The 55,382-nt window shown below is 67.0% G+C and carries 60 protein-coding genes and 1 pseudogene (2 of these 61 cut by a window edge); 17 read left to right on the top strand and 44 right to left on the bottom strand.

The features are described 5' to 3' along the window. Positions 1-2,225: pseudogene (locus VET27_RS08985) on the top strand (molybdopterin-dependent oxidoreductase) (it extends 104 nt beyond the left edge of the window). On the opposite strand, the gene VET27_RS08980 reads toward VET27_RS08985, so the two are convergent. The 5 genes from VET27_RS08980 to VET27_RS08960 all read right to left on the bottom strand — a co-directional run bounded on the left by VET27_RS08980 (position 2,210) and on the right by VET27_RS08960 (position 7,879). Further along, positions 2,210-3,580, bottom strand: a complete 1,371-nt coding sequence (locus VET27_RS08980) for a DEAD/DEAH box helicase (protein WP_526517179.1) — start codon at positions 3,578-3,580, stop codon at positions 2,210-2,212. The pseudogene VET27_RS08985 and the gene VET27_RS08980 overlap by 16 nt on opposite strands. A gap of 278 nt (positions 3,581-3,858) precedes the next feature. Beyond that, on the bottom strand, positions 3,859-5,256 hold the full coding sequence (hflX, locus tag VET27_RS08975) for a GTPase HflX (protein WP_526517359.1): 1,398 nt from the start codon (positions 5,254-5,256) through the stop codon (positions 3,859-3,861). Between the two features lie 46 nt (positions 5,257-5,302). Continuing rightward, positions 5,303-6,172 (bottom strand): diaminopimelate epimerase, encoded by an 870-nt coding sequence (dapF, locus tag VET27_RS08970; RefSeq protein WP_526517177.1) that lies wholly within the window; start codon positions 6,170-6,172, stop codon positions 5,303-5,305. A 4-nt stretch (positions 6,173-6,176) separates the two neighbouring features. Next, positions 6,177-7,133 (bottom strand): tRNA (adenosine(37)-N6)-dimethylallyltransferase MiaA, encoded by a 957-nt coding sequence (gene miaA / locus VET27_RS08965; protein ID WP_526517175.1) that lies wholly within the window; start codon positions 7,131-7,133, stop codon positions 6,177-6,179. Continuing rightward, complete coding sequence (locus VET27_RS08960) at positions 7,130-7,879, bottom strand: class III extradiol ring-cleavage dioxygenase family protein (protein WP_526517173.1); 750 nt, start codon at positions 7,877-7,879, stop codon at positions 7,130-7,132. The genes miaA and VET27_RS08960 overlap by 4 nt, the downstream gene beginning before the upstream one ends. Positions 7,880-8,109: 230 nt before the next feature. Between VET27_RS08960 and VET27_RS08955 the strand changes: the two genes are divergently transcribed. Continuing rightward, the gene (locus tag VET27_RS08955) at positions 8,110-9,429 is read left to right on the top strand and encodes a DUF349 domain-containing protein (RefSeq protein WP_526517171.1); all 1,320 of its coding nucleotides are present in this window, start codon (positions 8,110-8,112) and stop codon (positions 9,427-9,429) included. Here the strand turns inward: VET27_RS08955 and VET27_RS08950 are convergent. Beyond that, positions 9,426-10,037 carry an Rv2732c family membrane protein gene (locus VET27_RS08950; RefSeq protein WP_526517169.1) on the bottom strand — a complete coding sequence of 204 codons (612 nt, stop codon included), beginning with the start codon at positions 10,035-10,037 and terminating at the stop codon, positions 9,426-9,428. The genes VET27_RS08955 and VET27_RS08950 overlap by 4 nt on opposite strands. Then, positions 10,034-11,602 (bottom strand): tRNA (N6-isopentenyl adenosine(37)-C2)-methylthiotransferase MiaB, encoded by a 1,569-nt coding sequence (gene miaB / locus VET27_RS08945; protein WP_526517167.1) that lies wholly within the window; start codon positions 11,600-11,602, stop codon positions 10,034-10,036. Before miaB ends, VET27_RS08950 begins: the two co-directional genes overlap by 4 nt. Positions 11,603-11,752: 150 nt before the next feature. Between miaB and VET27_RS08940 the strand changes: the two genes are divergently transcribed. The 4 genes from VET27_RS08940 to VET27_RS08925 all read left to right on the top strand — a co-directional run bounded on the left by VET27_RS08940 (position 11,753) and on the right by VET27_RS08925 (position 15,043). Next, complete coding sequence (locus VET27_RS08940) at positions 11,753-12,481, top strand: amino acid ABC transporter ATP-binding protein (protein ID WP_526517357.1); 729 nt, start codon at positions 11,753-11,755, stop codon at positions 12,479-12,481. Positions 12,482-12,502: 21 nt separating this feature from the next. After that, complete coding sequence (locus tag VET27_RS08935) at positions 12,503-13,354, top strand: glutamate ABC transporter substrate-binding protein (RefSeq protein ID WP_526517165.1); 852 nt, start codon at positions 12,503-12,505, stop codon at positions 13,352-13,354. Positions 13,355-13,382: 28 nt separating this feature from the next. After that, positions 13,383-14,063 (top strand): amino acid ABC transporter permease, encoded by a 681-nt coding sequence (locus VET27_RS08930; protein WP_526517163.1) that lies wholly within the window; start codon positions 13,383-13,385, stop codon positions 14,061-14,063. Positions 14,064-14,155: 92 nt separating this feature from the next. Further along, positions 14,156-15,043: an amino acid ABC transporter permease gene (locus VET27_RS08925; RefSeq protein WP_526517160.1), complete on the top strand. Its 888-nt coding sequence runs from the start codon at positions 14,156-14,158 to the stop codon at positions 15,041-15,043. A 3-nt stretch (positions 15,044-15,046) separates the two neighbouring features. On the opposite strand, the gene recX is transcribed toward VET27_RS08925, so the two are convergent. The 4 genes from recX to VET27_RS08905 all read right to left on the bottom strand — a co-directional run bounded on the left by recX (position 15,047) and on the right by VET27_RS08905 (position 18,197). Continuing rightward, positions 15,047-15,601 (bottom strand): recombination regulator RecX, encoded by a 555-nt coding sequence (gene recX / locus VET27_RS08920; protein ID WP_526517158.1) that lies wholly within the window; start codon positions 15,599-15,601, stop codon positions 15,047-15,049. Further along, positions 15,567-16,619 carry a recombinase RecA gene (gene recA / locus VET27_RS08915; protein ID WP_526517355.1) on the bottom strand — a complete coding sequence of 351 codons (1,053 nt, stop codon included), beginning with the start codon at positions 16,617-16,619 and terminating at the stop codon, positions 15,567-15,569. Before recA ends, recX begins: the two co-directional genes overlap by 35 nt. A 191-nt stretch (positions 16,620-16,810) precedes the next feature. Continuing rightward, positions 16,811-17,005, bottom strand: a complete 195-nt coding sequence (locus VET27_RS08910; RefSeq protein ID WP_526517156.1) for a DUF3046 domain-containing protein — start codon at positions 17,003-17,005, stop codon at positions 16,811-16,813. Between the two features lie 28 nt (positions 17,006-17,033). Next, positions 17,034-18,197: a glycosyltransferase gene (locus VET27_RS08905; RefSeq protein ID WP_526517154.1), complete on the bottom strand. Its 1,164-nt coding sequence runs from the start codon at positions 18,195-18,197 to the stop codon at positions 17,034-17,036. Between the two features lie 42 nt (positions 18,198-18,239). Here VET27_RS08905 and VET27_RS08900 point away from each other — a divergent pair, with 42 nt between their 5' ends. After that, entirely contained in the window at positions 18,240-18,677 is a 438-nt protein-coding gene (locus VET27_RS08900; protein WP_526517152.1) for a limonene-1,2-epoxide hydrolase family protein, read from the top strand. Beyond that, positions 18,677-19,093, top strand: coding sequence for a DUF5313 family protein (locus VET27_RS08895; RefSeq protein ID WP_526517150.1), 417 nt, complete (start codon positions 18,677-18,679; stop codon positions 19,091-19,093). The genes VET27_RS08900 and VET27_RS08895 overlap by 1 nt, the downstream gene beginning before the upstream one ends. Positions 19,094-19,096: 3 nt before the next feature. Here VET27_RS08895 and pspM read toward each other — a convergent pair whose 3' ends face one another. The 4 genes from pspM to pgsA all read right to left on the bottom strand — a co-directional run bounded on the left by pspM (position 19,097) and on the right by pgsA (position 21,909). Beyond that, positions 19,097-19,918: a phage shock envelope stress response protein PspM gene (gene pspM / locus VET27_RS08890; protein WP_526517148.1), complete on the bottom strand. Its 822-nt coding sequence runs from the start codon at positions 19,916-19,918 to the stop codon at positions 19,097-19,099. Between the two features lie 26 nt (positions 19,919-19,944). Beyond that, the gene (gene pspA / locus VET27_RS08885) at positions 19,945-20,757 is read right to left on the bottom strand and encodes a phage shock protein PspA (protein ID WP_526517146.1); all 813 of its coding nucleotides are present in this window, start codon (positions 20,755-20,757) and stop codon (positions 19,945-19,947) included. A gap of 120 nt (positions 20,758-20,877) precedes the next feature. After that, entirely contained in the window at positions 20,878-21,213 is a 336-nt protein-coding gene (gene clgR / locus VET27_RS08880) for a transcriptional regulator ClgR (RefSeq protein WP_526517143.1), read from the bottom strand. 108 nt (positions 21,214-21,321) lie between these two features. Next, complete coding sequence (pgsA, locus tag VET27_RS08875) at positions 21,322-21,909, bottom strand: CDP-diacylglycerol--glycerol-3-phosphate 3-phosphatidyltransferase (RefSeq protein WP_526517141.1); 588 nt, start codon at positions 21,907-21,909, stop codon at positions 21,322-21,324. On the opposite strand from pgsA, the gene VET27_RS08870 reads away from it, so the two are divergent. Continuing rightward, complete coding sequence (locus tag VET27_RS08870) at positions 21,821-22,462, top strand: amino-acid N-acetyltransferase (protein ID WP_526517139.1); 642 nt, start codon at positions 21,821-21,823, stop codon at positions 22,460-22,462. The two genes, pgsA and VET27_RS08870, sit on opposite strands and share 89 nt — an antisense overlap. A 61-nt stretch (positions 22,463-22,523) precedes the next feature. Here VET27_RS08870 and VET27_RS08865 read toward each other — a convergent pair whose 3' ends face one another. After that, positions 22,524-23,363, bottom strand: coding sequence for a type IV toxin-antitoxin system AbiEi family antitoxin (locus VET27_RS08865; protein WP_526517137.1), 840 nt, complete (start codon positions 23,361-23,363; stop codon positions 22,524-22,526). A 95-nt stretch (positions 23,364-23,458) separates the two neighbouring features. After that, on the bottom strand, positions 23,459-25,978 hold the full coding sequence (locus VET27_RS08860; protein ID WP_526517135.1) for a DNA translocase FtsK: 2,520 nt from the start codon (positions 25,976-25,978) through the stop codon (positions 23,459-23,461). 415 nt (positions 25,979-26,393) lie between these two features. Here VET27_RS08860 and VET27_RS08855 point away from each other — a divergent pair, with 415 nt between their 5' ends. Together VET27_RS08855 and VET27_RS08850 are read left to right on the top strand one after the other, a co-directional pair. Further along, positions 26,394-26,708: a putative quinol monooxygenase gene (locus VET27_RS08855; protein ID WP_526517133.1), complete on the top strand. Its 315-nt coding sequence runs from the start codon at positions 26,394-26,396 to the stop codon at positions 26,706-26,708. Between the two features lies 1 nt (position 26,709). Beyond that, on the top strand, positions 26,710-27,540 hold the full coding sequence (locus tag VET27_RS08850) for a mycofactocin-coupled SDR family oxidoreductase (RefSeq protein ID WP_526517131.1): 831 nt from the start codon (positions 26,710-26,712) through the stop codon (positions 27,538-27,540). Positions 27,541-27,550: 10 nt separating this feature from the next. Here VET27_RS08850 and VET27_RS08845 read toward each other — a convergent pair whose 3' ends face one another. From VET27_RS08845 to VET27_RS08830, 4 genes are all read right to left on the bottom strand, one after another. Further along, entirely contained in the window at positions 27,551-29,227 is a 1,677-nt protein-coding gene (locus VET27_RS08845; protein ID WP_526517129.1) for a ribonuclease J, read from the bottom strand. Beyond that, positions 29,224-30,126: a 4-hydroxy-tetrahydrodipicolinate synthase gene (gene dapA, locus VET27_RS08840; protein WP_526517126.1), complete on the bottom strand. Its 903-nt coding sequence runs from the start codon at positions 30,124-30,126 to the stop codon at positions 29,224-29,226. The genes VET27_RS08845 and dapA overlap by 4 nt, the downstream gene beginning before the upstream one ends. Before the next feature lie 88 nt (positions 30,127-30,214). Then, positions 30,215-30,562: an FCD domain-containing protein gene (locus VET27_RS08835; RefSeq protein ID WP_526517124.1), complete on the bottom strand. Its 348-nt coding sequence runs from the start codon at positions 30,560-30,562 to the stop codon at positions 30,215-30,217. A 42-nt stretch (positions 30,563-30,604) separates the two neighbouring features. After that, positions 30,605-30,877 carry a winged helix-turn-helix domain-containing protein gene (locus tag VET27_RS08830; RefSeq protein WP_526517122.1) on the bottom strand — a complete coding sequence of 91 codons (273 nt, stop codon included), beginning with the start codon at positions 30,875-30,877 and terminating at the stop codon, positions 30,605-30,607. 234 nt (positions 30,878-31,111) lie between these two features. Here VET27_RS08830 and VET27_RS08825 point away from each other — a divergent pair, with 234 nt between their 5' ends. The 3 genes from VET27_RS08825 to VET27_RS08815 all read left to right on the top strand — a co-directional run bounded on the left by VET27_RS08825 (position 31,112) and on the right by VET27_RS08815 (position 33,964). After that, a complete protein-coding gene (locus tag VET27_RS08825; protein WP_526517120.1) occupies positions 31,112-31,699 on the top strand; it encodes a nucleoside deaminase in 588 nt (195 codons plus the stop codon). Positions 31,700-31,907: 208 nt separating this feature from the next. Further along, positions 31,908-33,386 (top strand): FAD-dependent oxidoreductase, encoded by a 1,479-nt coding sequence (locus tag VET27_RS08820; protein WP_526517118.1) that lies wholly within the window; start codon positions 31,908-31,910, stop codon positions 33,384-33,386. Beyond that, positions 33,383-33,964, top strand: a complete 582-nt coding sequence (locus VET27_RS08815; RefSeq protein WP_526517115.1) for an acyl-CoA-like ligand-binding transcription factor — start codon at positions 33,383-33,385, stop codon at positions 33,962-33,964. Before VET27_RS08820 ends, VET27_RS08815 begins: the two co-directional genes overlap by 4 nt. A 44-nt stretch (positions 33,965-34,008) precedes the next feature. Here VET27_RS08815 and VET27_RS08810 read toward each other — a convergent pair whose 3' ends face one another. The 6 genes from VET27_RS08810 to VET27_RS08785 form a co-directional block, all read right to left on the bottom strand. Further along, positions 34,009-34,920 (bottom strand): alpha/beta fold hydrolase, encoded by a 912-nt coding sequence (locus tag VET27_RS08810; RefSeq protein ID WP_526517113.1) that lies wholly within the window; start codon positions 34,918-34,920, stop codon positions 34,009-34,011. Beyond that, positions 34,898-35,563 (bottom strand): TetR/AcrR family transcriptional regulator, encoded by a 666-nt coding sequence (locus VET27_RS08805; protein WP_526517111.1) that lies wholly within the window; start codon positions 35,561-35,563, stop codon positions 34,898-34,900. Before VET27_RS08805 ends, VET27_RS08810 begins: the two co-directional genes overlap by 23 nt. Next, positions 35,518-36,075, bottom strand: a complete 558-nt coding sequence (locus tag VET27_RS08800) for a peroxiredoxin-like family protein (RefSeq protein WP_526517109.1) — start codon at positions 36,073-36,075, stop codon at positions 35,518-35,520. The genes VET27_RS08805 and VET27_RS08800 overlap by 46 nt, the downstream gene beginning before the upstream one ends. A gap of 87 nt (positions 36,076-36,162) precedes the next feature. Then, a complete protein-coding gene (locus VET27_RS08795) occupies positions 36,163-37,371 on the bottom strand; it encodes a winged helix-turn-helix domain-containing protein (protein WP_526517107.1) in 1,209 nt (402 codons plus the stop codon). Further along, entirely contained in the window at positions 37,368-37,850 is a 483-nt protein-coding gene (locus VET27_RS08790; protein WP_526517105.1) for a dihydrofolate reductase, read from the bottom strand. Before VET27_RS08790 ends, VET27_RS08795 begins: the two co-directional genes overlap by 4 nt. Then, complete coding sequence (locus tag VET27_RS08785; RefSeq protein WP_526517103.1) at positions 37,847-38,647, bottom strand: thymidylate synthase; 801 nt, start codon at positions 38,645-38,647, stop codon at positions 37,847-37,849. The genes VET27_RS08790 and VET27_RS08785 overlap by 4 nt, the downstream gene beginning before the upstream one ends. 42 nt (positions 38,648-38,689) lie before the next feature. Between VET27_RS08785 and VET27_RS08780 the strand changes: the two genes are divergently transcribed. Together VET27_RS08780 and VET27_RS08775 are read left to right on the top strand one after the other, a co-directional pair. After that, on the top strand, positions 38,690-39,436 hold the full coding sequence (locus VET27_RS08780; RefSeq protein ID WP_526517101.1) for a dienelactone hydrolase family protein: 747 nt from the start codon (positions 38,690-38,692) through the stop codon (positions 39,434-39,436). Between the two features lie 55 nt (positions 39,437-39,491). Next, positions 39,492-40,421 carry an HpcH/HpaI aldolase/citrate lyase family protein gene (locus VET27_RS08775; RefSeq protein WP_526517099.1) on the top strand — a complete coding sequence of 310 codons (930 nt, stop codon included), beginning with the start codon at positions 39,492-39,494 and terminating at the stop codon, positions 40,419-40,421. On the opposite strand, the gene VET27_RS08770 is transcribed toward VET27_RS08775, so the two are convergent. From VET27_RS08770 to VET27_RS08710, 13 genes are all read right to left on the bottom strand, one after another. Next, positions 40,415-40,879: a hypothetical protein gene (locus tag VET27_RS08770; RefSeq protein WP_526517097.1), complete on the bottom strand. Its 465-nt coding sequence runs from the start codon at positions 40,877-40,879 to the stop codon at positions 40,415-40,417. The two genes, VET27_RS08775 and VET27_RS08770, sit on opposite strands and share 7 nt — an antisense overlap. A 104-nt stretch (positions 40,880-40,983) precedes the next feature. Further along, positions 40,984-41,385 (bottom strand): flavodoxin family protein, encoded by a 402-nt coding sequence (locus tag VET27_RS08765; RefSeq protein ID WP_526517353.1) that lies wholly within the window; start codon positions 41,383-41,385, stop codon positions 40,984-40,986. Between the two features lie 50 nt (positions 41,386-41,435). Continuing rightward, complete coding sequence (locus tag VET27_RS08760; protein WP_526517351.1) at positions 41,436-41,858, bottom strand: hypothetical protein; 423 nt, start codon at positions 41,856-41,858, stop codon at positions 41,436-41,438. A gap of 50 nt (positions 41,859-41,908) precedes the next feature. After that, positions 41,909-42,643 (bottom strand): 4-hydroxy-tetrahydrodipicolinate reductase, encoded by a 735-nt coding sequence (dapB, locus tag VET27_RS08755; protein WP_526517095.1) that lies wholly within the window; start codon positions 42,641-42,643, stop codon positions 41,909-41,911. A gap of 136 nt (positions 42,644-42,779) precedes the next feature. Continuing rightward, positions 42,780-43,610, bottom strand: coding sequence for a hypothetical protein (locus VET27_RS08750; protein WP_526517093.1), 831 nt, complete (start codon positions 43,608-43,610; stop codon positions 42,780-42,782). 10 nt (positions 43,611-43,620) lie between these two features. Further along, a complete protein-coding gene (locus VET27_RS08745) occupies positions 43,621-44,811 on the bottom strand; it encodes an NHL repeat-containing protein (protein WP_526517091.1) in 1,191 nt (396 codons plus the stop codon). A 10-nt stretch (positions 44,812-44,821) separates the two neighbouring features. Then, positions 44,822-45,730: a NifU family protein gene (locus VET27_RS08740; RefSeq protein ID WP_526517089.1), complete on the bottom strand. Its 909-nt coding sequence runs from the start codon at positions 45,728-45,730 to the stop codon at positions 44,822-44,824. Positions 45,731-45,752: 22 nt separating this feature from the next. Beyond that, positions 45,753-47,027, bottom strand: coding sequence for a hypothetical protein (locus VET27_RS08735; protein WP_526517086.1), 1,275 nt, complete (start codon positions 47,025-47,027; stop codon positions 45,753-45,755). Between the two features lie 16 nt (positions 47,028-47,043). Further along, positions 47,044-47,262 (bottom strand): hypothetical protein, encoded by a 219-nt coding sequence (locus tag VET27_RS08730; protein ID WP_526517084.1) that lies wholly within the window; start codon positions 47,260-47,262, stop codon positions 47,044-47,046. Between the two features lie 133 nt (positions 47,263-47,395). Then, the gene (locus VET27_RS08725; protein WP_526517349.1) at positions 47,396-48,157 is read right to left on the bottom strand and encodes a hydrogenase maturation protease; all 762 of its coding nucleotides are present in this window, start codon (positions 48,155-48,157) and stop codon (positions 47,396-47,398) included. Positions 48,158-48,231: 74 nt separating this feature from the next. Next, positions 48,232-49,842 (bottom strand): nickel-dependent hydrogenase large subunit, encoded by a 1,611-nt coding sequence (locus tag VET27_RS08720; RefSeq protein WP_526517082.1) that lies wholly within the window; start codon positions 49,840-49,842, stop codon positions 48,232-48,234. Between the two features lie 61 nt (positions 49,843-49,903). Then, entirely contained in the window at positions 49,904-50,869 is a 966-nt protein-coding gene (locus VET27_RS08715; RefSeq protein ID WP_526517080.1) for an NADH-quinone oxidoreductase subunit B family protein, read from the bottom strand. Between the two features lie 71 nt (positions 50,870-50,940). Next, positions 50,941-51,486, bottom strand: coding sequence for a DUF1641 domain-containing protein (locus VET27_RS08710; protein WP_526517078.1), 546 nt, complete (start codon positions 51,484-51,486; stop codon positions 50,941-50,943). A 204-nt stretch (positions 51,487-51,690) separates the two neighbouring features. Between VET27_RS08710 and VET27_RS08705 the strand changes: the two genes are divergently transcribed. Next, positions 51,691-52,752 (top strand): helix-turn-helix transcriptional regulator, encoded by a 1,062-nt coding sequence (locus VET27_RS08705; RefSeq protein ID WP_526517076.1) that lies wholly within the window; start codon positions 51,691-51,693, stop codon positions 52,750-52,752. A 99-nt stretch (positions 52,753-52,851) separates the two neighbouring features. Here the strand turns inward: VET27_RS08705 and hypE are convergent, their stop codons facing one another. The 4 genes in view from hypE to hypF are tightly spaced (each overlapping or abutting the next) and all read right to left on the bottom strand, a layout consistent with a single transcriptional unit that may run on beyond the window. Then, the gene (gene hypE / locus VET27_RS08700; protein ID WP_526517074.1) at positions 52,852-53,940 is read right to left on the bottom strand and encodes a hydrogenase expression/formation protein HypE; all 1,089 of its coding nucleotides are present in this window, start codon (positions 53,938-53,940) and stop codon (positions 52,852-52,854) included. After that, complete coding sequence (hypD, locus tag VET27_RS08695) at positions 53,933-55,048, bottom strand: hydrogenase formation protein HypD (RefSeq protein ID WP_526517072.1); 1,116 nt, start codon at positions 55,046-55,048, stop codon at positions 53,933-53,935. The genes hypE and hypD overlap by 8 nt, the downstream gene beginning before the upstream one ends. Then, complete coding sequence (locus VET27_RS08690) at positions 55,045-55,329, bottom strand: HypC/HybG/HupF family hydrogenase formation chaperone (RefSeq protein ID WP_526517070.1); 285 nt, start codon at positions 55,327-55,329, stop codon at positions 55,045-55,047. Before VET27_RS08690 ends, hypD begins: the two co-directional genes overlap by 4 nt. Beyond that, a protein-coding gene (hypF, locus tag VET27_RS08685; RefSeq protein WP_526517068.1) for a carbamoyltransferase HypF crosses the window boundary here: on the bottom strand, positions 55,302-55,382 show its 3' portion. 2,271 nt of this gene lie beyond the right edge of the window; 81 of the gene's 2,352 nt are visible here — the last part of the coding sequence; its start codon lies beyond the right edge, outside the window — the gene reads right to left on this strand; its stop codon occupies positions 55,302-55,304. The genes VET27_RS08690 and hypF overlap by 28 nt, the downstream gene beginning before the upstream one ends.

The raw sequence follows: 55,382 nt of genomic DNA, 5'->3' as shown, positions 1-55,382 counted from the left end.
CTCACCCCTGCTCGGCAACCTGGCGGGCTCGATTCGCCACCGGTCCCGAATCGCGACTCCGGCGTCCGCCGCGGCTGGCTCGACGAGGACCCCGGCCCAAGTACCCGCCGCGGCGCCGACGAGTTCGTCGCGGTGTCGTGGGACGAACTCACCGAACTGCTGTCAGGCGAACTACGTCGCGTCGTCGACACTCACGGCAACGAGGCCATCTACGGCGGGTCGTACGGGTGGGCCAGCGCAGGGCGGTTACACCACGCCCAAAGCCAGGTGCACCGGTTCTTGAAACTCCTTGGCGGATATACCTTCTCGCGACACTCGTATAGCTTGGGCGCTACTGGGGTGATCATGCCCCGCGTCGTCGGCACTCATGACGACCTCTTCCAACGTTCCACGGCATGGCACGTCATCGCCGAGAACACCGAGCTGCTGGTGTGTTTCGGCGGCGTCGGCGTGAAGAACTCGGCGGTCAACGCCGGCGGTACCACCGAGCACCCGACACGCGGGGCGTTGCAACGCCTCCGCGACCGCGGCGGCCGGATCGTCTCGTTCAGCCCGCTTCGCGACGACACGCACGGTGATTGCGAGTGGTTGGCGCCGGTGCCCGGTACCGACGTGGCGATCATGGCGGCCTTGGCCTACGTGCTCGCGACCGAGGGTCTGGTCGACCGCGACTTCCTCGAGACCCATTGCACGGGTTACCCACGGTTCGAGCGCTACCTGCTGGGCCTCGACGACGGGGTGGCCAAGTCACCCGGGTGGGCGGCGGCCATCTGCGGCGTACCTGCCGACGTCCTGGTCTCACTGGCACGCCGGATGGCGGCGCAACGCACGATCGTGATGGTGAGTTGGTCGCTACAACGCGTGCGCTACGGCGAGCAGGCGCCCTGGATGGGATTGACGCTCGCGGCGATGCTCGGCCAGATCGGGCTGCCGGGTGGAGGTTTCGGCCACGGATACGGATCGCAGAACGAGGTCGGCATGGCGCCGCTGCGGTGCGCGCTGCCGACGTTTCCGCAGGGTTCCAATCCCGTCTCGACGTTCATTCCGGTGGCGGCGGTCAGTGACATGCTTCTGCATCCCGGTGAGCAGTACACCTACAACGGCAGAACGCTGACCTATCCCGACATCAAGTGCGTGTACTGGGCGGGCGGCAATCCGTGCCACCATCACCAGAACCTTCCGCGCTTGCGGCGGGCGTTGTGTCGTGTTGACACGGTCGTCGTCCACGATCCGTACTGGACGGCGATGGCCAAGCACGCCGACGTGGTCGTGCCGTCCACCACCCCGTTCGAACGCGAAGACTACTCGGGCTCCAAGAACGATCCGCTCTTGGTGGCCATGCCCGCACTGGCGGAACCCTTCGCCGACTCTCTCGGGACGACTACACCACGTACGCGGCGCTCGCCCACCGACTCGGTTTCGGCGAGCGTTTCACCGAGGGCCGCGATGCGCGGGGATGGCTCGTCCACATGTACGAGAAGTGGTCGGCGCAACTCGATTTCGCGGTGCCGACCTTCGACGATTTCTGGGCGGCCGGCCGATTGCGGCTACCGACCGAAACCGGACTGTCACTGCTCGCCGACTTCCGTGCCGATCCCGTCACCCATCGACTGGCGACCCCCAGCGGGCGGATCGAGATCTTCTCGCGTGACATCGACGGGTTCGGCTACGACGACTGCGCGGGTCATCCACGGTGGTTCGAGCCGGACGAGTGGCTGGGTGGCGCACGCGCCGCCGACTATCCGCTGCACCTCTTGGCGAATCAGCCCGCCACGCGGTTGCACAGTCAGTTGGACGGCGGCCGCGTCAGCCTGGACTCCAAGGTGCAAGGGCGCGAACCCATCCGAATGCATCCCCACGATGCGCACCAGCGCGGGTTGACCCCAGGCGACGTGGTGCGGGTCTTCAACGACCGCGGCTCGTGTCTGGCGGGCCTCGTCGTCGACGACGGACTTCGGCTCAGTGTGGTGCAGCTGTCGACCGGTGCCTGGTACGACCCCGAGGACCCTGCCGATCCCGACGCCATGTGCGTACACGGCAACCCCAACGTGCTGACTGCCGACATCGGCACGTCGTCACTTGCCAAGGGTTGCACCGGAGCTCACGTGCTGGTGGAGGTCGAAAGGTTCGACGGCCCGCTACCCCCGGTACGGGCGCACCAGCCGCCGACGATCGTCGAACGACGTGGTGACCGCCCGCCGGCAGGGGACTACGAGCCCGTTTGAGCCCGACCGGACCGCGGCCGCCGAGGGCCGCCGCGGCGGCCGGAGGCACCCGGGCTCGCGGGTCGACCACTGGAACTGCCGCCACGGTGGGATCCACCGCCACCGCGGCCTGAACCGCTGCCACCGCGGTGGGATCCACTGCCGCCGGCCCGGACGGGAGCAGCCTGTCGGACGGGTGGCTCGCGGTGGGGAGCGATCTCGCCGACGAGTTCGAGCACGCTCGCCGAGTCGGCCCGCACCTGCTGCGGTTGAGCCGAGATACCGGCCTTGCGCAGCAGCTGCTGGGTGTCGCGGCGCTGCTCGGGCAGCACCACGGTCACGACGTCGCCTGCGCTGCCCGCACGCGCCGTCCGGCCGGAGCGATGGAGGTAGGCCTTGTGCTCGACGGGTGGATCCACGTGCACCACCAGTTCGACGTCGTCGACGTGGACACCGCGGGCGGCGATGTCGGTGGCGACGAGCACGCGCGCGTCGCCCGAGCTGAAGGCAGCGAGGTTGCGGTCACGGGCCGGCTGCGACAGGTTGCCGTGCAGGTCCACCGAGGGCACGCCAGCGTCGGTGAGCTGCTTGGCGAGCTTGCGGGCCTGATGCTTGGTGCGCATGAACAGGATTCGGCGACCGGTACCCGAGGCGAGGCGGTGCACCAGTTGGGTCTTCTCCTGCGCGCCGGAGACGTGGAACACGTGGTGCGTCATGGCCACCGGCGGTGCGTCGATCTCGTCGACGGAGTGGGTGACCGGGTTGCGCAGGAAGCGGTTGACGAGCTTGTCGACGCCGTTGTCCAGGGTCGCGGAGAACAGCAGTCGCTGCCCGCCGGCCGGGGTGGCCGCAAGGATGCGCGTTACGCCGGGCAGGAAGCCGAGGTCCGCCATGTGGTCGGCCTCGTCGAGCACCGTGATCTGCACGGCGTCGAGGGCGATGTGACGTTGCTTCATCAGGTCTTCGAGGCGGCCCGGGCAGGCGACCACGATGTCGACGCCCGCGCGCAGCGCGGACACCTGTCGACTCTGCGACACGCCACCGAAGATCGTGGTGACGTTCATGCCGAGCGCCGCTGCGAGTGGCTCGATGACGGCCGTAATCTGGGTGGCGAGCTCACGAGTGGGCGCCAGGACCAGGCCGGTCGGCTTGGACGGACGTCGCTGTCCGCCGGCGAGCCGCGCCACCAGCGGGAGGGAGAAGGCCAGTGTCTTTCCGCTGCCGGTCTTTCCGCGACCGAGCACGTCGCGACCGCCGAGCGTGTCGGGCAGCGTGCTGGTCTGGATCGGGAACGGACTACCGATGCCACGATCCGCGAGAACGCGGCTGAGGCGTTCCGGCACACCGAGGGATTCGAAGGTGGGTTCTGCAGTCATGTCTGTAATGCCTTTCAGGCATGGGATCGGCCGCGTCTGCGCAGGACGTAATGGGTCAGGCGAATACGGGGCTCGATGGGCGAGATTGCCGGTGGGCAATATCGATCGCCGCGAGAAGAGCTAGTGCAATGCACTGATCGCCCGAATGCGGTGAGCCACGTCACTGTGGCCAAAAGCATCGGGATGATCGAGCGTTCCACGACGTGTTGACGGCGAGAGGCGACACCAACATTGCCTCGAAGTCTACCGCACTACTGCTCCGCTACCGCCCCGCCGGCCTAGAAGGTGACGAAGTCGTCGAGACCGGCGGCCAACGCAGCGGGTACCCGCGCCTTGATGCGCGTGCCGGTTTCGGTGTGCTCGGTGACGTCCACCCGCCCCTCAGCGTGCATGCGCGCGATCAGTTCCCCACGGTCGTACGGGATCGTGACGTCGACGGTGACGTCCTTCGGCACCACCATTTCGCTCATCCGACCGCGAAGACGTTCGAGGCCATCGCCGGTGCGCGCCGAGACGAATACCGCCTCGGGCAGCGCACGACGCAACTGAGCCAGGCCGAGGCCCGTTGCCGCGTCAGTCTTGTTGACCACCAACAACTCCGGCGGCGGAGCGATGTCGTATTCCTGCACGACGTCGAGAACGACCTGGCGCACCGTGTTGACTTGCGCCAGCGGATTGGAGTCCGAGCCGTCGATGACGTGGACCAACAGCTCGGCATCGACGACTTCCTCGAGGGTCGACCTGAACGCTTCGACCAGCTGGGTCGGCAGATGGCGCACGAATCCGACGGTGTCGGTGAGCACGAAGGGCCGGCCGTCCGCGAAATATCCACGGCGGGTGGTGGGTTCGAGCGTGGCGAACAGCGCATTCTCGACGAGGACACCGGCACCGGTGAGCGCATTGAGCAGGCTGGACTTGCCCGCATTGGTGTAGCCGACGATGGCGATCGACGCCACGTCGCTGCGCACCCGACGCCCGCGCTGGGTGTCGCGGATCTTCTTCATGTCCTTGATTTCCCGGCGCAGCTTGGACATTCGCTCGCGAATTCGGCGGCGGTCGGTCTCGATCTTGGTCTCACCAGGGCCACGCGTGCCCACGCCGCCCCCGCTACCTCCCGCGCCACCACCCTGGCGGGACATCGACTCACCCCATCCACGCAGCCGCGGCAGCATGTACTCCATCTGCGCAAACGCGACCTGCGCCTTGCCCTCCGCAGAGGTCGCGTGCTGGGCGAAGATGTCCAGGATCAGCGCGGTGCGGTCGATGACCTTGACCTTGACGGCCTTCTCGAGCGCGTTGAGCTGCCCGGGAGTCAGCTCGCCATCGCAGATGACGGTGTCGGCACCGGTGGCCACGACGACGTCGCGCAACTCCTTGGCCTTGCCGGACCCGATGTAGGTCCCCGCGTCGGGTTTGTCCCGCCGCTGCACCATGCCCTCCAGAACCTCGGAACCTGCCGTCTCGGCCAACGCGGCCAACTCCGCCATGCTCGCGTCGGCGTCGGCCGCAGTGCCGTCGGTCCAGACGCCGACGAGCACCACGCGTTCGAGCCGCAACTGCCGGTATTCGACCTCGCTGACGTCGGCGAGCTCGGTCGAGAGGCCTGCCACCCGGCGCAGGGCCGAGCGGTCGTCGAGGTCGAGTTCGCCCGTACTGGGCAATCTGGGATGAGTCATGTAGTTGGTGATATTGCCCTTCTCGATGGTGTCGCGCATCCGAATTTCACTGCTGGGCGCGCCACCAGTCGTCGGACAGCTCGCCTTGAGCCACCAGGACCGACGGGCCCCGCAGGTAGCTGGTGGCGTCGGTGATCGTCACGGTCACCTCGCCGCCGGGTATCCGGACCCGCAGTGTGCCGGTTTCGGCACCCCTGTGTCGGAGGGCGGCGACCGCCGCCGCGACGGTTCCCGTTCCACACGAACGGGTTTCGCCCACACCACGCTCGTGCACGCGCATCGTGACGCCGCCTCCGACCGGAGCCGTCAGCACTTCCACGTTGACGCCTTCGGGGAACTGCGCAGCGTCGAACCACACTGGGGCGGCGATGTCGAGGGCGGCCAACTCCGCGTTGGTGAGCGACGCGTCGACGCAGGCGAGGTGCGGATTGCCGACGTCGACCGCGACTCCGCCGAACCGTCGTCCACCCACCACGGCCGCACCGGTGCCGAACTGATTTGCCTTGCCCATGTCGACGGTGACGTCGGCCGACAGTCCGTCCACGTCGCGCAGCACGACGGGCCGCGGCCCGGCCAGCGAGCCGACGACGAACTCGTCGCGCTGCTCGAGCCCACTGGCCCGGAGGTAGTGAGCGAACACGCGCACCCCGTTGCCGCACATCTGGGCGACGGATCCGTCCGCGTTGCGGTAGTCCATGTACCAGTCGGTGGCCGCCACGCCTTCGGGAATCCTGTCGAATACCCCCGCTGCCAGCGCGGCGTCGGCCGTCGTGACCCGCAGCACGCCGTCTGCGCCGATTCCACGGCGGCGGTCGCACAGCGCGGAGACCGCCTCCGGTGTCAGCGCCAGACGGGCGCCGACGTCGGGCAACAGCACGAAGTCGTTCTCCGTACCGTGCCCCTTCGCGAACATCACCTGTTCAGGATACGTCCGTCCGCCCGGGTCGCTTCGCTCCTGCCCGCTGCTCGCGCCAGACTCCGAGCGCGGTGTCCACATTGCCTGCACCGGACCCGTCGAGCCAGTGAATGCGATGGTCGCGGCGGAACCACGACCGCTGCCGACGCACGTAGCGTCTGGTCCCGACGAAGGTCCTCTCCTTGGCCTCGGCGAGCGCGTCGACGCCTCCCTCATCGCCAAGGGCTGCCAGCACCTGCGCGTAACCCAGGGCCCGGGACGCCGTCACCCCCTCGTGCAGGCCGCGTCCCCGTAGCGTCCTCACCTCGTCGACCAAGCCCTCGTCGAACATCGCGTGAGTTCGTCGTAACAGCCGTTCGTCGAGAAGCGCCGTGTCCCAGTCCAACCCGATGATCACCGTTCCCCAACGGGGTTCGCCGATCGTCGGTGTACTCGCTGCGAACGGCTTCCCCGTGAGCTCCACCACCTCGAGTGCTCGCACGATGCGGCGGCCGTCGGTGGCCAGGATCGACGCCGCGGCATCGGCGTCGACGAGCGCCAACTCCGAGTGCAGCGCCGCCACGCCGACGTCGGCGAGCCTGGCCTCCCAGCGCGCCCGCACCTCGGGGTCGGTGGCCGGAAAGGCCCACTCGTCGAGCAACGACTGGACGTAGAGCATCGATCCGCCGACGATCACCGGCACTGCTCCGCGACCCATGATCGCCTCGACGTCAGCGGTGGCGGCGCGTTGGTACTGGCCGACCGTCGCGGTCTCCCTGACGTCGAGCTGGTCGAGCTGGTGATGCGGGATCCCCCGGCGCTCGGCCGGTGGCAACTTGGCGGTGCCGATGTCCATCCCGCGGTACAACTGCATCGCGTCGGCGTTGACGATCTCGCCACCCAGCCGCGCCGCGACGTCGAGCGCCAACGCGCTCTTCCCGGTCCCGGTGGGCCCGATGATGGCGATGGGGCGAACCGTCACTCGGTGAACTCCCCGTTCGCTTCGCTCCTGCCCGCCGGCGCCGATCCCCTGCCCGTCGGCGCCGGAGTCCACACGCCGACGGAGTATCCGACGCCGTAGGGCGCGCCTCGGTAGAGCTCGCGTGCCGCCGACGGTGAAGGCCCGGTCAGCCCAGCCAGCACCTGGTAGGCGACCCGCCCGACGATCGCATCGGGAAGACGGGTCAACGCGACGGCGTCACCAATCGACAGCGCGTCGTCCAGCGCCGCCTGCACCGGTACGGACTCGGGAGCATCGCCGCCGGGCGCCGACGCGGTGAGCGTGTTCGCGCCATCGGCGACCACCAGTACCCCTACGGGCTCGGAAATCGCGTCGACCTCGGCACGCAACGCTCGACCCCTGGCGAGGGCGGCGTCCGGCTCGTGGTCGGCGGCGTACACCCACACCTCGGCGCTGGCCTCGGGGGCGCCCGTCGTCCGCACCCAGCCTGCGATGAGCGCGCAGAGGGGCAACGCCTTGGGTTCACCTGCGGCGCGGGGAGACAGGGCGACCTGGACGTCGGCGCCGTAGCCGCCGAAGGTTCCGACGGCGCCGGGTCCTATGACGTTGTCCGCGGGACCCGTCCCGACCACGAACCAGCGTTCGGGCAGTTCGGCGGCGGCGGCGCGCACCGCAGCCACGAGATCTCGCAGCTCCGAAGCCGCACCCGTGGCGAGTTCGGGCACCATGACGGGCGCGGAGGGGACGAAGGCGATGGCGCTGAGCACGCCTTCACGCTAGCCAGCCACCTGGTGAGCGGGCTCGGCGAGGCTCACGAGGTGGCCAGCGCGCCACGCGGGGACCACCGCTCGTGCCAAGGCATGGGCACGGCTGGGCCCGACCTGTTTCAATAGCGACTGAAAATGTGACTGAGACAATCCAGGAGCACCGCTAACAGGCGCCGCGTTGCGCGGCAGGAGCGTGGGTCATCCGCGCGGAGGGCACGAGGTTCAAGGACATGACGACCAGTGAGTCAAGCGGAGCACCCAGGCCCGCACCCCGGCCAGGACCTCCGCGCCCCGCTCCGAGACCAGGTGGTGCCGCACCGACGGTGATCGTCCCCCCGTCGGCCGACCCACATCGCTTCGGTCGCGTCGACGACGACGGAACGGTATGGCTGGTCACCTCAGTCGGGGAACGCGTCATCGGCTCCTGGCAGGCCGGCGAACACGAGGCGGCATATGCGCACTTCGGGCGCCGTTACGACGACCTGAACACCGAGGTCGCCCTGATGGAGCGCAGGCTCGCGTCGGGCACCGGCGACGCCCGCAAGATCAGAGCAGCGGCCGCCGCTCTGGCCGAGACCCTGCCTACGGCGTCGGTGCTCGGCGACGTCGACGCACTGGCAGCCCGGCTCGACGCCATCGTCGAGCAGGCCGACTCCCATGCCGCGGAGGAACGCCAGAAGCGCGACGAGCACCGCGCCGCTCAGACTGCACGCAAGGAACAACTGGCCGCCGAGGCCGAGGACATCGCTGCCAACTCGACGCAGTGGAAGTCCGCCGGCGACCGGCTGCGCGAGATCCTCGACGAGTGGCGCACCGTCACGGGCCTCGACCGCAAGACCGACGATGCCTTGTGGAAGCGCTACTCCGCGGCCCGCGAGACGTTCAACCGTCGCCGCGGTTCGCACTTCGCCGAGTTGGATCGCGAACGCGTGGGCACCCGCCAGGCCAAGGAGGCGCTGTGCGAGCGTGCCGAGCAGCTGGCCGACTCGACCGACTGGGGCGGCACCGCCGCGACGTTCCGCGACATGCTGACCGAATGGAAGGCCGCGGGCCGGGCCGCGAAGGACGTCGACGACGCACTGTGGCGGCGATTCAAGGCCGCCCAGGACAAATTCTTCAAGGCCCGCAACGGGGTCAACGCCGAGCGGGACGCGGAGTTCGAGGCGAACGCCGCCACGAAGGAGGCGCTGCTGGTCGACGCCGAGGCGATCGACGTGTCCGACGCCGACGCCGCCCGCGCAGCGCTGCGCACGGTCGGCGCCAAGTGGGATGCCGTCGGAAAGGTCCCCCGCGAGCGGGCAGCGGAGTTCGAGCGACGGATGAAGGCCGTCGAGAACAAGGTTCGCAACACCGTGTCCGCCGGCGGGACCGATCCGGAGGCGCAGGCCAGGGCCGATCAGTTCAGGGTGCGTGCGGAGCAATACGAGTCGCAAGCCGCGAAGGCAGAGGCAGCGGGACGGACCAAGGACGCCGAACAGGCCAGGGCCAGTGCCGCGCAGTGGCGGGAGTGGGCCGAGGCGGCCGTCCAGGCCTTGGGCAAGAAACGCTAGGAACCCTCGGCGGGTTTCTGGGGCGGCGCCGCGTCGGGTCCGTCGCCGAGATCCAGCAGCCCCTTGCCCTGCCGTTCCGCGGCTAGCCGGCGGCGCTCCGCCTCGGCGGCCTGCTGCACCGCGGTGCGCGACCACACCACCCTGGCCCAGTGGAACGACAGCAGGATCACCGCGATCCACGCGACGATGAGTCCGATGCCAGGTCCGGGATGCGGCTCGGCGACCGTTTGACGCGACCACACCGCCAGCATCCCGATCGGGCACGCCACCGCCGAGCCGGCGAGGGCGATCCACGCCAGACCCCAACGACGCGTGAGCAGCGCGAGGATCGAGAATCCGACGCTGAACACCAGCACCAGCCACGTGAACACCCGCGACGGCAGGGCGATCGCCTCGCCGATGGCGGCGTCGTTCCCGAGGAGCACGTCGAGGCCCTTCGCACTGCCGGTATGGGGCAGCACGAACGAGAGCAGGATGACGAACACCAGGATCGCGACGACCAAAGCTCTTGCCCCAGGGTCGATTTCGCGGGCAACGCGTCGCTCGGCGTCTTCGATGTCGCCCTTGAACTCGTCGAAGCCCGCCTCGCCGCGGTCGCCGGAGCTCATCGACCGCATCCCGTCGACACCGGCTGCGCGGGCGGCATGCCGATACCGGGCAGTCCGAGACCGACGGTCTTGGCACCGGCCGTCGTCACCTTGCGTCCGGCCTCGTGGGCGTCGCCGGCACGCGTGCGTCGATGTTCGATCAGTGCGGCGTCGGCCAGGAGGTGGTGCGGAGCGGCGCTGGTGACCGTCGTGGTGACGACGTCGCCGGGCCGGATGTCGCGTTCACCGGGCGCGAAGTGCACCAGCCGTCCGTCGCGCGCCCGCCCGGACATCCTCGCGGTGCTGACGTCCTTGCGCCCTTCGCCGGTGGCCACCAGCAGTTCGACGACCGTGCCGATCTGGGCGGCGTTCTCCTCGAGTGAGATTCGCTCCTGGAGCTCGATGAGACGCATATATCGCTCCTGCACAACGGCTTTGGGAAGCTGATCGGGAAGCTCCGCGGCAGGAGTGCCCGGCCGTTTGGAGTACTGGAATGTGAAGGCACTGGCGAAGCGGGCTCGTTCGACGACGTCGAGGGTGGCGCCGAAGTCCTCTTCGGTCTCGCCGGGGAACCCGACGATCAGGTCGGTGGTGATCGCGGCGTGCGGGATGGCGGCCCGCACGCGATCGATGATCCCGAGGTAGCGCTCGGCGCGGTAGGACCGTCGCATGGCCTTGAGGATGCGGTCCGAACCGGACTGCAGCGGCATGTGCAGCGTGGGGCACACATTGGGCGTCGCCGCCATCGCGTCGATGACGTCGTCGGTGAACTCGGCCGGGTGCGGTGAGGTGAACCGCACCCGCTCCAACCCCTCGATGTCGCCACAGGCGCGCAGCAGTTTCGCGAAGGCGCCGCGGTCCCGGGGAACATCTAGGTCGGCGAACGAGACGCCGTAGGCGTTGACGTTCTGCCCGAGGAGGGTGACCTCGAGGACGCCCTGCTCCGCCAGCGACTGCACCTCGGCGAGGACGTCACCGGGCCTGCGGTCGGTCTCCTTGCCTCGCAGCGACGGCACGATGCAGAAAGTGCACGTGTTGTTGCAGCCAACCGAAATCGAAACCCATGCGGCATAGGCAGATTCACGTGAGGCAGGCAACGTCGACGGGAACTCCTGCAGCGCCTCGACGATCTCGACCTGAGCCACCCTGTTGTGCCGGGCACGTTCTAGCAGCGTCGGCAACGACCCGATGTTGTGGGTGCCGAAGACGACGTCGACCCATGGCGCCCGGGTCAGCACGGCGTCGCGGTCCTTCTGCGCCAGGCACCCGCCGACCGCGATCTGCATGTCGGGGTTGGCTTCCTTGCGCGGCACCAGGTGGCTGATGTTGCCGTACAGCTTGTTGTCGGCGTTCTCCCGCACCGCGCAGGTGTTGAACACGACCACGTCGGCGTCGACACCGTCGGACGCACGCCGGTATCCCGCCTCTTCGAGCAGGCCGGCAAGCCGCTCGGAATCGTGAACGTTCATCTGGCAGCCGTAGGTGCGGACCTGGAAGGTGCGTTCGCGCGCCGACGAGCGCTCGCGCGAGGAACCGACATGCGAGGAGTCGGCTACCCCCACCGCACGCGCCACCATCGAAGTCACCCCTCGATGGTACGGGCGGGCACGCTGCATCCAAATTCCCCGGATTGCCGAGAGCCCGGCGATCTGCACGTTCCCTGGGTAAGGTCTTTCCGCATGGAGACCGACCAGTCGGAGGCGGACGCAATCGAGCCCACTCCGACGTCCGTGCCGATGATCTCAATCAAGGGCGTCAACAAGCATTTCGGTAGCCTGCACGTGCTCAAGGACATCAACATCGAGGTTGACCGCGGCCAGGTCGTGGTCGTCCTCGGCCCGTCGGGATCGGGCAAGTCGACGTTGTGCCGCGCCATCAATCGGCTCGAGCCCATCGATTCCGGCACCATCGCGATCGACGGGGAGAAGCTACCCGAGGAGGGGCGCAAGCTCGCGCAGTTGCGTTCGGACGTCGGCATGTTGTTCCAGTCGTTCAACCTGTTCGCGCACAAGACGATTCTGCAGAACGTCACCCTCGCACCGATGAAGGTGCGCAAGAAGTCGAAGGACGAGGCGCGCGCCGACGCGATGTCGCTGCTCGAACGCGTCGGCATCGCCGACCAGGCCGACAAGTACCCCGCCCAGTTGTCCGGGGGGCAGCAGCAGCGAGTGGCGATCGCCCGTTCGCTGGCCATGAACCCCAAGGTCATGTTGTTCGACGAGCCCACCAGCGCACTCGATCCCGAGATGATCAACGAAGTGCTGGCCGTGATGACCTCGCTCGCAGAGGAGGGCATGACGATGGTCGTGGTGACCCACGAGATGGGCTTCGCCCGCCGGGCATCCAACCGGATCATCTTCATGGCCGACGGCGCGGTCGTCGAAGACGCCGAACCCGAACTGTTCTTCTCCAACCCCACCTCCGACCGCGCCAAGGACTTCCTCGGCAAGATCCTCAACCACTAACGCTCCGGCGAAAGGAACACCGTGTTCTCTCCGTTCAAGCCGTCTCTCACCCGCAAGCCGTCTCGGCGACTCCGGGCGGCCGCCGCTTTGGCGCTCGCCATTGCCCTTCCACTCTCCGTTGCCGCCTGTGGCGGCGGGGGTTCCGGCGGTGACGACGGCAAGATCGTCATCGGCACGAAGTTCGATCAGCCCGGTCTCGGTTTGAAGAACCCCGACGGGACGATGAGCGGGTTCGACGTCGACGTGGCCACCTACGTCGCCGGACAGCTCGGATTCACCCCCGACAAGATCGAGTGGAAGGAATCTCCCTCCGCGCAGCGCGAAACGCTGATCCAGAACGATCAGGTCAAGTTCATCGCGGCGACCTACTCGATCACCGATGCACGCAAGGAGAAGGTGTCCTTCGCGGGGCCGTACCTGGTGACGGGGCAGAGCCTGCTGGTGAACGCCGACAACACCGACATCACCGGCCCGGAATCCCTGCAGGACAACAAGAAGCTGTGCTCGGTGTCCGGCTCGACGCCGGCCCAGCGCATCAAGGACAAGTATCCCGGTGTGCAGCTGCAGCAGTACGACACCTACTCGGCGTGCATCGAGGCGCTCAAGAACGGCGCGATCGACGCCGTCACCACCGACGAGGTCATCCTCGCCGGCTACGCCGCGCAGAGCCCGGGGACGTTCAAGATCGTCGGCCAGCCCTTCTCCGAGGAGAACTACGGCATCGGCCTGAAGAAGGACGACACCGAACTGCAGACCAAGATCAACGACGCGATCACCAAGATGGAGGCCGACGGCGACTGGGCGAAGGCCTTCGAGAAGAACCTCGGACCTGCGGGCATCGCGACGCCGGCGCCGCCGGCGATCGCCAAGTGACCTAGAGCCCTAGCGCAGCGGAGTCCACGTGGAGATCTTCTCCGAGTATCGGGGCCAGATCTTCGAGGCGTTCTGGACGACGATCCAGTTGACGGTGTACTCGGCCGTCGGGGCGTTGATCCTCGGCACGGTGCTGGCCGCGATGCGGCTGGCGCCGGTGCCGATGCTCAACTGGCTCGGCACCACGTACGTCAACGTGTTGCGCAACACGCCGTTGACCCTGATCATCCTGTTCTGCTCGTTCGGCCTGGCTCAGACACTGGGTATCACCCTGGTCGATTCCCAGTCGATGACGTCGATCGAGGACAGCAACTTCCGACTGGCGGTGCTCGGTCTGACGGCCTACACCGCGGCCTTCGTGTGTGAGACGGTGCGCGCCGGAGTGAACACCGTGCCGCTCGGGCAGGCCGAGGCCGCCAGGTCGCTTGGGCTGTCGTTCGGCCAGAACCTGCGAATGGTGATGCTTCCCCAGGCATTTCGTGCGGTGATCATTCCCCTGGGTTCGGTGTTGATCGCCTTGACGAAGAACACCACGATCGCCTCGGCCATCGGGGTCGCCGAGGCGGCGTTGCTGATGAAGGCGATGATCGAGAACACGGCGGCGTTGGCCACCATCGGCGCGATCTTCGCACTGGGCTTCGTCATCTTGACACTGCCGCTGGGGTTGCTCTTCGGTTGGCTCGGCAAGCGATTGGCGGTGGCAAGGTGATGAGCGCTTGCGCGAAGAACGGAGCACTCCGATGAGTGCTTGCGCGAAGAACGGAGCACTCCGATGAGCGCTTGCGCGAAGAACGGACGATCATGAGTGGCGCATCGGTCCTCTTCGACGCCCCGGGACCACGCGCCCGGGTACGCAATCGGATCGTCACCGCGGTCACGCTCGTGCTGGTGGCGATCGCCGCGTGGGGGATCTACTCGCGACTGGAGACCAAGGGCCAGCTGACGGCAGCCAAGTGGGAGCCCTTCCTGACGGGAAACCTATGGAAGACCTACATATTGCCGGGCGTGCAGGGTACGTTGACCGCGGCGGCGGTGTCGATCGTGTTGGCCCTGGTCCTCGGTTTCATGCTGGGCGTGGGTCGACTGTCCCATCACAACGGGATACGGCGGGTGTGCTCGGTGATCGTCGAGTTCTTCCGCGCAGTTCCCGTGCTGATCATGATGATCTTCGCGTACTTCTTCTACGCGACCTACGACGTGTTCCCCTCCAAGTACCTCGCGCTGGCCGGTGTCATAACCGGTCTGACGCTCTACAACGGAGCGGTGATCGCCGAGATCGTCCGCGCCGGCGTGAACGCCCTCCCCAAGGGCCAGTCCGAGGCCGCCGAGGCGCTCGGTCTGCGCTGGGGCCAGATCATGCGGTCGATCCTGCTGCCGCAGGCGGTCACGTCGATGCTGCCGGTGCTGGTGTCGCAGATGGTGGTGGTGCTCAAGGACACCGCCATCGGTTACCAGATCACGTTCTTGGAGATGGTGCGACAGGGCACGCAGGTCGGGTCGTCGTACGGCAACTACGTTCCCGCCCTGATCGTGATCGCCGTCCTGATGATCTGCGTGAACTTCGCGTTGGGCGCCTTCGCGACCTGGCTCGAGGGCCGGCTGCGCCGCTCGAAGCGCGGACCCGAGCCGATGCACGTTGCGCCGGTGACGCAGGGCTCGTTCGGCGCAGGCGCCGGCGGCACGATCTAGCCTCTAGACCCGTCTGCGTTCGCGCTCGCTGGCCAACGCCACCTTGACGACGTCGAAGGCCATCGACTGGCCGTAGCCCCGGCGGGCAAGCATGCCGACCAGCCTGCGTGCCACCTTCACGTCATCGGTGTGGTCGGTCAGACGCTCGCGGCGCAGCTTGTCGGCGACGAACTGCTCGGCACGAACCCGTTCGGCATCGGCATCGACGTCGGCAAGCGCCTCCGCGATCACCTCGTCATCGACGCCCTTGGTACGTAATTCGGCAGCCAGGGCGCGCTTGCCCTTGCCGGCGTTCAGGTGGCGCGAGCGCACCCACTGTTCGGCGAAGTCCTGATCGTCGACCAGTCCCACCTCGGCCAGCCGGTCCAGCACCCGCACGCTGACGTCGTCGGGGTACCCCCGCTTGGTCAGCTGGGCCGCGAGTTGCGCTCGCGTGCGAGCCCGTGCGGTGAGCAGACGCAGGCACAGGTTCCTCGCCTGCTCCTCGCGTTCGCGAGGATTCTGCGTCTGCTCCTCGCGCGACTCAGAAGTCGACTGGGGCGGGCAGGGCTTTGTCATTGCTGACGTCGTCGGTCAACACGGCGCCGATGCCGAGCTTCTCCTTGATCTTCTTCTCGATCTCGTCGGCCACTTCGCGATTCTCGAGCAGGAAGTTGCGAGCGTTCTCCTTGCCCTGACCCAGTTGCTCACCCTCATAGGTGAACCAGGAGCCGGACTTGCGGACGAAGCCATGCTCGACGCCCATGTCGATGAGCGAGCCCTCCTTGGAGATGCCCTTGCCGTAGAGGATGTCGAACTCGGCCTGCTTGAAGGGCGGTGCCATCTTGTTCTTGACGATCTTGCAGCGGGTGCGGTTGCCGACCGCGTCGGTGCCGTCCTTGAGCGTCTCGATGCGGCGCACGTCCAATCGGATGGAGGCGTAGAACTTCAATGCCTTTCCGCCCGTAGTGGTTTCGGGTGAACCGAACATCACGCCGATCTTCTCGCGAAGCTGGTTGATGAAGATCGCCGTGGTGTTCGAGTTGCTCAGGGCGCCGGTGATCTTGCGCAGCGCCTGGCTCATCAGTCGGGCCTGCAGACCGACGTGGCTGTCACCCATCTCGCCCTCGATCTCGGCGCGGGGCACCAGCGCGGCCACCGAGTCGATGACCAGGATGTCCAGCGCGCCGGACCGGATCAGCATGTCGGCGATCTCAAGCGCCTGCTCACCGGTGTCCGGCTGGGACACCAGCAGCGAGTCGGTGTCCACGCCGAGCTTCTTGGCGTAGTCGGGATCCAGTGCGTGCTCGGCGTCGATGAAGGCCGCGATGCCGCCGGCCGCCTGGGCGTTGGCCACCGCGTGCAGTGCGACGGTGGTCTTACCCGAGGACTCCGGGCCGTAGATCTCGACGACTCGGCCGCGGGGCAGCCCGCCGATGCCGAGCGCCACGTCGAGTGCGATCGATCCGGTCGGGATGACCGAGATCGGTTGACGCACCTCGTCGCCGAGCCGCATCACCGAACCCTTGCCGTGACTCTTCTCGATCTGGGCGAGAGCAAGCTCGAGGGCCTTCTCGCGATCAGGGGCTTGCGCCATGGTGTGGTCTCCGTCCTCGTGGGTGTCCGGTTGATCGAAGTGTTCGATCAGTTGACGGTGACGGTAGAGGTCGGTACCGACAAGTCGGTCTGACCGGTGCTTCCCGTCGAACACTGCCCACAGTAGACGAACACCTGTTCGATTCAAGTAGACACGCCGGGGACGCCTTCAGCTGCCGGGCAGGCGTCGCTTCACCACTGATCGCGCGGCACGTCGAAGTCGGCGCACAGCGCCCGCCACACGTCGCGTGGCTCCATCCCCGCCTCGATGGCCTGCGCCGCGGTGCGGCCACCGAAGCCGCTCAGTACGTGATCGACGAGCAGGGATGCACCACGCACCTCGCCGAACCGTCCTTCGACGAGTTCACGGAATTCCGTCTGCCGCACGCCACCAACCTACCGAGGCCCGAACGGCTCAAGCCAGCGCGTCGTGGCACACCCGTACCGGATCGTGCACGTCGCTGACGCCGACACCCGCCAGCCGGGCCTGCTGACGATGACCGGGAGAGGCCAACACCTCGGTCACCGCCGTGATCAGCGCCTCACCGGTGAGCGGTCGGATCAACCGGCCACTCCCTTGGCGCACAACGCGATTGGCGATCTCCCACTGGTCTCCTCCGCCGGGTACGACCACCATTGGCACGCCTGCGAGCAGGGTCTTGGACACCATGCCGTGGCCGCCGCCGCAGATCACCAGATCGGCGTGCGTCAGCAGTTCGTCCTGCCGACCTAGGCCCACAACGGCCCACGGCGGCACCGTCGCGACCGACCCACCCAGTCGGGACACGACCACTCGCGCACCGTCCGGCAGCGTCTCCCCCGGCACCAACGACTCGAGCGCGAGTTCGGCAAGACCCTGCGTGCCGGTCGTCGCCGTCGACGGAGCGACGACCACCACGGGTCCGGCCCCCTCCGGAACCTCGAGCACCGTCGACGTCGGCTCGAAGTGCAATGGGCCGACGAGGAAGGCCTCGGCCGGCCAGTCGGGGCGCGGCACTTCCAGCGCGGGCAGCGTGGCGATCAGACGCCGTCGCGGGCCGGGGTCGGCTGCGGGCAATCCGATGTCGACGCGGGCCGCCGAGCGTTGCTCATCGCCCGCACGCACCGAACGGGCCGTGAGCGCGCGCAACACGGCGTCCCGCAGCCTGCCCCGCAGGCCGACACCGGGCGCCAGCCCACTTCCCAACGGCGGCAGGCCCTTCGACGGCCGGTACAACGGATGCGGGTTCAACTCGACCCACGGCACGCCCAGCACTTCGGCGGCCATGCCGCCACACGCGGTGATCACGTCGGACACCACCAGGTCGAGGGCGAGATCCCCGAGCTGACGAGTGTTCTGCACTGCCATGCGTGCCGCCCGCCGGTGAATCTTCGCGCCGGCATCCTCGTCGTCGTCACCGTCTTCGGGATCCAGACCGTCGAGCGGGACGGCCTCGATGCCGGCCGTGCGGGCCGTCGCCAGCCACTCCGCCCCGGTCAACAGCGTCGGCTCGTCACCGGCGGCCAGGAACCTCAGGCACAACGCGATCGCGGGGAATGCGTGTCCGGGGTCTGGGCCTGCCACCATAGCGACGCGCATCCGGCCTACCCTGCCACAGCGCCGGACAATTAAGCTGGGCCCATGACCGACCAGACATCGACTGTCGCGAACACCACCAACACGCGCACGGTCGAGGCATTCCTCTTCGCACTCAGAGACCAGGACTTCGCCACGGCAGACGCGCTGCTGGCCGACGACTTGGTCTACGAGAACGTCGGACTGCCGACCATTCGGGGCCGCGCACGCGTCATGAAGATGATGCGCGCGATGGAGGGCCGGATGGGCTTCGACGTGAAGTTCCACCGCAACGTGGGCGACGGCACCACGGTGCTCAACGAGCGCACCGACGCGATGGTCTTCGGACCGCTGCGCCTGCAGTTCTGGGTCTGCGGCGTCTTCGAGGTGCACGACGGCCGAATCACGCTGTGGCGCGACTACTTCGACACGCTCGACATCGTCAAGGCCATGCTGCGCGGAATCGCCGGGATCGCAGTTCCGTCGCTGCGCCCCTCGTTCTGATGGCGGAACCCACCGCACGCACCAAGCCGAACCTCCTGCAGTACATCGGGTACAGCTACGGCAAGCGACTGCCGCCCTCGATGCTTCAGTGGGTGGCCGACGACCTCGCCGGACCCGGGGCCACCGTGCGGATGATGGTGCGCGTCTTCATCCCCGCAGTGCTGATTCTCACGCCGTTCTGGATCATCCCCATGTCGTTGTACCTGCACATGTCCACGACGCTGCCGATCCTGATCCCGTTCGTGTTCTTCTCGCACGCCTTGAACAAGGTGTGGAGACGCCACATGCTGCGAAAGCACGGGCTGGATGCCGGCCTGGTCGACTACCGCGCGAGGCAGCGTGACGCGCACATTCACGACGCGTACATCGAGAAGTACGGGCCCCGATCGGGCCCGCCGAGCAGCCACGACGTCTGAGCGTCAGGCCCCGCGCAGGTGACCGAGTTCGTCGAAGGCCTGCGCCCAGCCGGCCAGCCGATCGGTCGCATTGCCGAGTTCGTGGCGGTAGCGCTGCGCTGACATCGGCGAGCTCGACATCGACCCGGAGTTGGCAGCCGACACCAATTGCGCTGCGGCCTCGACCATTTCGTCGTACTGCCGCACACCGCTGCCGAGTTGAGCGGTGAACGCCCGAATGGTCGGCGTCAGGTGCGTCCGCGACTGGGGCGCTGCGGTGGCGGCCTTCTCCATCGACACCATCTCGTTGGCCGTTGCCATCATGGTCGCCGCGGTCTGGTTCGCCGCGGCGACGACGTCACGCAGCTCGTCGGCGGGCAGCATCCGGCCGCGTTCCATCACCCCGAGCAGGGAGAACAGCGCGCGTTCAGAGGACGTCAGCGCCGCGATCGGCTGGCGAGCCGCCGATCCCCAGGGCGGCAGCCGTCGGACCCGGCGCTCCGGCGGAAGTGGCGAACGCTTCAGCCACCGGTACCGGACGAACGACAGGGTCGCCAGGAAGGCCGCACCGACGGCGATGGCTCCAGGAATCGGCAGCACCCAGGCAGGCACCTCGTCCCAGGAGGCGAGCACCCCGGTCACGACGATCCAAAGGCCGGTGGAGAAGGTGAAGAACAGACCGGCCCGTAGCGCCCACCGCCGCTTGCGCAACAGCTTGGCGCGCGGATCCGCTGCGGCACCGAGGCGCTGTGCCACCACGTCGGAGAATTCGGCCGCGGTATCCACACCTCGCTGCACGAGGGTGCGCCACGCCTCTTGCCGTCCCGTCCGAGGATCCACTGCCATGCTCGAGATACCTACCTATTCGAAAACTATTGCGAGAGTGGATTTTCCGGCGCCGCAGCCGGCGGGTTGACGGCAGGTGCGGCGGGTGTGGCGGTGGCGCCGCCCGACGGCAACGCGTCACCGCGCATCGAGGCGCGGATCTGCTCCAATCGGGAATGCCCGGCCATCTGGACACTGGCCTGCTGGATCTCCATCATGCGGCCCTGGACTGAGTTCTGGGCGAGCTCGGCGGAGCCCATGGCGTTGGCGTAGCGACGCTCGATCTTGTCCCTGACTTCGTCGAGGCTAGGCGTGCTTCCCGGCGCGGCGATCTCACTCATCGACCGCAGGGATGCGCTGACCTGCTCCTGCATCTTGGCCTGTTCGAGCTGGCTGAGCAGCTTGCTGCGCTCGGCGATCTTCTGCTGCAGCACCATCGCGTTCTGCTCGACGGCCTTCTTGGCCTGTCCGGCAGCCTGCAGAGCCTGATCGTGCAACGCCTTGAGGTCCTCGACACTCTGCTCGGCCGTGACCAGTTGCGCCGCGAACGCCTCGGCGGCGTTGGTGTACTCGGTGGCCTTCGCCGCGTCTCCCGCCGACGTCACCTGGTCGGCCAGCGTCAACGCCTGTCGAACGTTGACCTGCAGCTTCTCGATGTCGGCGAGCTGACGGTTGAGCCGCATCTCCAGCTGACGCTGGTTGCCGATCACCGATGCCGCCTGTTGCGTCAGCCCCTGGTGCTGCCGCTGCGCTTCCTCGATGGCCTGCTGGATCTGCACCTTCGGGTCGGCGTACTCGTCGACCTTGGAGCTGAACAGCGCCATGAGGTACTTCCACGCCTTGGTGAACGGGTTGGCCATCAGTTCGTTCCGCCTTCGTGTTGGAGTAGGGCCTGTGTGCTACCCGCCAACTTATCGGTTGTGCGGAGATCACCACACCCCCGACCGGGTTTCCGGCATGGCTGAGCCAGTCGGACGTCCTCAGGCCACCGCCATCGAAACGGCCTGCGGGATGACCACCTTGGTGGAGAAGTCGATGTTCGCCGCGCTAGCCCTTGCAACGGTCCTCGGTGCGGCCAGCTCGTGTCGTTCCATGGTCGCGCCGGCGTCGGAGAGGACGCGCGACAGGGGAACCTTCAGGGCGCCACAGATGGCACCCAGGAGCTCGCTGGAGGCTTCCTTGCGGCCGCGCTCCACCTCGGACAGATAGCCGAGGCTGACTCGCGCGTGGTCGGACACCTCTCGGAGCGTCCGCCCCTGCGAGAGCCGGGCCTGACGCAACACGTCGCCGATCACTTCGCGAAGCAAAGTCGTCATCGCGGTCTCCTCACAACGAAAGACGTGGTCAATGATCTGTTCGGTTTCACTACCAACCAGAACGCCCACGCCTGCCGAATTGGTTCCCGGAGCGAGGGATGTCGCGCGTCACGTGCGGGCACCGCGTACCGCCGACACGACGTAGTCCGCGCCGGTGACCACGGTCAGCACGATCGCCGCCCACATCAACACCCAGGCCGCGGTCAACCAGTGACCATCCAGTGGCAGGACGAACAGGCCGATCGCCACGGATTGGACCATTGTCTTCAGCTTGCCGCCGCGACTGGCGGGGATGACGCCGCCGCGGATGACCGCGAACCGGAGAATGGTCACGCCGATCTCGCGGACGAGGATCACCGCGGTCACCCACCACGGCAGATCGCCGAGCAGGGACAGGCCGACGAGCGCCGCTCCGATCAGCGCCTTGTCGGCGATCGGATCGGCGAGCTTGCCGAATTCGGTGACCATGTCGTAGCTGCGGGCCACCGCCCCATCGACGCGGTCGGTGATGACCGCCGCTGCGAAGACGATGAAAGCGACGACCCGCCAGTACGTTTCGTGGCCGTCACCGACGAACAGGGCGAACAGGAACACGGGAACCAAGACGATGCGCAGTCCCGTGAGCACGTTGGCGACGTTCGCCACACCGGCACGCGGCACCAGCGGATCGACGTCAGACGGGCCCGGCACGTGCATCAGAATATCCGTTGTGCAAACCGATACCCTCACTGCTGTGACCGGAGCGCTTCAAACCGACGAACTCGTGGTCCGTCGCGCCCGCACTTCTGACGTCCCCGAGATCAAATCTCTGGTCGACATCTACGCGGGCAAGATCCTGCTGGAGAAGAACCTCGTCACCCTCTACGAAGCCGTTCAGGAGTTCTGGGTCGCCGAGCTCGACGGCCAATTGGTCGGGTGCGGGGCACTCCACGTGCTGTGGGCCGACCTCGGTGAGGTGCGCACCGTCGCCGCGCACCCCCGGGTGCGGGGCCGTGGCGTCGGGCACGCCGTCGTGGCGCGCCTCCTGGACGTGGCCCGGGAGTTGCATCTGCAGCGCATCTTCGTGCTCACCTTCGAAACCGAGTTCTTCGGCATTCACGGGTTTCAGGAGGTCGAGGGCACCCCGGTGACCGCTGAGGTGTACGACGAGATGCGGCGTTCGTACGACATGGGTGTCGCCGAATTCCTCGACCTGTCCTACGTCAAGCCCAACATCCTGGGCAATACCCGGATGCTGCTGACGCTGTAGGTGGCAATCGTCGCCGAACGTGACGCCACTGCGAAAAGTCAGCCGAGAATTCGCAGTGGGCTCACGTTCGACGGTCGAATGCTCGGCCCACCCGTCCGATGATGCTGCCGTCGGTGTCCTCTGCGGTGACACGCACGTCGTCCCAACCCGACTCGGTGACGGCCTCGAATCGCCTGATGTCCTTGTCGAATTGGATGCGGCTCATCCGATGGTGCTCGCCCTCGTAGTCGACACCGACCTTGATGGCGCGCCAACCCATGTCGATGACGGCGACGAGCTTTCCGTACTCGTCGTACACCGGAATCTGTGTTTCCGGACGGGGAAAGCCTGCCTTGATGAGTAGCAACCGAACTCTGGTCTCCTGAGGCGACTCGGCACCGGGATCGACGAGGTCCAGGGCCTCGAGGGCGGCGCGAATTCCGCGGCGTCCCCGATACCGCTCGGCCAGCAGTTGCACGTCGGCGACCTTCAGCCTGGTGGCCCGCGCCAGCGAATCGATCGCAGCGACGGCGTCATCGAGTGGGTAACGGCAGGCGATGTCCAGGGCGGTGCGGGCGGGAGTGGTCACGACGACGCCGAAAGCCTTCTCGATCTCGTCGACTCCGTAGCGGTCCGACGACGTTCGGATACCGTCGGGCGGTCGCCGGTTCGGGTACAGGATCTCAGCGGGCGCCGCTGCGTCCACCCACTTGGCGCCGTGAAGCGCCGCGGCAGACTGACCTGCGACGACTCCTGCGCGTCCTGACCACAACCACGCCGCTTTCGCGCGCGCCGCGGCCGTGAGTTCCGAGCCGCGCGGCAGGTAGACGTCGCGATGGACGGCGTCGTACCGGCTGCGAAGACGATACGGCGTGAGTCGACCTCCGCCGAGCGCCTCACTCCCGATGAACGGCTCCCCCACGCGAGGAGTGTGCCCATGGCGTCCGACACGTCGCCGAACGTGACGCCACTGCGAGAAGTCAGCCGGGAATTCGCAGTGGGCTCACGTTCGACGCGTCACTCGTCGTCGGCGTCCGCCCCGTTGGCGTCCGCGCCACCGCGGATCAGCATCAGCGTTCCCGCCAGCTCGTCGGGCTTGACCAGCACCTCGCGGGCCTTGGAGCCCTCGCTGGGTCCGACGATGCTGCGCGTCTCCATCAGGTCCATCAACCGGCCCGCCTTCGCGAAGCCCACCCGCAGCTTGCGCTGCAGCATCGACGTCGACCCGAACTGGGAGGACACCACCAGCTCGACCGCCTGCAGGAAGACGTCCATGTCGTCGCCGATGTCGGGATCGACGTCGGTGCGCTCACCCGCGGGCTTGGCGGCGGTGACGCCCTCGGTGTAGTCGGGCTCCGCCTGCGCCTTGGTGGCCTCGACCACGGCCTGGATCTCTTCGTCGGAGATGTAGGCGCCCTGCAGTCGGATGGGTCTGTTGGCGCCCATCGGCAGGAACAGCCCGTCGCCCATGCCGATCAGCTTCTCGGCGCCGGCCTGGTCCAGGATGACCCGGCTGTCGGTCAGCGATGACGTGGCGAACGCCAGCCGTGACGGCACGTTGGTCTTGATCAGACCGGTGACGACGTCGACCGACGGCCGCTGCGTCGCCAGCACCAGGTGGATGCCCGCGGCGCGGGCCTTCTGGGTGATGCGGACGATGGCGTCCTCGACGTCCCGCGGTGCGGTCATCATGAGGTCGGCGAGCTCGTCGACGATCGCGAGGATGTAGGGATACGGCTTGTACACCCGCTCGCTGCCCAGCGGAGCCGCGATCTCACCGGAGCGCACCTTCTCGTTGAACACGTCGATGTGGCGCACGCGGTTGGCCTGCATGTCCTGGTAGCGCTGCTCCATCTCCTCGACCAGCCAGGCCAGTGCGGCGGCCGCCTTCTTGGGCTGCGTGACGATGGGCGTGATGAGGTGCGGAATGCCTTCGTAGGGCGTGAGTTCCACCATCTTCGGGTCGATCAGGATCATCCGGACCTCGTCCGGGGTGGCACGTGCCAGGATCGACACCAGCATCGAGTTGACGAAGCTGGACTTGCCGGAACCGGTCGAGCCGGCCACCAGAAGGTGCGGCATCTTGGCGAGGTTGGCCGAGATCATCTCGCCCTCGATGTCCTTGCCCAGGCCGATCACGAGCGGGTGGTGATCGCGGCGGGTGGACGGGTCGGTGAGGACGTCCGCCAATCGCACCATCTCGCGGTCGGTGTTGGGCACCTCGATGCCGACGGCCGACTTGCCGGGGATGGGCGCCAGCATCCGGACACTCTCGGTCGCGACGGCGTAGGCAATGTTCTTCTGAAGCGCGGTGATCTTCTCGACCTTCACGCCGGGGCCGAGTTCGACCTCGTAGCGGGTGACGGTCGGTCCACGGGTGCATCCCGTGACGGCGGCGTCGACCTTGAACTGCTGGAGCACCGACCCGATGACCTCGACCATCTTGTCGTTGGCGGCGCTTCGGAGCTTGGGCGGATCCCCCGCGACCAACAGGTCCAGTGACGGCAGCACGTACGGGCCCTCGACGACGCGATCGAGTGACGGGGTGTCGCCGTCGCTCGAGGCGGCCTTCGGTTCCTTCTTTCGTCGCGCCCGCACCTTGGGCTCGGGCACGGTCGGGGTCTCGTCGACGAGCGGTTCGTCCAATGGGTAGTTCTCCATCGGAGTCCTGACCGCGGAGGGCGCCCCCGGCCACTGCGCCTCGTCGCCGCGGCACGACGCCGGGTCGTCGTAGTAACCGTCGGAGAAGTCCTCGGGCTGCTCGGCGGGGTACTCGTCGTATTCGGCGTCCTCGTCGTAGTCGTCGTCGTACGTGTCGCCGCGGTAGGCACTCATGAACATCGACTGCACGGCGGCCGGAACCTCCCGGATGGTCGTACCGGTCACCAACAGCAGACCGAACAGCACGCCGATGATCAACAGCGGGTTGGCTATCCACGGGGTGAGCCCGTCCGACAGCGGCCCACCGATCGCGAAGCCGATGAATCCCGCGACCCGTTGCCGATCGGCGGGGTCCGTCGGGGCGCCCGACCAGAGGTGCCAAAGACCGAGCACCGGCAGCGCGATCATGGCGGCGCCCAGGACGAGTCGCGGACGGGCCTCCGGATTGGGCTCGGTGCGCATCAACAGCACGGCGAGCGCCACCAGAAGAACGGGCAGCAGCACGACGGCCGAGCCGATGACGACGCGCACGACCGAGTCGATCCACCCGCCGACGGGTCGTGCCGCGTCGAACCACGAACTGGCCGCGAGGACGACGGATACCGCGAGCAGGCCGAGCGCGATGCCGTCGCGACGGTGTCCCGGCTCCAGGTCGCGGGCCCGACCGACCGATCGCGCAGTGGAACCCGCGCCCTTGGCCAGCATCAGCCAGCTGGCACGGGCGCCCTTGCCGATCGCGGAGCCTGCGGCGGAGACGGGAGAGGAGTTGCGGCGTGGCGCGGGCTTCCGCCGCGGGGCGGCAGGGCGCGTCGAGCGCGTTCGGGGCTTTGAGCTGCTCGAACGAGCCCCCGAACGGGCGGCGGTCTTACTGGCCATGGGCCCAAGACTAGTCGCAACAACCCCAAATTCACCATTAGCCACACAGGTAACAAATTGCTAACTGTACGACGACGAGATCCGTAGGACCGCGACGAGGCTCCTGGCTGTGCATACTCACAAGTGTGGGGCGTCGAACCAACCCGCGACGACGGAATCCGCAGCTGTCGCTACTCTCGAGACGGTGATTCCCAACGGCCCGAATGCGTGATGTTAGGCCCTTGTTAGACAACGTAATTCGATACGACGCTGTCGCATCGGGTCCCGTGGCTCGCGCCGCCGTGGCACCGCGTCTGGCCGAAGGAGCGGTGACCGTGGCCGCCCTGGACGGGCTTCGGGAGGTTGTCCGCTGACCGTGCCACGTGCTGGGTAGTGTGAGCGGCGCCGAACCCACTCATCGAGGAGTCTTGTTCACATGCCGATCGTCGTCGTCGCCACCATGACCGCAAAGCCCGAGTCCGTCGACGCCGTGCGAGACGCCTGCACGCAAGCGATCGAGGCCGTCCACGAAGAGCCTGGTTGCGAGCTGTACTCCTTGCACGAGGCCAACGGCACGTTCGTCTTCGTCGAGCAGTGGGCCGACGAGGACGCACTGAAGACGCACAGCACCGCTCCCGCGATCGGCGCGCTCTTCGGGGTCATCGGCGAGCACCTCGACGGTGCGCCGGACATCAAGATGCTGCAGCCGATCGCGGCGGGCGACCCCGCCAAGGGTCAGCTCCTCGGCTAGCGTGCCCGCGCCCGATGGCCCACTGAAGGGCCGTGTCGCGTTCATCACCGGCGGGGCCAGAGGTCAGGGTCGCGCGCATGCGGTGCGATTGGCGTCCGACGGCGCCGACGTCATCGCGGTCGACCTGTGCGATCAGATCGCCTCGGTCCCCTACCCGATGGCCACCGCCGACGACCTCGCTGCGACCGTCAAGCTCGTCGAGGACACCGGTGCCCGCATCGTCGCGTTGCAGGCCGACGTCCGTGACCGCGCGGCGCTCAAGACCGCGTTGAAAGCCGGCGTCGACGAACTGGGCGGACGCCTGGACATCGTGATTGCCAACGCGGGCATCGCACCAATGGCCGGCGACGAAGCCTGGCACGACGTCATCGAGGTGAACCTGACGGGCGTGTTCCACACCATCGAAGTCGGGATGCGACCGATGGTCAAGGCGGGCAACGGCGGAGCGATCATCCTCACCAGCTCGGTGATGGGGTTGATCGGGCTCGCGTCCTCGTTCGCCGGTTCCATCGGATACGGAGCCGCCAAGCATGGCGTGGTCGGGCTGATGCGGTCGTACGCGAATCTTCTGTCGCCACATGGCATCCGGGTCAACTCGATCCATCCGGCCGGGGTCCGCACCCCGATGATCGACAACGAGTTCACCCGACAGTGGCTCGATGGCGTCGCGAACGGCAGTGACGGCGGGCCGGATCTGGCTGGCTCCGTGAACATGGAGACCGTCGAGCCGGAGGTCATCGCCGACACGGTTGCCTGGTTGGTGTCGGATGCGGGCAAACACATCACCGGGGTGGCGCTGCCGGTCGACGACGGTTACGTCAACAAGCGCTGAGCGACGGCGCTCAGACCTCGATGACCGTCGGCACGATCATCGGTTGGCGACGGTACTTGTCCCCCACCCACTTGCCGATGGCGCGTCGCGCCGCTTGGGCGATGCGGGTAGGGTCCGTAACCTTTTCCGCCGCAAGCGATTGCAACGCTTCTTCGACGAGGCGGGTGACGGGCTCGAGGGCCTTGGGGTCCTCGGAGAAGCCCCGCGAGTGCAGATGCACCGGTGCCGCGGACTTGCCCGTACCTCGGTTGAGCACGATGGTGACGGCGATGAATCCCGATGACAGCGTGAGCCGTTCGCCCAACGTCGCGTCTCCCACGTCACCGGTGACCAACCCGTCGACGAACATCTTGCCCACCGGCACCGCGCCGGCGATCGAAGCCCGACCCCCGACGAGGTCGACGCTGACGCCGTTCTCGGCCAACACGATGTTCTCCTCGGGAACGCCGGACTTCACCGCCAGTGCGGCGTTGGCGCGAAGATGGCGCCAAGTGCCATGCACCGGCATCACGTTGCGCGGCCGAACTCCGTTGTACAGGAACAGCAATTCACCCGCGTACGCGTGACCCGAAACATGGATGCGCGCTTGGGCGTTGGTCACGACGCGGACGCCGATCTTGGCCAGCGAGTCCAGAACGCCGAAGATCGCCTCCTCGTTGCCCGGGATCTGCGACGACGACATGATGATGAGATCACCCCTGGTCAGCGTGATGCTGCGATGCTCGCCGCGCGACATCCGCGACAGCGCGGCCATGGTCTCACCCTGAGTGCCGGTGGTCACCAGCGTGACTCGCTCCGGGGGCAGCATCTCGGCCGCGGCGATGTCGATCACGTCGTCGTCGTCCACCGTGAGGAACCCGAGGTCCTTGGCGATCCCCATGTTGCGCACCATCGACCGGCCGACGAACGACACCTTGCGGCCCAGCGCCACCGATGCGTCGATGATCTGTTGCACGCGAGCGACGTTGGAGGCGAAACAGGCGACGATGACCCGGGCGTCGGCGCCGCGGATCAGCCGGTGCATGTTGGGGCCGATCTCGCTCTCCGACGGTCCGACGCCAGGGATCTCGGCGTTCGTCGAATCACAGAGGAAGAGGTCGACGCCCGCATCGCCGAGACGCGACATGCCCGGCAGGTCGGTGGGTCGGCCGTCGAGCGGCAATTGGTCGAGCTTGATGTCACCGGTGTGCAGGAGCGTGCCGGCGCCCGTGTACACGGCGATGGCCAGCGCGTCGGGGATCGAGTGGTTGACCGCGAAGTACTCACACTCGAACACGCCGTGCCTGCTGCTCTGCTTCTCGGCGACCTCGATGAACACCGGCTTGATGCGGTGCTCACGGCACTTCGCCGCGATGAGTGCCAAGGTGAACTTCGATCCGACGACGGGGATGTCGGGCCGCAGCTTCAGCAGGTGCGGAATGGCGCCGATGTGGTCCTCGTGGGCGTGGGTCACCACCAGGGCCTCGATGTCGTCGAGGCGGTCCTCGATGTGCCGCAGGTCGGGCAGGATCAGGTCGACGCCCGGCTCGTCGTGCCCAGGGAACAACACTCCGCAGTCGATCACGAGCAGGCGACCGAGGTGCTCGAGCACGGTCATGTTGCGACCGATTTCGCTGATGCCGCCGAGCGCCGTGACGCGAAGTCCGCCGGGGGCGAGCGGGCCGGGTGGCACTAGTTCACCGGTCATCGGAGCACTCCGGCCGTCCGCATGTTTGCCTCCAGCGCCTCGATCTGCGCGGCCGTCGCGGGAATCTGCGGGAGCCGCGGGTCACCGGTGTCGAACCCCAACAGCTTGAGTCCCGTCTTGGCCATCGTGACGCCGCCCAGTCGTTTCTGCGCGTCGTTTAGCGAACCGAGGGCGACGTGGCTCTTGCGGGCGGTCGCGAGGTCGCCGGACGTGAAGGCCGACAACATGTCTCGCAATTGGCTCGCCGCGAAGTGCCCCCATACGCTGATGAATCCGGTGGCGCCCATCGCCAGCCACGGCAGGTTCAGCGCGTCGTCTCCCGAGTAGTAGGCCAACCCCGTCTCGGCCATGATCATCGCGCCGCCGTGCAGATCGGCCTTGGCGTCCTTGATGGCGACGATGTTCGGATGGGGCGCGATGGCACGGATGGTGTCCCACTCGATCGGGACCACCGAGCGCGGCGGGATGTCGTACAGCACGTTCGGCAGCGCGGTGGCGTCGGCGATGGTGGTGAAGTGCGCGATCAACCCGGCCTGAGGCGGCCGCGAGTAGTAGGGCGTCACGACCAGCAGGCCGTGGGCACCCTCGGCCTCGCACGCCTTGGCGAGGTGCACGCTGTGCGCCGTGTCGTAGGTTCCGGCCCCGGCGATGATCCTGGCGCGGTCGCCGACGGCTTCGAGCACCGCGCCGAGCAGGGCGAGCTTCTCGTCGTCGGTGGTCGTCGGCGATTCGCCGGTGGTTCCCGAGACCACCAGACCGTCACACCCTGCGTCCACCAGGTGCTTCGCAAGCTTCTTGGCGGCGGCCAGGTCCAACGAGCCGTCCGGGCCGAACGGCGTCACCATGGCAGTCAGCACGGTGCCCAGACGTGCGCTGACATCGAATCCGCTGGTGCTCACGCGGTTGAGATTACCCGCTCGACCCTGGCTTTCACGAGCACCGGGGCTCAGTCGGCCAGCAGCCCCACCCGGCGCATCGCCGTGGAGATCAACTCGAAGTCGATGCCGACGCGGGCACGGCCATCGCGTCCGCATAGTCGGCGCGGCCGTCGGCGATCGCGTCGATCACCTCCCCGTGCTGTGACCTCAACTCCATCTCGCGCATGGTGGTCGGACCCCACAGATGGGCGGGCGCGCCGATGCTGACCGAGGCCTCCAGGTCGACGAGTACCTGCTTGAGCACCGCATTGTGGGCAGTGTCCATGATCGCCAGGTGCAGTCGGCTGTCGGCCTGCTGTGCCGCGAGGCCGCTTTCAGCGGTCCGGTACGCCTCCAGTGCGGCCCGCAGCTCGTCGACGTCGGTAGCCGTTCTGGCATCGGCCGCTGCCCGACACACCGCGCCGTGAAGTCGGGCGATGGCGTCGGTGGAGGACTCGGGTCACCTCTCGACGACGTAGGACCCGCCGCCACGGCCGCGGCGGGTCTCGAGCAGTCCGCGCTCGACCAGCCGGGCCAGTGCGGCGCGCACCGTCATGCGCCCGACGCCCAGAGCGGCGGCGAGGTCGCGCTCGACCGGCAGCCGGGCACCGGGCAGGTGCTCACCGATGGCGATGGCCGTGATCAGCCGGTCGGTGATATCGTCGACCCGCGTCGGCATCGCCAACTGCTGGGCAAGCAGGCCCGACGGCGGCACGGCGACACGGTCGGCCATCGGTGCGCTCCCCTTCTCGTCGATACGAGAATGTTGATTCGACTCAATTGGTCTTGCAGCGAGACCATTTAGGGGTACACGCTGAGCGCCATGCTTGTCCATACCCGCACAGTGCGGTCTGGTGTGGCTGGTCACCGGCGCGATCGTGTTCGCGATCAACGTGTACCGAGGCAAGGGTTTGCCGAAGCTGGCCGAGGAGAACGCGACGCACTGACTGCTGGCCTAGGGTGAGCCATGCCAGCCAAGACGATCGCTCCTCGCCTACTCGGCGTCATCGACGACGACATCCTGCCGCTGACCGAACGGGGCGTCGAGGGGGGCAACAAGGTGTTCGGGGCGGCGATCCCGCGCAAGTCCGATCTTTCGCTCGTCATCGCGGGCACCAACGATGAAACCGACAATCCGCTGCTGCACGGTGAGATCAACACGCTCAACCAGTTCTATGATCTGACCGACCGACCGCCCACGCCAGAGTTGGTGTTCCTGACCACCCACGAGCCGTGCACGATGTGCATGTCGGCCATCACCTGGGCAGGGTTCGACAACTACTACTACTTCTACAGCCATGAGGATTCGCGGGACAGTTTCGCGATCCCGCACGATCTGGTGATCCTCAAGGCGGTCTTCGGCCTGGATCCCGGCGGCTACCGCCGAACCAATGCGTTCTGGACCGCCTACTCGATCTCCGACCTGATCGAAGCCGAGGACGAGCCGCTACGCAGTGAGTTGCGAGTACAGCAACGGCAGATCCGGGAGCGGTACGCGGCGCTGTCCGATGCGTTTCAGGAATCCAAGGGCGACAACGACATTCCGTTGAGCTGACCGAAGCCAACGCCTCGACGCCGATAGCCCGGTTCCATCCGCTCCGCGCGTCGTGGAGCATCTGAAGCAGGCGGGGTCGTTGCGACGCGCAGGCCATCCTGGCATCGGAGGTCCAACTCAGCGGGCAAGGTTCGGCAGAACCGCGCCCAACCGTTTTGTGTTAGTCTTCTAACATGTTAGTCAGCTAACGTAAAAACTGGGAGGTGACATGGCCGACGACGTCGCCATCGTCGGTGCGGGTCCGACGGGATTGGCGCTGGCCTGTGGCCTACACGCAGCCGGCCTGAGCGTCCGGGTACTCGACGCCGCTGAGGGCCCGGCGGTGACGTCGAGGGCCTTGGGGCTGCAGCCGCGCGGGGTCGAGGTGCTCGACCGGCTCGGTGCCCTCGGCGACCTGCCGCGGCAAGGCTTGCCCATTGCGCGGGTGGAGGTCGCCGTCGAGGGACGTCCAATGGCGAGCCTGAATGTCGGACAGCAGACCAGCCTGGGCGGGCCGCGCGCACTTCTCATGTCGCAAGCAGTCATCGAAGGTGCGCTGCGCCATCGTCTGGCTGAGTTGGGCGGAGCTGTCGAGTGGGGAAGGCCGGTAAGCGAACTGGCGGTGCGCCCAGACGAGGTCACGCTGCGGCTCGGAAACGGGCCGGAGGTCACCGCCGGGTGGGTCGTCGGCGCAGACGGAGCCCACAGCGTCGTCCGCAAGGCGGCGGGCATTGGATTTCCCGGCGTCCCGATCGTCGAGCGCTTCATGCTCGCCGACGTACACGCCGACGTCGACCGGCCGCGCGACGGTGCCCACACCTGGATGCGCGGAAAGGTCATGCTGGCCGCCTTTCCGCTTCCGGGAAGCGATCTGTGGCGGTTGATGAGCCCCGCGAGTGGCGACGCCACGCACGCCCTCGGGCCCGACGAGATCGTGGAGTTGCTCGGCGCCAGGTTGGCCACCGAGACGGGTGGCACGATTCGTGCCGCGGAGTGGACGTCAACCTTCCGCATCCAACGCAGGATCGCCGACGCCTATCGACGGGGACGCCTGTTCCTAGCGGGTGACGCCGCCCACATCCACAGCCCGTTCGGTGGACAGGGCATGAACACCGGCCTCGGCGATGCGGAGAATCTGGCGTGGAAACTCGCCGCAGTCGTGGGGGGTCACGCCGATGAGCGGCTGCTCGACACCTATGAGGCGGAGCGACGCCCCATCGCCAAGGACGTGCTCAGCACTACCAGCGGGTTGACCGAACTGGTCTTGGGCGAGGGGCGTGCCGCCCGTCTGCTGCGTGACCGCGTCGCCGTTCCCCTGCTGAACCAGCGCTGGATGCAGCGTCTCATCACAGACAAGTCGTCACAGCTGCAGATCTCCTACCGGCGTGGACCACTCGGCACTCGACGTCTCTTCCCGGTGCATCGGCCACGCCCTGGTGACCGGGTCCCCGATGGTACGTACGTCGGCGCCGACGGCACTGCGACCCGGCTCTACGAAGTGCTCGGGTGGCGTTGGGCGCTCATCGGACCAGCCGAGTTCGACGAGGCGACCGCACGGTTGGGCGGGGTGGCCCTGCTCCGGGCCACGGGTGAATCAATGTTGGTTCGGCCCGACGGCCACCTAGCCTGGCGAGGGTCGGATGCGAATGACCTGAGAGCGTGGCTGGACCGTACGCTCGGTTCGCGCGCCACGGTTCGCGCCAGATGAGTCAGGCGGATTGGCGGGCCGACAAGAAGGCCAGGACGCGTAGCGCGATCCAGGAGCAGGCGCTGCGACTCTTCGCCGAGAAGGGCTATGACGCAACGACGGTAGAAGACATAGCAGCTGCGGCGGGCGTGTCCCACATGACTTTCTTCCGGTACTTCCCGCGCAAGGAAGAGGTCGTCGAGTACGACGAATACGACCCGATGCTCGCCGAGCTGGTGGCTGCGCGGCCACCCGATGAGTCTCCACTGCAAGCGTTGCACGGCGCCGTTCGGTCGGGGCTCGAAGCCATCCTGCCGACCGACGGCGCCAACGTGCTCGCGCGGACCCGACTGGTGTTGCGCAATCCGACACTGCGTGGCCGCAACTGGGTGGCCCAGGACGCCACCATCGACGTGTTCGCAACCGCGCTGGCCCGGCGCAGCGGCCTACCCTCCCCTAATTTCGCCACGACCGCACTGGCCGCCGCGGCGCTGGGCGCGATGAACGTAGCGATCACTGAATGGGCGAAGTCCGACGGCGCCGATCTGCTTGTGCTGACGGACGCCGCCTTCGCTGCGCTGGAGGCCGGTGGGGACTGAAGGAACCCCCACCGACGTCCCGAATTAGCTTGCCCCGGCACCGGTTACCGCGGTGTCGCGCCCACGAACCTCACCACCACGTCGGCGAGTTCGCGGCCCTTGTCCTCCTGCAGGAAGTGGCCCCCGCCTACGATCGTCACCGGCGACTGACCGTGGGCCCCGGGAATGAGCCTGCCCAGCACGGCGTCGGCGCCGCGGGTGATCGGATCGGAGTCGGAGAACGCACACAGAAATGGCTTGTCGAACGTGCTGAGGACCTCCCAGGCAGCTCGGTTCGCTGGCGCAGCCGGATCATCCGGGCTGGTTGGCACCAGCAGCGGGAACTGCCGCACGCCGGCCTTGTAAGCGTCGTCGGGGAACGGTGCGTCGTAGGCGGCGATCACCTCGGGCGCCAGTGTCGACACGCAGCCGCCGTTGATGATCTGACCGACGGGGAAGTCGGGGATCTCCTGACTGAAGCGCTGCCACGCGAGGAACGCCTCTCCGGGGTGGTGGTCTCCGGTCGGCAGCATGGTGTTGGCAGCAACCACCCTGGCGAATCGATCCGGGTGTTCGCCGACCAGTCGCAGCCCGATCAAACCACCCCAGTCCTGGCAAACCAGAGTGACGTCGGTCAGCCCGATCGCCTCGATGGCCGCCCACGTCCAGTCCACGTGCGCTTGATAGGTGTAGTCGTCGCGGCGGGTGGGCTTGTCGCTGCGACCGAAGCCGATGAGGTCGATCGCCACGGCGCGCAGGCCGGCGTCGACCAGTACCGGAATCATCTTTCGATACAGGTAGCTCCACGATGGCTCTCCGTGGAGCAGCAGCACGACCTCGCCGTCGGAAGGCCCCTCGTCCAGGTAGTGCATGCGCACCTTCCCACCGTCTCCCGAGTCGACCTCGACGCAGCGGGGGGCGAAGGGGAAGTCGGGCAATCCGTCGAATCGCTCGTCAGGGGTGCGCAATACGTCCATGGCGGTGCTCCTTTGCACTTCTGGGTCGGAGACGGTGATCGACGTCGGACGGACTCCACCGACGAAGCTGAGCCTGCGCGGCGTCGACGGCATCGCCCATCGGGGTGATGTCGGCTCGGACGCGCCCCAGCAGCATGCCGCCCAGCAACGCGGCGATGACGTTGGCCGCCAGGCGTTCCGGGTCGGCTTCGGCGACGAGCTCACCACCTGCCCGCATCCGCGTCAGCCCCGCTGCCAGCAGCGCCACCCACTGCCCGAATGCCGCGTCCAGGCGCGGCCGAAAGGACTCGTCGTTCTTGAGCTCGGCTGCCAGTATCCCCAGCGGGCAGGCGAATGGGCCGCCGGGCTGGTCGTGCATGCGAAGAATCGCGGACAACCACTCGTCGAACGTCGGCCATGATTCGATGTCCGCCAGCGCGGGCTGGGCGGCGATGACCAGTTCGAGCTGACGGTCGATCACGGCGCCCAACAGATCGGCCTCGTCGTCGAAATAGTGATACAGCTGGGACTTGCCGCAGCCCGCCGCAGGAAGGACGTCGAGACTCGTGGCGCGAACACCGCGATGGTAGATCAGCAGCGGCTTGGCCGTCCCGCCCGTCAGCGGTGCGCCTTGGCATGTTGGAGCAGTTCGTCCACCGACCACTGGTCGGCGGCGTGCTTGCCGTACTTGGCGTCGATCACCGTGCCGGTGCTGTCGATCAGAATGTCGGCGGGCAGACCGAGGTGGCCGCCGTTGGCGCGATGCATCCCAGCCGAGAACCGCAGCTTGCGGGCCGCAGAAGGAGAATCCACGACGGCTTTGACGACCGGTGCCATCGAACGCGGGTCGGCTACTGACCGTAGCGAAGTCTCCACACCGAATCGTCGGTAGAGCGTCCGGTCCGGATCGGCGACGAGGGCGAACGGCATGTCGTCCACATAGGTCTTCAGCTCTTCGGGAGTGGAGTGAAACATCACCACCTCGCGGATGCCCGCTGAGGCGATCTCGTTGTGGCGCTTCACCACAGACTGAAGGTGCACGTTGCAGATCGGACAACCGGCAAATCGTCGAAATTGCAGGTGAGTAAGCCTGTCCGGATCGGGAACGGTGATCGTGTCGCCGTCGACGGTGCGCAGTTCATGCACCTCGATGACGTCTCCTGGCCGAACCTTCATGGCGACTCCCAACCTGCCGTGGCGCAGTGGCGCCGTCGCCTCAGCCTGCCGCCATGAAACTGGACTGTCAAGTACAGTTTGGGAGGGCTAAGAGATCTCTCGTCCCAACGCGTGCGCCAGGTCGCCCCGGCCCCCGACCGTGACGTCGTCCAACCCGAGCCAGGACGCCATCGATCGCAACTCCCCCGCCATCGCCTGTGCCACCCGTTTGCCGTCCACCTCCGGTTCCGCGAAGGCACCCACGACGTGCAGCGTGTCGCGGGTGCGCTCAGCCTTGAGGTCGACGCGACCGACCAGTTGCCCGTCCAGCAGCAAAGGCCAGACGTAGTAACCGAATTGACGTTTCTGCTCTGGGGTGTAGATCTCAATGCGGTAGTGGAAGTCGAACAGCCGCTCGACGCGTGGCCGAAAGAAGATCAGCGGGTCGAACGGGCACAGCAGCGCGGTACCGCGATTGACGCGTGGCACGATCTGGCCCGTCCTGAGATACGCAGGGGCACTCCACCCTTCGACCTCGACGGGTTCGAGCTGACCTTCGGCCACCAAGTCGGCGATCACCGGTTTGGCCTGCTTGGCGCCCAGCCGGAAGTAGTCGCGAATGTCGGTCTCGGTGGCCACGCCCAGCGCAGTGGCCGCCCGCAGCACCAGCTCTCGGACCGCGACGTCGTCGGCCACCTCCCGGGCGAACACCTCCGGTGGCAGGACCCGCTCGGTGAGGTCGTAGTGCCTGGCGAAACCGACGCGGGTGGCGGTCGTCAGCACCCCGGAGGCGAACAGCGCCTCGGCCACCCACTTGGTGTCACTGCGGTCCCACCACGGGCCCTTGCGGCCGCGCGGCTCCGACTCCAGGTGCGCTTCGATCTGCCCGGCCGTCGACGGGCCCAGCTCGGCGACTGCGGCGACGACGTCCTCGGCCAGCTGCCGGTTCTTGCGAACGATCTCCTTGCCCCACCTGCCGTCGGCGTATTCGCGCATGCGCCAGCGCAACAGGGGCCAGTCGTCGACGGCCACCAGCGCGGCCTCGTGCGCCCAGTACTCGACCAGTAACCGCGGGGAGCGCGACGTGTGGCTCCAGGCTGCCCGCTCGAGAACGCTGCGGTCATACGGTCCGAGCCGACTGAACACCGGGGCGTAGTGGGCCCGCACGGCCACCGAAACCGAGTCGAGCTGCAACACCTGGATCCGGGAGACGAGCCGACGCAGGTGCGCCCGCGTCACCGGGCCTGCGGGCGCGGGCTCCGCGAACCCCTGGGCGGCGACGGCGACGCGGCGCGCGGCGGCCTGCGTGAGCTTCACGACCGGACGTAGCTGGAGAACCGGTACCGCAACCCGGTCGCACTGGTCAGCCAGTCACCCTCGGTACCGCGCCACGCTTCGTCGAGCACCGGCGCGACCGCGTCGTCGTCCTCTTTGGGCAACGGCACGTCGACCTCGGTGACCTCGCAGCGGGTCGCGAACGGCAAGGCCAGCGAATAGATCTGCGCCCCGCCGATCACCCACGCGTCGTCATCGGTGAGTGCCGTCTCGAGGTCGGACACCACCGTGGCGCCCTCGGCCACGTAGTCAGCTTGCCTGGTGACCACGACATTCCGGCGCCCCGGCAGCGGCCGCACCTTCGCGGGCAGGGACTCCCACGTCAGTCGTCCCATGACGACGGTGTGGGCAATAGTCAGTTCCTTGAACCGCGCCTGGTCCTCGGGGAGGCGCCACGGTATGCCGTTGTCGCGGCCGATGACCCCCGAGGTCGACTGGGCCCAGATGAGGCCAAGGCTCATACGGCCACGGGCGCCTTGATCCCCGGGTGCGGGTCGTAGTTGACGATGGCCACGTCGTCATAGGCGTAGTCGAAGATCGAATCACGTTGCGCGAGAACCAGTTCCGGATACGGCCGCGGGTCACGACTCAGCTGTAACTGCACCTGCTCGACGTGGTTGTCGTAGATGTGACAGTCGCCGCCGGTCCAGACGAACTCACCGACGCCCAAGCCCGCCTGGGCCGCCATCATGTGAGTCAGCAGTGCGTAACTGGCGATGTTGAACGGCACGCCGAGGAACAGGTCCGCACTGCGCTGGTACAGCTGGCAGGACAGCTTGCCATCAGCCACGTAGAACTGGAAGAACGCATGGCACGGCGGCAGCGCCATCTGTGGGATCTCGCCGACGTTCCAAGCGGACACGATGTTGCGCCGGGAATCTGGATCGCGCTTGAGCAGCTCGAGTGACGCGGTGATCTGGTCTACGTGATCGCCGGATGGCGTGGGCCAGGATCGCCACTGCACACCGTAGATGGGCCCGAGATCGCCTGTGTCGCTGGCCCATTCGTCCCAGATGGTGACGCCGTGCTCCTGTAGCCAGCGCACGTTGGAGTCACCGCGCAGGAACCACAGCAGCTCGTAGACCACCGATTTGAGATGCACCTTCTTGGTGGTGATCAACGGGAACCCGGCGGCGAGGTCGTAGCGCAACTGGTGGCCGAACAGACTCAACGTGCCGGTGCCGGTGCGATCGGATTTGGGCGTACCCGTCTCGAGCACCAGGCGCAGCAAGTCCTCATACGGCGTTGCGGTCGGCACGCGGTCAGTTTACGTCCAGAGCCGAGGAGTAGAACGGAGGCCATGCCGACGATCACCGACACCATCACCATGCCCGACGGAACGTGTCCGGTCACGCTCGCGACACCCGATGGCTCCGGCTCCAGCGGCCCGTGGCCCGGCGTCGTGATGTATCCCGACGCCGGGGGCCGACGTCCGGTTTTCGACGCGATGTCAGAAAAGCTGGCCGGCTACGGCTATGCCGTGCTGGTGCCCGACGTCTACTACCGCGACGGTGACTGGTTGCCGTTCGACATGGCGACGGTGTTCGGCAACGAGGGCGAGCGCAAGCGGCTGTTCGGCATGATCGCCAAGGTCACCCCGGACGTCATGGCCAGCGACGCAGGTGCATTCTTCGGCTACCTGGAGTCGCGACCCGAGGTCACTGGCACGGCGTTCGGCACCACCGGCTACTGCATGGGCGGCCGTACCTCGCTGATCGTCGCCGGTCGCGTTCCCAACCGGGTTGCCGCGGCGATGTCGTTCCATGGCGGCGGCCTCGCGTCCGACGATGCGGGCAGCCCGCACCTGCTGGCCGACCAGATCCGCGCCGCGGTGTACGTCGGCGGCGCCGAGGACGACGCCTCGTTCACTCCCGAACAGGCTCACACCCTGGACAATGCGCTCAGCGCGGCCGGTGTCGAGCACACCATCGAGTTCTATGCCGCCGCACACGGTTTCGCCGTACCCGACAACGCGCCCTACGACCCCGACGCTGCGCAGCGGCACTGGGATGCGATGGCGAGTTTCTTCGGCGCCAAGCTGGGCTGACGAGTTTTACGGGGCCGTTGTGCCCCGTCGTGACCCCGTAGGCGACGATTGACCCGTGTATTACCAGGCCACCGGCAGCGACCCGGCTTCGAACCACGACCCCTCGGACCCCGGATTCCGGATCGACCCGGTACTCGCCAGAAGCTGGCTCCTGGTCAACGGCGCGCAGCAGGATCGGTTCGCGCCCGCCGCCCAGTCCCGTGCGGACGTCGTCGTCCTGGACATCGAGGACGCCGTTGCACCCAAGCACAAGGCCGCCGCCCGTGACAACGTCAGCAAGTGGCTGACCTCGGGCAACGACGACTGGGTGCGCGTCAACGGTTTCGGCACCCGATGGTGGGCCGATGACCTGGACATGCTGGCTGCCACCTCGGTCGGCGGAGTCATGTTGGCGATGGTCGAATCCGTCGACCACGTCATCGAAACCGCGAAGCGACTGCCGGACGTGCCCATCGTTGCCCTCGTCGAAACCGCCAGGGGGCTGGAACGCATCACCGAGATCGCCGCAACGAAGGGCACGTTCCGCCTCGCCTTCGGCATCGGCGACTTCCGCCGTGACACGGGTTTCGGAGACAACCCGGCCACCCTGGCATACGCGCGGTCGCGCTTCACGATCGCGGCGAAGGCGGCCCACCTGCCGAGCGCCATCGACGGGCCGACGATCGGCTCGAGCGCGCTGAAACTCATCGAGGCCAGCGCCGTCTCCGTCGAGTTCGGCATGACCGGCAAGATCTGCCTGACGCCCGATCAGTGCCCGTCGGTGAACGAGGGCCTGTCCCCGTCGCAAGACGAAATCAGCTGGGCCAACGAATTCTTCGCGGAGTTCCAGCGCGACGGCGGAGAGATCCGCAACGGCTCGGATCTGCCGCGCATCGCGCGCGCCACCAAGATCCTCGACCTGGCCAAGGCCTACGGCATCCATTCATCGGAATTCGGCGACGATCCCGACCACGTCCCAGCGCCGTCCGACACATATCACTACTGACCGCGTTCGGCCCTGAGTCCGCGCGCGTAGGTCCGGATGGCTCGAAGTACCCCGCGACCGGCGTACATGCCCGCCGCGACCGACACCACGATCATGACCACGAACATCACCCAGTAATTGCTGCGGCTGTGGTCGGTGTTCCACCAGATGATCGTGAAGAGGATCGCGCAGACGAACACCACGATGTCACGCCAGTTGCCCCGGTAGGACGCCGCGATCTCGAGCATCGAGCGCTGCTTGTCGACCGCGGCGATCAAATCGTCGATCCGGATGTCGATCACGCGTTGCAGTTCGGCGCGACGTTCGACCTGCTCCGGCGGCAGGAGTTTCAAGAGTTCCATGTCCTGTTTGACCAGGGCGCGGATGTCGGGGCCACGAAGGTTGCCTGCGACCACGCCGAGCAGCGCGCCGCCAGCGATGGGCGCTCCGGCCAGGGCGATGTCGGCGATACCGGGCATCTGTGACTCCTCTGTCGATCAATGAGCGTGGCCGTCAGCGTAGATGTCGGCCAGCATCTCGACGCGGGGAACCGTCGGTCGTGCACGCCGCTTGGTCTGGTCTGTCACTCCATCAACTGAGCAGCGACCGTAGCGCCGAGTTCCCAGCACGATTCGAGGTCGGCCTTGCTCGGTTTGCCGGAGACCACGACGTACTCGGCGGCCTTCACCCACCCCAGCCCGGTCGTGATGGCGGTGACGCCCCGCTCGGCTCCCTCGGTGCCCTCGTTGCCGTGCAGGTACAGGCCGAAGGGTCGCCCGCGGGCCGCGTCGAGGCACGGGTAGTAACAGACGTCGAACGCGTGCTTGAGCGCCCCGCTCATGTAGCCCAGGTTGGCCGGCGTGCCGAGGAGATAGCCGTCCGCCTCCAGCATGTCGGTTGGCGAGACCGAAAGTGCCGGTCGACGAACTACTTCCACGCCCTCGATCTCGGGGGCGGTGGCACCGGCTAGCACCGCCTCGAACATCTCCTGAGTGTGCGGAGACGGAGTGTGGTGCACGATCAGCAGCGTCTTGCTCACGGCCGTCGCTCCTCCTGCATCGCGACGGCCTTCTTCATCGTCTCCCTCGCCCGCCCCCGGTCGCCTGCGTAGTCGTAGGCGCGGGCGAGCCGGTACCAGCGACGCCAATCGTCGGGTTCGTTCTCGACCTCGGTGCGGACCGTGTCGAACAGTTCGTCGGCGGCCTCGCGTTCGATGCGGCCCGATGGCCTGCGCGGTAGCGCGCTGACGTCGAGTTCCATGCCCTGCTCGCGCGCGAGACGGGCCAGTCGCTGGTGCGCGAAACCGGCTCGGAGCGTGGCGATCATGGCCCAGAGGCCGATCACCGGCAGGAGGAAGATGGCAACCCCGAGTCCGATGGCGGCGGGTCGGCCGGACGAGATCAGGATGACGCCCGCGCGGCCAAGCAGGAAGAAGTACACAACCATCGCCACGCACATGAAGCCGATCACCAGCTGTATGCGCAGGGCGCGGGAGCCCTCGTCCCTCGTCACAAACCCATGAGGGGTTCGATCCCGATCGTGAGACCGGGGTGCGCGGCGACATTGCGGACGCCCAGGAGCACACCAGGCACGAACGACGTCCGGTCGAGGCTGTCGTGCCGGATGGTCAGCGTCTCCCCCATCGTCCCGAACAGGACCTCTTGATGCGCGACGAGACCGGCCAGCCGGATCGAGTGCACGCGGACACCGTCGACGTCGGCTCCCCGGGCGCCGTCGAGGCCGGTGCTGGTGGCATCGGGGCTGGGCGGTAAGCCCTTACGGGCCTCGGCGATCAGCCGTGCCGTCCGCGTCGCCGTGCCCGATGGGGCATCGACCTTGAACGGGTGGTGCAACTCGATGACCTCAGCGGACTCGAAGAAGCGTGCCGCCTGCCTGGCGAACTCCATCGAGAGCACCGCGCCGATCGCAAAGTTGGGCGCGATCAGCACGGCGACGTCGGGCTCGTCGGCGAGCCACGACCTGACCTGCGCGATCCGTTCGTCGGTGAATCCGGTGGTGCCCACCACGGCGTTGATGCCTGCCTCGATGAGGAACTGCAGGTTGTCCATCACGACGTCGGGGTCGGTGAAGTCGACGACCACCTCGGTCTGGCTCTCGGTGAACAGCGCCAACGGATCGCCGGCGTCCACTCCCACCGAGAAAGTCAGGTCATCGGCCGCTTCGACGGCGTCGACGATCGTCGCGCCGACCTTGCCCTTGGCGCCCAGAACTCCGACTCGCATGGTGGCAGCCTACTTCCCCGCGCTGTCTCGCTCGCGGCCCTCACTGCCTCGGCGAGCGTGCGCGATCTGGGGTTTCGCCTCGGCGTGTCTCCCGCAGACACGCACGCTCGCGGCGGGTGTGGGGGGTGGCGGCAGATCAGGACAGGCCGACGAGGCCAGGGTCGAAGGTGGCCCTGGCCGCGACCGAAGACGCCGCAGCCGCGATGATGACGCTTGCGTCCGACTCGTAGCCCTTCGGAAACACGATCTCGGCACTGTCGGGGCCGTCGCGGTGAGCCATCAACCAGTCGTACAGCAGCCAGTCCAGCGCGCAGGTGACGGCCATCGGATCGGCATCGGCAGACCGGGCGGCGGTGATCACCGATCGCAACGCCTCGAGGTGCTCCTTGCGCGAGGCCTCCTTGTTCACTCCCGAGCTGTCGAATAGGAGCATCGACAGTGTCAACGGATAGCGTTGTCCCGCTTCGGTTCTGACGACCCAGCGGCCGCCCTTCCACGGTTTTTCGGGATCGACCTGCTGCATCTCGCCGAACCCGCCGATGACGCCGATCGACGGATCGTCGAGCTCACCATCGAACGGCGCAGGCCCCAACAGCCCCAGCGGCTCGCGAGCCAGGATGGAGAACAACGCCGCGGTTCCGACGATCTTGCCCGCTCGCAGGTCGGCAACGAGGCCCGTGTGCTCAAGGGCCGCCGCGTACTCGAAGCACAGCCGGTCCAGCGTGCGATGCAGATCCAACAGGTCCTCGCGTTCATCGGCAGCGGGTCGCCGACCGCCGCCGAGGATTTCGCCGAAGCGCTCCGCGGCGATGATCAGCGAGTCGTCGATTGCTTCGAGATGTGTCGCCACCAGCCGATCGGGCTCGTCGTCGTCGGCGACGAGTGCCTGAAGTGACGTCGGCGCGCCCGTCGGGGTCGCCCAGTAGAAGCCGATCTGTCCGTCCGTCTGGACGATCTTCGGTCTCACGAAGGGTCACTCACGAGCGGCGCCAGATCACGACCCGGTTGTTGCCGGAGTCGGAGACCGCGAGGCGATTGCCGCGCAGCGAAATGCCGTATGGCCAGCACAGCGTATCCCGCTGCACCGACGTCCACCGATTCTCGCCGTTGGAGCCGAAATCCGGTTGCGCCAGGACGTAATCGGCCGCACGGCCGGCTACGGGCACGACGTCCCACAGCAGGATCCGGTTGTTCGCAGTGTCGGCGATCGCGAGCCGCTCGCTACCGTCCTCGCCATCGAGGCCGACTGCATACGGAAAGCGGAACCGGTCACCGGTGTGTGGTCCGTAGGGCCATTCGGTGGCGGTGGTGAAGTCCGCCTGCCCGATCACGACGTCGGCGGGGCGGTCGGCGTCGGGGTGTGGTGACCACCCGAGCACCCGGTGGTCACCGGCATCGGCGACAAGCAGCAGGTCGTCGCGACCCGTGATGTCATGCGGCCAACGGAAACTCGCCGGGCCTGCGTCGCCGCCGCGGTTCTCCTCGCGGTGTGAGGCGTCTGGCTGACCGAGCACGACGTCGGCGGGACGACCCGGGGTCGGGATGCCGCCGTCCCAGCCGAGCACCCGACGGTTGCCGGTGTCGGCTACCCAGAATCGGGACCCGACGACGGCGATGCCGAACGGCCAGTAGAACGTCGATGCCGAGCACTCCCTGCCCTGGTTCGGCAGCACACTGCTGGGATCGGGTTGACCGAGAACGTGATCCGGAGGGGTGTCGTTGAGCACGGGGACTTCGTCCCACACCAGAATGCGGTGGTGCCAGGCGTCGGCGACGATCAGCCGACCGTCGTATACGAGTACCCCGGTCGGCAGATTCATTCCCCGCTCGGGTCCTCGCCCGTTGGCGGCGCGGCCTTCGGTCGTGCCATCGGGCTGGCCGAGAACGACGTCGGCGGGCTGCTCGTCGACGGTGGGCATGCCGTGCCAGATGAGCACCCGGTGGTTCCCGGAATCGGCGACGACGACGTGGTTCTCGCCGAGGAACACCCCGCGCGGCGAATACATCCAGGCCATCGTCGGGCTCGCAGGCGGCAGCGCCAACCCGCCGGGCGCGGGCGCACCCAGCCACAGCTCCGGAGCCCAGCCACCACTGAGGTCGACCTCGGGCGCGACGTCCATGCGGGCCGGTCGCCCGCTGACGTTCATGCGGACGGTGTACCGGCTCACGAGACGCCGCTCATGAAACGATCCGGACCCAAACGTCACCCTTGTCGACCCGCAAGGGCAGCTGCTCCAACTGGGCGCCCGGCGCGGTGAGGCACTCACCAGACGTGGCGTCATAACAGAATCCGTGCCAGGGGCAGGTCAGCGTGCCGTTGGAGACGTCGAGCATGGCGTTGTCCAACGGCAATGCCTCGTGGGCACATTCATTGCGGTAGGCCGTCAGTCGCTGTTCCACGTTGACGACGATGACCTCGACGTACTCGCCGGTGGCTGCAGTGAGGCCCGCCGACGTGATGTCCCCCTGGGGGACGTCGGTCGCCGGACCCAGCTTGACCCAGCCCTCAGTGGCGGGATCCCGGCCGATGCGCAGCGATTCGAGCGGAATCAGCGTCGGCGAGGGCTCATTGGGCAGTACCTCGACGGCTCCCACCCCCGGCACGCCTGCCGTCAATGCGCTCTCGACGAGGTTGCGCAGGGTGACCGACGACATCGAGCAGCCGTTGCAGGCCCCCTCCAGTCGCACGAACGCCGTGCCGTCCTCTATTCGAACCAGCGCGACATCGCCTCCGTGGCTTTGCAATTGCGGACGCACCTCCACCAGCACGCGATTCGCCAGTGTCATCGGGTCGGGCCGCACGATCTCGTGAATGGACAGCAGCAGGTGCACCAACGGGTCGTCCACGAGTTCGAACAATGCCTCGCGAGTGGCTTCGTCGGCCTTCAGCCGGCGGACGATGGACACCAGGCCGGCGCGATGAATCGACTCGACCGACGCCTTGACCTCCTCGGCGATCGCGCGCGACATCGGATCCAGGCCCGCGAGCGCCCGCATCGCATCGTCCACACGCTTGGCCAGCTTCTCGAATTCCGGCTCATCACCCGCGCCGGGACTGCTCGCTCGCTCTTCGGCAACAGTGGTCATCTGCTAATCCTCGTCCGTTGGGTCAAGACTCGGTTCGGTTCAGCGTTATCTGTCGGGCGACTTCGTCGAGGACACCACGCACCGCGCGCACCGATTCGTCGTCGCCCAGTTCCTCGAACAGTGACCGCGCCTCGTACAGCTTGGCCTTCGCGTCCCTGAACGCACCCAGGTGCGCCAGCACGTTGCCCTGGTTGGCGAGCACGCGCGCCCGCCCGAGCGGATCAGTATTGCGGTCGCGCGCCTCGAGGACCGCCTCGTAGAGTTCGACGGCCTCGACGAGGTTGTCGGCCTGATGCTTCGACGGCGTGTAGACGAGCGAATTGGCAAGGTTCAGTTGAACACTTGCCCACTGCTCGGGGTAGTCCTCGCGGGTGTAGACCGTCAACGCCGACCGCAACGACTGCGATGCGACACCCAACCGCAGCTGGCCGGACGCCTCGACCATCGGCATGGTCAGGTATGCGGTCGCGAGGTTGGCGTGGGCAGACGCCCAGAGCAGCGGTGCGTCCTCGCGTTGCACCAGCTGCAATGCCGAGTGGTAGTGCGGGATGGCCTGCGCGATGAGCCCCGGATTGTCGTGCGTCTGTTCGTGCAGCAACCCGGCGGCGGTCAGGTGCAGTTCGGCGCGTTCGACGCGCAGACCGTCGGCGTCGGCGAGCAGGCGCAGCGCCGTCTCGATCCGCTCGTGTGCTTCACCGGGATCGTCGGTCTCGATGCAGATGGATGCGGAGGCGCCGAGCAGAACGCCTGCGAGTGGTCTCGACACGTTTCGAGCGGCTTCGACTGCCGAGTCGAGGAGGACGACTGCTGCGGCGGGATCATCGGCCAGCACGTGGCTGGCGGTCGCCCCGAGCAGAACGGCAGCCATCTCGCGGTCGGAATTACCGACCTCGGGCGGGGAGTCGATTCGCCCGAGCGCGAAGGACACCAGGTCGACCAGGGGTGCGAACTCGCCGAGCACCGACCGAAGGTCTTCGGCGTCCTCGAGGTCGGAATTCAGCACGAAGCGGTTGTAGCGGGTGATCGGGTCGTCGCCGTCGAGCTCGGCCAGGGCCGCGTCGCGGTCCCCGGCGAGGGCGTGTTGATGCGCGGCCAGCCGGAGCGGCCAGTCGGCGGGTATGCATCCGGCGAGCAGCGCTTCGCGAGCCGGTTCGGTGTCATCACCGGCGGGAACCAGCAGATAACCCAGGGGAAGGCCGAATGCGCCAAGCGGTTGGGGTCGAATCGGGGCGAGCGAAGCGACGGGTGGCGTCGCAGCGATGTCCGCCGAAAGCGCGGTAACTACGGTCTCGGTCACGGGCCTCCCATGTTCGTCACCCGTTCAGCGGACCCTTCAGGTCGCGCTCGGCGGCACGTTTGATCAAGCTCGCCGCCAGTTCGGCACGGCGACGGGTTCGATGGGTGTTGATGCGTTTGCGCACGACGCCGTCGGAGAAGACCACGACGATGTCCACGGCGAACTGTCCGCGCTCTTCGACCACCACCGCGTCGACGGCGTGCGCTTCCTCAGCGGACCTCTTGGCGGGCGTCACGGTCGGAGGCCGACCGTTCGGGAACGACTCGCAGCTACCCATGGGCGGTCGCCCAGACGTCGATGTCCATCGTCAAAGGATGCCCGGAGAGCGTCGGCGAGTAAGGGCCACCTAATACGCTTCGTGACGATGATCACGTGATCGGTTCCAAGGGGACGCGCAGGGCGCCCTGCGCGTCGTCCCAGAAGGCGCGCCGGACACCGACAGGAATGCGGCCGTAAAGCACTTCGTGAATCAGTGCACTTCGGTCCCCCGCCGGGTTTCGTTGCTTGAGAAGCAAACCGCCGCTGCGGGGACCTCGCAGCGGAATCAGCAGGAAGTCGTCGTCGCGCACGACGGCCGCGACCGCGTCGGAGGCGAATCTGCTCGCGGCCAGAGCCGCGTCCAGGCGGATGTATCCGTCGTCGGTGAACTCCACTGTCACCTCGGCGGCCTTTGCCGGCCGTAACGAGGCCAGGAAGTCGCGCTCGATGACGTCGATGACGGTGTGCATCCCGGCCGTCACCGACTCGGACAGGTCAGCCCCGTAGTCGACGCCGGCCACCTCGATCAGGAACACCGTGATGTCGGTGGGGCACGCATCGCCCAGTGCCCACCGCGCGAAGGCGATGGCGTGATCCCACCGGAACGAATGGGTGTGCAGCCCCTGCAGAGGTGGCAGTTCGGCGAACTCCTCCCCTGGCACGCGGTACACGGTGCCAGGCTCGGACCCCGTGGCCGCCGCGTCGACGATCACGACCCGCTCCGCGCCCCGCATCCGGAACGCGGTGTCCATCCCGGCAGTGCCACCGTCCACCATCTGGGCCCCGTCCGGCACCCCGAACTCCCACAGGTGGCGCACCAGAACGGGTCCGACTCCGTCATCTCCGCGCAGCAGGTTGCCGCATCCGACCACCAACACGTTGCAACCGGGTGGCTCGAGATCGACCTGGTCCGGCTCGGAGGAAGAGGCCTGCGTAGACGTCAGGATCACACCATTCCGTTGATGACGAACTTCGAAAGTTCCTTGCCCGTCTTCCCGTCATAAGCGTGCACAGTGCAGACGAGGCAGGAGTCGAAGCTGCGGGCCACGTGACCCAGTTCGACCGGGTCCTCCACATCGACGATCGGGGATCCGACCAACGCCTGCTCCATGGGGCCGAGAACCTCCGAGCCGTCGCGCGGCCCGATGTTCCACGCCGTCGGCGTGACCACCTGATAGTTCTTGATCTTGGAGTCTTCGATCACGATCCAGTCCGCCAGTGCGCCACGCGCCGCCTCGGTCGCCCCAAAGCCCTTGCCCTCGGCGTGTTCGGTGGGCTTGGTGTAGAAGCTTTCCTTCAGGTCGAGGTCGTCCAACCACTGACGGGCCCACTTGTAGTACTTCGGTGCCTCGTGCATGCGAGCCATCTGGCGGACGAACACGCTGGGCCCGATCGAGTTGTACAGATTGACGAACAGCGGGTCCTCATCCTGGTGCGGCAAGGCGTTCGGTCCGCCTGCCGCCATCCGGCGGGCCAGCGGCCCGGCCTCCAGCGGAACGTTGCCCAGCCCGCCACCGATGTCGTAGCGCGGCGACTTCGCCCAGCTGTACTTGCCCTGCTTGCGACCGGCTTCCGGGTCGACCGGAATGGTCTCGCCGTCGAAGGGGTGCAACGGCTGACTGCCCTCGTAGAACGAGTGCGTGACGTCCTCGCGGACCTTGGCCTGGTCGAATGCGTGCCACTCTCCCTTCGAGTAGATCCCGGAGCGTCCGATCAACGCATCATTGCGGCCGTCGATGGTCGGGTTCTCATACAGCGACGGGTCGAAGTAGGTGCCGGTGGCGAAGTAGTTGCCCACACCCTGGCCGTACTTGTCGAGTCCGACGTCCAGGCAGTACCTGATGAAGAATCCGCAGTCGCTGTTGTGCTGCGACTCGTTCTCGTCGACCCAGGCGAGCATGTCCTCCCAGGTCTTCACCTCCAGCCACCGGTCGACGCTGCAACCCAGCCACTGACCTTCCAGCCAGGCGTCCTTCCAGTGTTCGAGGACCGCGATGGAACGCGTCACGTCCGACAGGGTCGGCGCACACATCACGCCGCCGGGCACCATGAAGCTGGAGTGTGGCCACTGGCCGCCGAAGATAGCGTAGACCTCGACCGGCTTGCCGGAAAGCACCACGCCTGGTTGATAACTCGTTCCCACATACGGTGCGAAACGCCGGACGGCCTCGGCATACATCGGCGACTTCGCGTAGTTCTTGTTGGTCAGGTCGATCGCGAACAACGCGTAGAAGTAGCGCGGGATCGACTGCAGCGTCTCGGCGGCCTGGCAGATGTTGCGGACCAGGGTGGCGTTGTGCGGCATGTGCGTCGCCCACGCCGTATCGAGCGCGTACGCGGACTTGTAGAGGTGGCTACCGCCGCAGATTCCGCAGATGCGCGGACACACGACGAGCCCGGCCTGAGGATCCTTGCCGCGCAGGATGATCTCGAAGCCGCGGAACATCGCGGCCTCGGTCCAGGCGGAGGTGACGACGCCATCCTCGATGGTGACTCGGACGTCGAGGTCACCCTCGACTCGCCCCAAGGGGCTTACGAAGAGGTCCAGTGCGGTCATTGTGGTGTGGTCCTTCCGATGAACCTGGGCTGATGGTTTGGCTGCGCGGTGTTCGCCACTGCTAGACCACGAACATGTCTTCCTTCGACCACTGCGGGGCGGCGATGCGCGCTGCTGCGGCATGGGCCATGTAGGTCAGGTGGTCCGTGCCCTCCGGCACTTCCTTGGGGATGACCCCCGCGACCTTCTGCGTCTTGAACACCGTTCCGGGTGCGAGGTCGAAGTGCGGGAACTCCGGTTCGGTGCAACCCAGGCAGGGCATCCCAGCACGTGTCTTGGAAGACTGCCGGTTCCACAGGATTCGGTTGCACGGCGAGTGCGTCATCGGCCCTCGGCAACCGAACTCGTAGAACAGGCAGCCGGTACGCGTACCCTCGCCGAACGACATCGTCGACTGCTTATACTCGAAGAATTGCACACGGGTGCAACCGGTTTGGGTGAACGTCTTGAAGAACGTCTCCGGCCGGTGCAGCTCGTCGAGGGTCAGGTCACCGGCGCGGCCGGTGGCCAGCGCGACGAGGATCTGGGTGATCCAGTCCGGGTGGGCGGGGCAACCGGGAATGTTGATGACGGGCAGTCCCATCTTCGACTTGAAGTCCGCCCCGAGGAAACCGCCCTTGCCGCGCTTGTGGAACTGCAGTCCCGTGGATCCGGACGGGTTCGGCTCCATCGCCGGGATGCCGCCCCAGCAGGCACAGTCACCGATCGCCACGACGATCTGTGCGGCACCGGCGAGCTCGTTGACCCAGTCCTTCATCGGACGGTCGGCAAACATGTCCGTCCGACCGTCATAGGCTTCCATGACCGTGCCCTCGAACACGAAGATGTCAAGTGGCCGTTCGCCGCTCGCGCAGTCGTTGAACACCTTCTGGGCATTCTTGCCCAGCTCGAGCCCCAGCGAGGGGTGCCAGATGAGGTCCAGCCCGAAGTCGACGATCAGGTCGACGACGTTGGGCTCGTCGGCGTTGAGGAACGACATGGTGTTACCACTGCACGCGCCTCCCTGAAACCACAGGACCGAAGCCATGCGAACTCCTCTCGGCGGCACCGTCGCCGGCGCCTTGGTTGATCCTGGTCAACGGGTAGTGGACTGAAAAGTCATCTGAGCTGCCTGCCGAAGGACTTGGCCACCTGCAGAAGGAAGCCGAAGCCGCGGACCACGTCGGGATCCCTTGTTGCCTTGAGGATTCCGAACAATCCCTTGGGGCCGTCGGCGTTGCGGGCCGCGGCCGTCTTGGCCTCAACCAGCGCCTCGCCGAGCTGGGCCAGCACCTCGACGGCCTGGGGATCGGTCAGGCGGGACTCCAGAAGGGAATTGATTGCGGGAGTCGCCCCGACAACCTTGTCCGATAGCGTCGCGAAGCTCGCGGCAAGGCCGGCGAGATCGACCGACTTCAGGGACTCGATGCCCGGGATCCCCTTCGTGCCGTTGTTCAAGCCCTTGAACTCACCGATCGCCGACGTGAGGTTGTCACCGAGCGTGTCGCTCCGCCGCACCAGGCCGTCGAGGCCGGACACCAGAATCGCCAGCAGGTCAGCGTGTTCGAGCAAATCGTTGAGAGATTCCGCCACCCGTGGATCGTCGAGCTTCTCGCGAACCTGATCGGCCGGTGACAGTTTTAGAGCCTGGCCGTTTGCTGTCATTGTGCCTCCGTGCATCAGATCTGGCCCTGATCACAAGGTAGCTCGCCGAACTGGCTGCGCCTATCGCTATCGCGCAGATATTGTCAGGATTGCGCACACTTCAATGCGCTGGTGCGCAGCGAGATTGAGCCGAACTGGCATGGACGTCATTGATTACTTAGGTGAGGCTGCGCTCATGCATGCCGCCCCTGAAGGATACCGATCATGTCGCGGCTGAGCCGTCTCGGCTTCATCAACGTCACGCATACCGACGACCCGGTACGCCGCAAGGTCCGGTCGCGCGGGGTACCGCCGGCGCTCACCAGCAACGAGGTCTTTTACAGCGAGGACGTTCGCGAAGCCGCCAAGCTGATCGGTCGGGCGTTGTCTCCCTTGTCGCTCCGCGTCGCCGACGAACACCTCGACGGATTCGCCGCAGGCATGCACGGCGTGCGGCTGCGCAACGTCAGCATGCTGTACTTCGACCTCCACGTGCCCGCCGCGATCGACATCCCACGACACGGCAACTACTTCGCCGTGCACATGCCCATGAACGGCAGCGCGCTCGCCAGCCACCGGGGCAAGACCTTCGAAGCCAACAGCATCTGCTCGCTGGTGAGCAGCCCCGGCCAATCGCTGACGATGCGCCTCGATCTGGACTCCCCTCAACTGGTCATCCGGATCGAGGAGCCGGTGATGGCCGCCTACCTCACCCGTGTGATGGGCCGTAGCCTCCAGCATCCCTTGGCATTCGAGCCCGAGTTCGACCTCACCAGTGAATCAGCGATGCGCTGGCATGCCGCCGTGCAACTGATCCACACCGAGGTGTTCCACGCCGGTTCGCTCGTACGCCGCGGGCAGGGTATCGGCGCAGTCGAGGATCTCGTCATGAGCAGCCTGTTGCACCTGCAGCCCTCCAACTACTTCGCGGAGTTCACGTCGCCTGGCCGAACGGACAAGCGTGGCGCGGTGGTGCAGGCGGCGATCGACTACCTGGACGACCACCTCGCCGAACACATCACCATGAGCTCGGTGGCCGATGCGGTGCACATGAGTGTGCGCGCCGTGCAACAGGGATTCCACGAACAGCTCGGCATGTCACCGATGACCTACGTGCGCGAGCGTCGTCTGGAACGGGTCCACGAAGAGCTCATGGATGCCACGCCCGCCGACGGCATCACCGTGACCGCGGTGGCCGAACGCTGGGGCTTCCACCACCTCGGCAGCTTCGGCGGCGAGTACCGCAAGCGGTGGGGCGAGTCACCGTCGCAGACCCTGCGCCGCTAGCCCCGCACCGCGCCGAACGTGGATTACCGTCACGCAGAATCCCTAGAACGCGTAGCGGTAATCCACGTTCGGCGGGAAGTGCGGGAAGGGGTGGGCACCTCAGCAGATGCGTGGAAGTTGCTCGCCGAGTTCGCGTTCGATCACCCGCGTGGTGCCGAACGACGTCCGACCCACCGCCATGCCGGGGTGTTCGGACACCACGTGACCGATGACGGCGGCGCCCGCTCCCTCGGGATGTTCGCGCATCGCTGTCAGGACCGCCCCGGTCGCGGCGGGATCGACGAACGCGACCAGCTTGCCCTCGTTCGCCACTTGAAGCGGGTCCAGTCCCAGGAAGCCGCACGCCGAGGCCACCGCCTCCGGCACGGGAATCGCGCCTTCGTCGAGTGCGATCCCCACACCTGCCGCCCTGGCGATCTCGATGACGGCTGCGACGAGACCGCCTCGGGTGGGATCACGCAATGCGTGGATCCGACCTCCGCCGTCATCCGCCGCCAGCATCGCGGCCACGAGCCCGTGCAAGGGTGAGCTGTCGGTGGTGAGGACCGTGCCGAAGTCGATTCCCTCGCGGACGCTCATGATCGCCACGCCGTGCTCACCGATGTTGCCGGAAACGATGACGTCGTCCCCGGGCCGGACCCGTTCCGGTCCGATGTCCACGCCGTCCGGGATCACCCCGACGCCGGCCGTGTTGACGAAGAGCTGGTCCGCACTGCCCTTTCCGACCACCTTGGTGTCCCCGGTGACGATGCCGACACCCGCGTGGTCGGCCGCCTTGCCCATCGATTGGGCGATGCGTCCGAGCAGCTCCAGCTCGAGCCCCTCCTCCAGAATGAATCCGGCCGTCAGGCCCAGAGGCTGAGCTCCGCTCATGGCGAGGTCGTTGATGGTGCCGTTGACGGCCAGATCCCCGATGTTGCCGCCGGGAAAGAACAACGGCTGCACCACATATGAGTCGGTCGACACCGCAATCCGTCCGGCGGGCACCGCCAGCACCGCCGAGTCCCGCGATGGTCCACCGGCCCCGCGTCCCGAGCCGAACGCGGGCAGGAACAGGTTCTCGATCAGCTCTTCGGACAGGATGCCGCCCCCGCCGTGGCCCATCACGATCCGCTTGGTCTCCCGCAGGGGAAGCGGGCACACCCAGTCCGCCGGATCGATGCCGACCAGACCCTCTGCCTCAGGCACGAGCGGCCGTCAGATCGGTGATACCCAGCCTGCGGAACTGGTAGTAGGCCGCGCACGCGCCCTCACTGGACACCATCGTGGCGCCGAGCGGACTGCGGGGCGTGCAGGACTTGCCGAAGGCCGGACACTCGTTGGGCTTCATCAGGCCCTGCAGCACTTCGCCGCTGTGACATTCGGCGGACTCCTGCACCTGCATGTGCCCGACGCCGAACTTCTTCTCCGCGTCGAACTCGGCGTAGCGGGGTGACAGCGTCCATCCAGACTTCGGGATCACGCCGATGCCGCGCCACGGCCGGTCGGTGACGACGAACACGTCGTTGAGCGTCTCCTGGGCGACGACGTTGCCCGCCTCGTTCACCGCCCGCGGATACGCGTTGCGCAACTCGATCTTGCCGTCTTCGAGCAGATCGACGAGCTGACGGACCCCCTCGAGCAGGTCGAGTGGCTCGAAGCCCGACACCACGATCGGCACTCCGAACTTCTCGACCAACGGACCGTACTGGGAGGTTCCCATCACGGTGCACACGTGTCCCGCGCCGAGAAACCCCTGCACGCGATTGGTCGGCGAGGACAGGATGGCGGTCATCGCCGGCGGCACCAGCACGTGCGAGACCAGCAGGTAGAAGTTCTTCAGGCCCAGCCGTTTGGCGTGCACCACGGACATGGCGTTGGCCGGTGCGGTGGTCTCGAAGCCGACGCCGAAGAACACGACGTCCTTGTCGGGGTTGTCGGCGGCGATCTGCGTGGCGTCCAGCGGGGAGTAGACGATGCGGACGTCCCCGCCGCGGGCGCGCACGCTGAACAGATCCTGTGTGCTACCCGGCACGCGGAGCATGTCTCCGAACGAGCAGAAGATGACGTTGTCGCGCGCGGCGATCTCCAGCGCCCGGTCGATCATCTCCAAGGGCGTGACGCAGACCGGGCAGCCTGGCCCGTGGATGAATTCGACGGCGTCACCCAACAACTGGTCGATGCCGTTGCGGATGATCGAATGCGTCTGACCTCCACAGACTTCCATGATGGTCCAGGTGCGGGTGGCCCGACGCTTGATCTGATCGACGAGTACCCGCGCGGCGACGGGATCGCGGAATTCGTCCAGGTACTTCATGCCGGCTCCCGTTGTTCATCCGTGCCCGAAGACTGGACGCCGGCGAGTTCCTCTTCGAGGAAGCCGAGGTCGGCGAACATCTTCAGCGTGTTGTTGGCGGATTCCTCGTCAAGTCGGTTGAGCGCGAAACCGGCGTGGACGATCGTGTATTCACCGATCTGGAGGTCCGGCAGGTAGGCCAGACAGACCTTCTTGGTGGTGCCGCCGAAGTCGACGGTCGCCATTCTGGTGCCCGACTCGTCCCAGATCTTGATTATCTTGCCGGGGATTCCGAGGCACATACGCCACTTCCTTCTTCTGTCGAGGATTTCTGTGATGCTGCCGCGACCACGGC

It is taken from the genome of Mycobacterium sp. (genome assembly GCF_035633495.1).
In the GTDB taxonomy this organism is placed as follows: domain Bacteria; phylum Actinomycetota; class Actinomycetes; order Mycobacteriales; family Mycobacteriaceae; genus Mycobacterium.
The sequence above is the reverse complement of the archived record's forward strand: the minus strand, read 5'-3'. Positions and strand labels throughout refer to the sequence as shown.

What these genes read in the sequence shown, in the direction of transcription:
- VET27_RS08980 (WP_526517179.1), bottom strand. Translation starts at nt 3,580, where the DNA reads ATGACTGCAGAACCCACCTTCGAATCCCTCGGTGTGCCGGAACGCCTC.
- hflX (WP_526517359.1), bottom strand. Translation starts at nt 5,256, where the DNA reads ATGACTCATCCCAGATTGCCCAGTACGGGCGAACTCGACCTCGACGAC.
- VET27_RS08955 (WP_526517171.1), top strand. Translation starts at nt 8,110, where the DNA reads ATGACGACCAGTGAGTCAAGCGGAGCACCCAGGCCCGCACCCCGGCCA.
- VET27_RS08950 (WP_526517169.1), bottom strand. Translation starts at nt 10,037, where the DNA reads ATGAGCTCCGGCGACCGCGGCGAGGCGGGCTTCGACGAGTTCAAGGGC.
- VET27_RS08940 (WP_526517357.1), top strand. Translation starts at nt 11,753, where the DNA reads ATGATCTCAATCAAGGGCGTCAACAAGCATTTCGGTAGCCTGCACGTG.
- VET27_RS08925 (WP_526517160.1), top strand. Translation starts at nt 14,156, where the DNA reads ATGAGTGGCGCATCGGTCCTCTTCGACGCCCCGGGACCACGCGCCCGG.
- recX (WP_526517158.1), bottom strand. Translation starts at nt 15,601, where the DNA reads ATGACAAAGCCCTGCCCGCCCCAGTCGACTTCTGAGTCGCGCGAGGAG.
- recA (WP_526517355.1), bottom strand. Translation starts at nt 16,619, where the DNA reads ATGGCGCAAGCCCCTGATCGCGAGAAGGCCCTCGAGCTTGCTCTCGCC.
- VET27_RS08905 (WP_526517154.1), bottom strand. Translation starts at nt 18,197, where the DNA reads ATGCGCGTCGCTATGGTGGCAGGCCCAGACCCCGGACACGCATTCCCC.
- VET27_RS08900 (WP_526517152.1), top strand. Translation starts at nt 18,240, where the DNA reads ATGACCGACCAGACATCGACTGTCGCGAACACCACCAACACGCGCACG.
- VET27_RS08895 (WP_526517150.1), top strand. Translation starts at nt 18,677, where the DNA reads ATGGCGGAACCCACCGCACGCACCAAGCCGAACCTCCTGCAGTACATC.
- pspM (WP_526517148.1), bottom strand. Translation starts at nt 19,918, where the DNA reads ATGGCAGTGGATCCTCGGACGGGACGGCAAGAGGCGTGGCGCACCCTC.
- pspA (WP_526517146.1), bottom strand. Translation starts at nt 20,757, where the DNA reads ATGGCCAACCCGTTCACCAAGGCGTGGAAGTACCTCATGGCGCTGTTC.
- clgR (WP_526517143.1), bottom strand. Translation starts at nt 21,213, where the DNA reads ATGACGACTTTGCTTCGCGAAGTGATCGGCGACGTGTTGCGTCAGGCC.
- VET27_RS08870 (WP_526517139.1), top strand. Translation starts at nt 21,821, where the DNA reads ATGCGCAGTCCCGTGAGCACGTTGGCGACGTTCGCCACACCGGCACGC.
- pgsA (WP_526517141.1), bottom strand. Translation starts at nt 21,909, where the DNA reads ATGCACGTGCCGGGCCCGTCTGACGTCGATCCGCTGGTGCCGCGTGCC.
- VET27_RS08860 (WP_526517135.1), bottom strand. Translation starts at nt 25,978, where the DNA reads ATGGCCAGTAAGACCGCCGCCCGTTCGGGGGCTCGTTCGAGCAGCTCA.
- VET27_RS08855 (WP_526517133.1), top strand. Translation starts at nt 26,394, where the DNA reads ATGCCGATCGTCGTCGTCGCCACCATGACCGCAAAGCCCGAGTCCGTC.
- VET27_RS08845 (WP_526517129.1), bottom strand. Translation starts at nt 29,227, where the DNA reads ATGACCGGTGAACTAGTGCCACCCGGCCCGCTCGCCCCCGGCGGACTT.
- VET27_RS08830 (WP_526517122.1), bottom strand. Translation starts at nt 30,877, where the DNA reads ATGGCCGACCGTGTCGCCGTGCCGCCGTCGGGCCTGCTTGCCCAGCAG.
- VET27_RS08825 (WP_526517120.1), top strand. Translation starts at nt 31,112, where the DNA reads ATGCCAGCCAAGACGATCGCTCCTCGCCTACTCGGCGTCATCGACGAC.
- VET27_RS08820 (WP_526517118.1), top strand. Translation starts at nt 31,908, where the DNA reads ATGGCCGACGACGTCGCCATCGTCGGTGCGGGTCCGACGGGATTGGCG.
- VET27_RS08815 (WP_526517115.1), top strand. Translation starts at nt 33,383, where the DNA reads ATGAGTCAGGCGGATTGGCGGGCCGACAAGAAGGCCAGGACGCGTAGC.
- VET27_RS08810 (WP_526517113.1), bottom strand. Translation starts at nt 34,920, where the DNA reads ATGGACGTATTGCGCACCCCTGACGAGCGATTCGACGGATTGCCCGAC.
- VET27_RS08800 (WP_526517109.1), bottom strand. Translation starts at nt 36,075, where the DNA reads ATGAAGGTTCGGCCAGGAGACGTCATCGAGGTGCATGAACTGCGCACC.
- VET27_RS08790 (WP_526517105.1), bottom strand. Translation starts at nt 37,850, where the DNA reads ATGAGCCTTGGCCTCATCTGGGCCCAGTCGACCTCGGGGGTCATCGGC.
- VET27_RS08780 (WP_526517101.1), top strand. Translation starts at nt 38,690, where the DNA reads ATGCCGACGATCACCGACACCATCACCATGCCCGACGGAACGTGTCCG.
- VET27_RS08770 (WP_526517097.1), bottom strand. Translation starts at nt 40,879, where the DNA reads ATGCCCGGTATCGCCGACATCGCCCTGGCCGGAGCGCCCATCGCTGGC.
- VET27_RS08765 (WP_526517353.1), bottom strand. Translation starts at nt 41,385, where the DNA reads ATGTTCGAGGCGGTGCTAGCCGGTGCCACCGCCCCCGAGATCGAGGGC.
- VET27_RS08760 (WP_526517351.1), bottom strand. Translation starts at nt 41,858, where the DNA reads ATGTGCGTGGCGATGGTTGTGTACTTCTTCCTGCTTGGCCGCGCGGGC.
- dapB (WP_526517095.1), bottom strand. Translation starts at nt 42,643, where the DNA reads ATGCGAGTCGGAGTTCTGGGCGCCAAGGGCAAGGTCGGCGCGACGATC.
- VET27_RS08740 (WP_526517089.1), bottom strand. Translation starts at nt 45,730, where the DNA reads ATGACCACTGTTGCCGAAGAGCGAGCGAGCAGTCCCGGCGCGGGTGAT.
- VET27_RS08720 (WP_526517082.1), bottom strand. Translation starts at nt 49,842, where the DNA reads ATGACCGCACTGGACCTCTTCGTAAGCCCCTTGGGGCGAGTCGAGGGT.
- VET27_RS08715 (WP_526517080.1), bottom strand. Translation starts at nt 50,869, where the DNA reads ATGGCTTCGGTCCTGTGGTTTCAGGGAGGCGCGTGCAGTGGTAACACC.
- VET27_RS08710 (WP_526517078.1), bottom strand. Translation starts at nt 51,486, where the DNA reads ATGACAGCAAACGGCCAGGCTCTAAAACTGTCACCGGCCGATCAGGTT.
- VET27_RS08705 (WP_526517076.1), top strand. Translation starts at nt 51,691, where the DNA reads ATGTCGCGGCTGAGCCGTCTCGGCTTCATCAACGTCACGCATACCGAC.
- hypD (WP_526517072.1), bottom strand. Translation starts at nt 55,048, where the DNA reads ATGAAGTACCTGGACGAATTCCGCGATCCCGTCGCCGCGCGGGTACTC.
- VET27_RS08690 (WP_526517070.1), bottom strand. Translation starts at nt 55,329, where the DNA reads ATGTGCCTCGGAATCCCCGGCAAGATAATCAAGATCTGGGACGAGTCG.